We start from the raw sequence: 56,540 nt of genomic DNA, 5'->3' as shown, positions 1-56,540 counted from the left end.
CAGCTGTCCCTGCGGGCCACGGAGATACGGCCGGTGGGCATCGGCGAGCTGCTGGTCCGGCTGGAGCAGCTGAAGAAGTCGCTGGCCGCCGAGGGCCTCTTCGCGCTGGACCGCAAGAAGCCCCTGCCGTTCCTGCCGCAGTTGATCGGCCTGGTCTGCGGAAGGGCGTCGGCGGCCGAGCGCGATGTCCTGGAGAACGCGCGGCGCCGCTGGCCCGCGGTGCGCTTCGAGGTGCGCAACACCGCCGTACAGGGCGTGCACGCGGTGAACCAGGTCGTCCAGGCCGTGAAGGATCTCGACGAGCTGGCCGAGGTCGACGTGATCGTCGTCGCGCGCGGCGGCGGCAGCGTGGAGGACCTCCTGCCGTTCTCCGACGAGCAGCTCATCCGTGCGGTGGCCGCGTGCCGTACGCCGGTGGTGTCGGCCATCGGGCACGAGCCGGACTCCCCCCTGCTCGACCTGGTCGCGGACCTGCGGGCGTCGACGCCGACCGACGCGGCCAAGAAGGTCGTTCCCGACGTGGGCGAGGAGCTCGACCGGGTGCAGCAGCTCCGGGACCGGGCACTGCGGACCGTACGGGGGCTGCTCGACCGGGAGGAGCGGGGGCTGGCGCACGCGCTGGGCCGCTCCGCCATGGAGCGCCCGCAGCGGATGGTGGACGAGCGGGCGGCGGAGGTCGACGCGCTGGCCGGGCGGAGCCGGCGGGTGCTGGGTCATCTGCTGGACCGGGCCGACTCGGAGCTCGCGCACACCCGGGCGCGGGTGGTCGCGCTGTCGCCCGCGGCGACGCTGGAGCGGGGGTACGCGGTGCTGCAGCGGCCGGACGGGCACGTGGTGCGCTCCCCGTCGGACGCCGGGGCGCCCGGCGAGGAACTGCGGGCACGGGTGTCGGAGGGCGAGTTCACGGTGCGGGTGGCCGAGTGACGCACCGGAGGCCGGGGCGCGGGCCGGTGCCAGGGCCACTGATGTCACAGCTCACGAATAGGGTGAACGCATGACGGACGACGGGACGACGACTGCCGCTGCGGCGACCGGCACGCTCGGGTACGAGCAGGCGCGGGACGAGCTGATCGAGGTCGTGCGCCGCCTGGAGGCGGGCGGCACGACGCTGGAGGAGTCGCTGGCCCTGTGGGAGCGCGGCGAGGAGCTGGCGAAGGTGTGCCGGCGCTGGCTGGAGGGCGCGCGCGCCCGGCTGGACGCGGCGCTGGCCGGCCCGGACGAGTCCGCCGAGGGCGAGCGCACGGACTGAGCCGGCGACGGCGCCGGATCCGCCCGAGCCGGGGCGGTGCCGGGCGGGGCGCTGTGCGGTCGATCACCCTGGGACCGATTTAGTTGAACGTTAATCAATATTTCGGTTACGGTGATCACATCGCTGTGCGCGGCCCCCGTGCACGCGTGCCCCCGCAGCCGTCCGGAAGGTAACCCCCCAGATGTCCCTCGTCCTTGACCCCGCCGCCCAGGACCTCCTCTTCCGCGAGGCCCGCACCGCCAACACGTTCACCGACGAGCCGGTGACCGAGGAGCAGGTCCAGGCGGTCTACGACCTGGTCAAGTACGGCCCCACCGCCTTCAACCAGTCGCCGCTGCGCGTCATCCTGGTCCGCTCGGCAGAGGGCCGCGAGAGGCTCGTCCAGCACATGGCCGAGGGCAACCGGCCGAAGACCGCCGCCGCACCGCTGGTCGCGATCCTCGTCGCGGACAACGAGTTCCACGAGGAGCTCCCCGCGCTCATGCCGCACTTCCCGCAGGCCAAGGACGTGTTCTTCTCCGAGCGCCCGGTCCGCGAGAAGTCCGCCGCGCTCAACTCCGCGCTGCAGGCCGCCTACTTCATCGTCGGCGTCCGTGCCGCCGGGCTGGCCGCCGGCCCGATGACCGGCTACGACGCCGCGGGCATCGAGAAGGAGTTCCTCGACGGCGACCACCAGGTGCTCATGGTGGTCAACATCGGCAAGCCGGGCGAGGACGCCTCGCTCCCGCGCCTGCCGCGCCTGTCCTACGACGAGGTCGTCACGACCGTCTGAGGCCCCACAGACACCGAAGACCCCCGCGGCGCCTGGCGCTGCGGGGGTCTTCGCTGTCCGGGCGGACGCGGGTCAGGAGGCCGTCTCCAGCGCCGCCGCCATCTCCGTCAGCCGCTCCGTCGAGGCCGAGCCCGTGACCACGGTCGTCACGCCCTCGGCGTGCAGCACGAGGGCGTCGTACTTCGGGCCCTCCCAGTGCTGCCACGCCTCACCGGCCACCTCGCGGGTACGTCCGGTGTTCCTGGCGTCCTGGCTGACCTCGGAGACGTACTTCTTCGCCGGGGACGTGGACTGCTCCACCGCGACGTACTTGCCGTCCGGGTCGAGGAAGCCCAGGTGCCAGCCGGCGCCCGCCTGCCCCTCGTACGAGACGGAGGTCGGCTTCCACTCCTTCGACAGCCCGGCCGGGGCGGCCACCGGGTACGGTGCCGCGCGCCTCGCCGTCGCGAGCTCGACCCGGTAGTCCACGGCGCGGACCGGATCGGCCTTGTCGTCGTGCGGGACGAAGATGTAGATGACGCCCGCCAGTGCGGTGATGACCATCATCGACAGGAACATGTCCCGGACGGTCTGCTTGCCTCGCTTGCTTGCCACGGACTCAATGGTGGCATGGGCTCCCGGACGCCCGGCCACGGGGCTTCCGCTCATACGTGACCCGCTCTGCTCATTTTATCGACCTACCGATAGAGTCACAGCACCCTCTTTTCCGGTCGTCGTCGTACAGAAAGGTGCGCTCCGATGTCCGAGCATCATCTGCCGTCCCAGCTCGAGGTCTCTCCGGAGGCCCCCGACCGCAACCTGGCCCTGGAGCTGGTCCGGGTCACCGAGGCCGCCGCCATGGCCGCCGGGCGCTGGGTCGGCCGCGGCGACAAGATCGGCGCCGACGGCGCCGCTGTGAAGGCCATGCGAACCCTCGTCTCCACCGTTTCGATGAACGGCATCGTCGTCATCGGTGAGGGCGAGAAGGACGAAGCTCCCATGCTGTTCAACGGCGAGCGGGTCGGCGACGGCACCGGCGCCGAGGTCGACATCGCCGTCGACCCGATCGACGGGACCACGCTCAACGCCAAGGGCATGCCGAACGCGATCGCCGTGCTGGCCGCGGCCGACCGCGGCGCCATGTTCGACCCGTCCGCCGTCTTCTACATGGACAAGCTGGTGACCGGCCCCGAGGCGGCCGACTTCGTGGACATCAACGCGCCCGTGTCGGTGAACATCCGACGCGTCGCGAAGGCCAAGAACTCCACGCCCGAGGACGTCACCGTCGTCATCCTGGACCGTCCCCGGCACGAGGGCATCGTCAAGGAGATCCGGGAGACGGGCGCCCGGATCAAGTTCATCTCCGACGGCGATGTGGCCGGCTCCATCATGGCCGCCCGCGAGGGAACCGGCGTCGACCTGCTCATGGGCATCGGCGGCACCCCCGAGGGCATCATCTCGGCCTGCGCCATAAAGTGCCTCGGCGGTGTCATCCAGGGCAAGCTCTGGCCCAAGGACGAGGCCGAGCGTCAGCGTGCGCTGGACGCCGGGCACGACCTGGACCGGGTGCTGTCGACGGACGACCTGGTCAGCGGGGACAACGTGTTCTTCGTCGCCACCGGGATCACCGACGGTGAGCTGCTGCGCGGTGTGCGGTACCGCGCGGAGACGGCGACCACGGAGTCCCTGGTGATGCGCTCCAAGTCGGGCACGATCCGGAAGATCGACTCGACGCACCGGCTCTCGAAGCTGCGCGCCTACAGCGCGATCGACTTCGACCGCGCCAAGTAGCACCGTGCGGGCAGGGGTGAGGGGGGCTGCCCACCGGCAGCCCCCCTCACCCCTGTTCGCAGGTCTCAGCCGGCTGCGAGGTGCTCCGTGGGGGCCGCCGTCTTCAGCTCGATGTCGCGCCTGCGCCGCCGGGCGAGCACCACGCGGCGTTCGGCGGCCGTGAGGCCGCCCCACACCCCGTAGGGCTCGGGCTGTATGAGCGCGTGTTCGCGGCAGTCCACCATCACCGGGCACCGCGCGCAGACCTGCTTCGCGGCCTCCTCGCGTGACAGCCGGGCAGCAGTCGGCTCCTTCGACGGGGCGAAGAACAGCCCGGCTTCGTCCCGGCGGCACACCGCCTCCGCATGCCAGGGGCCTGCCTGGTCCTCCCGCGCAGGACTGCGCTGGGACGGCACGGCGGCGACCTGCAGGGGCTGATGCGGCAGTTGCAGCACGGTCTACTCCTGACGACGGCTTCGCGAGCGAGAGACGATGCAGCACTCCCTACCCGCTGTGCGCGCGCCTATGCACTGAGTGGCACCGGCTTCGGGGCCACCCAATTCCGCTCACCCGCCTTTTTGGCCGGAATTCGAGCCGTACCGGCCACCCGGCCTCAGCGGCCGAGGTGTTTGCGCAGCTGGTCGTGGAGGTTGGCAATGAGCTTGCCACGCTTGGGCTTTGCCTCGACGTTCCCGAAGACGGAATAGCCGTTGACTACGACCACCGGGGCTTCCGGGTCTGTCGATTCCAGTGTGTCGACTTCGAAATTGCCGAAAATACCTGTACCGCTGCCGCGCAGCGAGATGTTCTCGGGCACCCTGATCTCGACACTGCCGAAGATGGACGTCGCATTGATGACGGTCAGACGCTGGCCGAAAAGGGCCTCGGTCAGATCGATCTCGACACTGCCGAAGAGCGAGAAGGCGTTCGTGCGGCCGCCGACGCGCCAACGGCCCTTCCGGGTGGAGCTGCTGAAGACCGCCACCAGGTTCTCGGCGGGCCCGCTCGGCCCCTCGGGGCCGTACGCGTACGGAGAGGCGGCCGGCCGGCCGGTGGCCCCGCCGGCGGGCAGGTCCTGGACCAGCGGTCCCAGTTCACCCACGGTCTTGGCCCGGTAGACGAGTTCGACCCGCTCGGCGTGCTCCTCGGCGGTCAGCCGGCCCTCGGCCACGGCCTCCCGCAGGATGTCCGCGATCCGGTCGCGGTCCGCATCGGATGCGCGGATACCGGCGGGCGCGGGACCGGCCGGAGCGACGGGCTGCTGGGGCTGCTTTTCGAGGTCCACCGGCCCAGCGTACCCAAACGCGATAGATCGCGACCAGTACTCCTGCGGCACTTCCGCGGGATCCGGCCCCGTTCGGCCCCGGTCCGGTGACGGATCGGGCCACGGGCCCGTCATGATCCGGACGAAGGCGCCGGGCCGGATCCGGGTGAGCCTTACCTCACAGGCTCGCCGCCGCCGCGGGGTCCTACCCTGGTTGATGCGCTGCCCAAGGGAGGACGGCGCTGTCACCGAGTGAGGAATGGCCGTAATGCCAGAGTTTGCGTACTCCGATCTGCTCCCACTGGGAGAGGACACCACGCCGTACCGGCTGGTGACCGCCGAGGGCGTCTCGACCTTCGAGGCCGACGGCCGTACGTTCCTCAAGGTGGCTCCGGAGGCCCTGCGCACCCTCGCCGCCGAGGCCATGCACGACATCTCGCACTACCTGCGGCCCGCCCACCTGGCGCAGCTGCGGCGCATCGTGGACGACCCCGAGGCGTCGTCGAACGACAAGTTCGTCGCACTCGACCTCCTGAAGAACGCGAACATCGCCGCCGCGGGTGTCCTGCCCATGTGCCAGGACACCGGTACGGCGATCGTCATGGGCAAGCGCGGACAGAACGTGCTGACCGAGGGCGGTGACGAGGAGGCCCTGTCGCACGGCATCTTCGACGCGTACACCAAGCTCAACCTGCGGTACTCGCAGATGGCCCCGCTGAACATGTGGGACGAGAAGAACACCGGCTCGAACCTCCCGGCCCAGATCGAGCTGTACGCGACCGACGGCGGCGCGTACAAGTTCCTCTTCATGGCCAAGGGCGGCGGCTCGGCCAACAAGTCGTTCCTCTTCCAGGAGACCAAGGCGGTCCTCAACGAGACCTCCATGATGAAGTTCCTGGAGGAGAAGATCCGCTCACTGGGGACGGCCGCCTGCCCGCCGTACCACCTGGCGATCGTCGTCGGCGGTACGTCGGCCGAGTTCGCGCTCAAGACCGCGAAGTACGCCTCCGCGCACTACCTGGACGAGCTGCCCGCCGAGGGCTCCCCGACCGGCCACGGCTTCCGGGACAAGGAGCTGGAGGAGAAGGTCTTCGAGCTGACGCAGAAGATCGGCATCGGCGCGCAGTTCGGCGGAAAGTACTTCTGCCACGACGTGCGCGTGGTCCGCCTCCCCCGGCACGGCGCCTCGCTGCCCGTCGCCATCGCCGTGTCCTGCTCGGCCGACCGCCAGGCCACCGCGAAGATCACCGCCGAGGGCGTCTTCCTGGAGCAGCTGGAGAAGGACCCGGCGCGCTTCCTCCCGGACACCACCGACGAGCACCTCGACGAGGCGGGTGACGTCGTACGGATCGACCTCAACCGGCCGATGGACGACATCCTCGCCGAGCTGACCAAGTACCCGGTCAAGACCCGGCTCTCGCTGACCGGCCCGCTGGTCGTGGCGCGCGACATCGCGCACGCCAAGATCAAGGAGCGGCTCGACGCGGGCGAGGAGATGCCGCAGTACCTCAAGGACCACCCGGTGTACTACGCGGGCCCGGCCAAGACCCCCGAGGGGTACGCGTCCGGCTCCTTCGGCCCCACGACGGCCGGCCGCATGGACAGCTACGTCGCGCAGTTCCAGGCGGCGGGCGGCTCCAAGGTGATGCTCGCCAAGGGCAACCGGTCCAGGCAGGTCACCGACGCGTGCGACGCCCACGGCGGCTTCTACCTCGGTTCGATCGGCGGCCCCGCGGCGCGTCTCGCGCAGGACTGCATCAAGAAGGTCGAGGTCGTCGAGTACGAGGAGCTCGGCATGGAGGCGGTCTGGCGCATCGAGGTGGAGGACTTCCCCGCGTTCGTCGTGGTCGACGACAAGGGCAACGACTTCTTCACCGAGCCCGCCCCGGCACCGACGTTCACCAGCATTCCGGTGCGCGGCCCCGGCCTCGGCTGACCGGCCCGCACGCATCCAGGGGCGTTCCCGTTACCGCGGGGGCGCCCCTGGGGCATTCCCGCTCACCCGGGACATGCTCCTGTACGGCGGTGTGCGGCAATCATCAGGCGGTGGACATGAATGACCGCTCTTCACATGTGTGCAGATTGCCTATGTGTGGGCGGTACGGGTCCTGCGGGCCGGACGGCCGGGCGAGTATGAGCGGATGACGCCCGGTATCCACACCACGGACAACACGGCCCGCCCGGAACGCCGTTATCGATTTCTCGTCGCGGGTTACGCCGTCTCCTCGTACGGCACCTTCCTGAATACCGTGGCACTCAATCTCTTCGTCTATGCGACGACGGGCAGGGCGCTCGCCATGGGGCTGTTCATGGCCGTGCGGCTGGCGTCGGGATTCGCCGCGGGACTGGCGGCCGGCGCCCTGCTCGCCCGTTTCACGGCGAAGAGCGTCATGCTGTGGACGAACGCCGCGCAGGCCGCGGTGATGCTGTCGCTGGTCCTGGCGCCCGACGGTCTGCGGACGGGCGCGCTGATCGCGGTCTCCGTGGTCGTCGGGGCCTGCGGGACGCTGTTCATGGTGGCGTTGCGCAGTTCCGTGCCGGAGATGGTGGCCCCGGAACGCCTCACCTGGGCGAACTCGCTCTCCATCACGGCACGTTCGGTGGCGATGGTGGCCGGGTTCGCGTCCGCCGGTGTGGTGGTGTCGCTGGTGGGCTACACGGCGGCCTTCGTCATCGACATGGCGACCTTCGTGGTGTGTGCGGTGACGGTGGCCCTGCTGCCGGTCGCGGGCGGCGCCTCGGGCACGGGCGTGAAGGCGGAGCCGGCCGGGGACGCGGAGGCGGAGCCGCCGGGGCGGAGGCGGATGCCTGTCGCCCTCGCCGCGCTGGCCGCCGCGCCGGGCCTCGGGCTGATGGTGGCGCTGCGCGGGGTGGATGCCTTCGGCTCCTCGTCCCACAACGCCGCGCTGCCCGTCCACTCCAGCGCGCTGGACGCCTCGCACCCCGCGGTGTTCGTCAGTGCGTTCTGGTGCCTGTGGGCCGTCGGGAACATCGGCGCGCAGCAGGTGATCCAGCGCACCGCGCGGCGCACGGGCCGCGCGGTGGGTGCGCTGGGCTTCGGCTACGGGACGGTGGTGATGTCCGCGGCGTTCATCCTCGCGTTCACGGGTCTGCCGCTCGCCGCGACGGCTGCCGTCGCGCTGGTCGCCGGGGCGGCGGACGGGCTGACGGAGGTCTCGTACACCTCGCATCTGCAGACGCTCTCCGCCCGGCTGCGCGGCCACGCGTTCGGGCTGTCCGCGACCTTCGAGAACCTCGGCTTCGGCGTCGGCATGATCATCGTGGCTGCCGCGCTGGAGGGCTACAGCCCCCTGACCGTGGTCGCGTGGTCCCACGGGGCCGCCATCGTGGTCGCACTGGCGTTCCTGCTGCGGGTGTCCGCGCAGCAGGCCGGCGGGCCAGGGGTACGGCAACGGGTACGGCAGCCGCGTCGAGGTGACCGGGACGGCGCCGGAACACCCCTGGGCTGAGATACCGCGCACGGGCGGGAGCGGGGACGCCGCCCGCGCCCTGCCGGTTCATGGAGTTGCTCCAGGTATTTACTGACGGATGACGCCGCCGGAATACCTGGAACGCGACACGCGCTCATCTCCATCAGGAGGTTGGAACACATGGACGGATCGACCGAGGACCCGCAGTACCGCATCGAGCACGACTCGATGGGAGAGGTGAGGGTCCCCGCGCACGCCAAGTGGCGGGCCCAGACGCAGCGCGCCGTGGAGAACTTCCCCGTGTCCGGGCAGCGGATCGAGCGGGCCCACATCGAGGCGCTGGCCCGCATCAAGGCCGCCGCCGCCAAGGTCAACGCCGAGCTGAAGGTACTGGATCCCGAGATCGCGCAGGCGATCCAGGAGGCCGCCGCCGAGGTCGTCACGGGACGGTGGGACGAGCACTTCCCCATCGACGTGTTCCAGACAGGTTCCGGCACCTCGTCCAACATGAACACCAACGAGGTCGTGGCGACGCTCGCCACCGAGCGGCTGGGGCGTGAGGTCCACCCCAACGACCACGTCAACGCCTCGCAGTCGTCGAACGACGTGTTCCCCTCCTCCATCCACATCGCCGCGACCGCCGCGGTGACCGCGGATCTGATCCCCGCGCTGGAGCATCTGGCTGATTCCCTGGAGCGGAAATCAGCCGAATTTGCGGAGGTCGTGAAGTCGGGCCGTACGCATCTGATGGATGCCACACCCGTCACCCTGGGCCAGGAGTTCGGCGGCTACGCGGCACAGATCCGCTACGGCGTCGAGCGGCTGCGGGCCTCGCTCCCCCGCCTCGCCGAGCTCCCGCTGGGCGGTACGGCGGTGGGCACCGGGATCAACACCCCGCCCGGCTTCTCGGCCGCCGTGATCGCGGAGGTCGCCAGGACCACCGGACTGCCGCTCACCGAGGCGCGCAACCACTTCGAGGCGCAGGGGGCCCGGGACGGGCTCGTCGAGACGTCCGGCCAGCTCCGTACCGTCGCCGTCTCGCTCACCAAGATCTCCAACGATCTGCGCTGGATGGCCTCGGGTCCCCGCACCGGGCTGGCCGAGATCAATCTGCCCGACCTCCAGCCCGGTTCGTCGATCATGCCGGGCAAGGTCAATCCGGTGATCCCCGAGGCCGTGCTCATGGTCGCGGCCCAGGTCACTGGGAACGACGCCACGGTCGCGGCCGCCGGTGCGGCCGGCAACTTCGAGCTGAACGTGATGCTGCCGGTGATCGCCAGGAACCTTCTGGAGTCGGTGCGCCTGCTCGCGAACGCCTCCCGGCTGCTCGCCGACCGCACGGTCGACGGCATCACGGCCAACGTGGAGCGGGCCCGGCAGTACGCGGAGTCCTCGCCGTCGGTCGTGACCCCGCTGAACAAGTACATCGGCTACGAGGAGGCGGCGAAGGTCGCCAAGAAATCCCTGGCCGAGGGCACCACGATCCGGGAGACCGTGCTGGCCGGGGGGTACGTGGAGCGCGGCGACCTGAGTGTGGAGCAGCTCGACGAGGCCCTGGACGTGTTGCGTATGACCAGGCCCTGACGCGTATCGCAGCGTGCGGGCGCCCGCGTCCGTAAGATCTCTTCATGACAGCCACGGAAGCGGGTACGGGAGCAGGCACCGGTGCCGGTGCGGGAAACGGCACGCACTGGGCACCGGGGGACCAGATCCTCTGGCGCTACCGCGGCAACGGCGGCGGGAGCCCCGTGCACATCTGCCGGCCGGTCACCGTCGTCCAGGACACCGACGAACTGCTCGCCGTGTGGATGGCGCCCGGCACGGAGTGCGTGAAGCCCGTACTCGCCGACGGCACCCAGGTGCACGCCGAGCCGCTGGCCACCCGCTACACGCGCCCGCGCACCACGGTGCGCTCGCGCTGGTTCGGCGCGGGTGTGCTGAAGCTCGCCCGGCCGGGCGACCCGTGGTCGGTCTGGCTGTTCTGGGACCGCGGCTGGCTCTTTCGCAACTGGTACGTCAACCTCGAGGAACCCCGCGCCCGCTGGACGGGGGGCGTCGATTCCGAGGATCACTTTCTCGACATCTCCGTGAACCCCGACCGCAGCTGGGAGTGGCTCGACGAGGACGAGTTCGCCCAGGCCCAGCGGGTCGGGCTGATGGATGCCGCCACCGCCCGGGGCGTGCGGGAGGCGGGCCTGGCCGCGGTCGACGTGATCCGGGCCTGGGGGGCTCCGTTCCGGGACGGCTGGGAGCACTGGCGGCCCGATCCGCAGTGGCGGGTTCCCCCGCTGCCGGATGACTGGGACCGCACCCCTGCCCCCACCCGGTCGTGAGACCCTTGATGCACCCCAGGGGGGCAAACGTAGGATCGCCTTCCACCATCCACGTCACCACAACCGGCGGACGTGGCACGGGACCTGACCACAAGTCATCGAACAAGTCGCACACGTCGCATGAGCCGCACGGGACACGGAGCCGGGCGGGTCGTGCGGTCGTCTGAACCGCTACGAGGGGGTGGAGATGTGCTCGCTGTCCGCTGCCCCGTCGCCGGAATGACCGATATCGGCCCACCGCGCGGCCGTACGGTTTCGGCCCCGCTTATGAGGGCATCCGGTGACAGCCGTTGTTCTTACCGCTCTTGCCGGGGCACAGTGGCGCCCCACGAGGTGATTGCCTCATACAACCGGCCCGGACGGACGGAATCCCACGCGTGACGGAGCATCCCACCTCCCACGAAGGCCGGCAGCCCCTCGCTGCCCGGTCGCAGGAACGCGCCCGGCCCCGGCAGCAGGAGTCCGGACCGGGTGCCGCTGCCACCGCCGCGATCCCCGGCCCCTCCGCGGTGCCGAATCCGGGACCCGGTACCGCCCCGGAGTCCGCCACGCCCGGCGTCGACACCCAGGCGGTCACCCGCCGCGAGGGCGACCGGCTGCGTTTCGTCGGCGCGGCGACCCGCCGGATCGCCCGGGGCATAGACCTCGACGAGATCGTGCTCGGCCTGTGCCGGGCCAGCGTGCCGACGTTCTCGGACGCCATACTCGTCTATCTGCGCGACCCTCTCCCGGTGGGCGACGAGCGTCCGGTCAACCCCTTCGTGCTGCGGCTGCGCCGTACGGACAGGCTGCGGCTGACCGACGAGGACAGCGAGAACGGCCCGGAGGGCGAGCGGCTGCGGCTGCCCGTCACCGACCCGCAGGCCGGCCTGCTGCCCGCCGCCGACCTGTGCGAGGTCCTGGCGGGCGGTGCGCTCGCCGAGGTGCTCCGCGGGGTGCGTCCCGTCTTCGGGGACTCCGCCGCGGCCCGCGTCGCCCTGCCCGAACTGCTCGGGGCGGGCCGGACCGTGCCCACGGGACACCGCGCGATCCTGGCACCGCTGCGGGGCCGGCGCCGGGTCATCGGCGCCGCCGTCTTCCTCCGCGGCACGGACCGCCCGCCCTTCGAGGCCAACGACCTGCTCGTCGCGGCCCAGCTCGCCACGCACACCGCGCTCGGCATCGACAAGGCCGTGCTGTACGGCCGCGAGGCGTACATCGCCGACGAGCTGCAGCGCACGATGCTGCCCGACTCGCTGCCGCAGCCCACCGGCGTACGCCTGGCCTCCCGCTACCTTCCGGCCGCCGAGACGGCCCGGGTCGGCGGTGACTGGTACGACGCGATCCCGCTGCCGGGCAGCCGGGTCGCCCTGGTCGTCGGCGATGTGATGGGCCACTCCATGACGTCCGCGGCGATCATGGGCCAGCTGCGCACCACCGCGCAGACCCTGGCCGGTCTCGACCTGCCGCCGCAGGAGGTCCTGCACCATCTGGACGAGCAGGCGCAGCGGCTCGGCAGCGACCGGATGGCGACCTGCCTGTACGCGGTGTACGACCCGGTCGCGCACCGGATCACCATCGCCAACGCCGGCCACCCGCCGCCCGTGCTCCTGCATCTGGGCGGCCGGGCCGAGGTGCTGCGGGTACCGCCGGGTGCTCCGATCGGCGTCGGCGGGGTCGACTTCGAGGCCGTCGAGCTGGACGCGCCGGCCGGTGCCACGCTGCTGCTGTACACGGACGGCCTGGTGGAGTCCCGGCTGCGGGACGTCTGGACGGGGATCGAGCAGCTGCGGGAGCGGCTCGCCGCGACGGCGCAGCTGACCGGGCCGGACCATTCGCCGCCGCTCGAGGCGCTCTGCGACGACGTGCTCGACATGCTGGGCCCCGGCGACCGGGACGACGACATCGCCCTGCTGGCCGCCCGTTTCGACGGGATCGCGCCGAGCGACGTCGCCTACTGGTTCCTGGAACCTGAGGACGCGGCTCCGGGCCGGGCCCGCAGGCTGGCCCGCAGGGCGCTCAGCCGGTGGGGGCTGGACGCCCTCTCGGACGAGGTGGAGCTGCTGGTCAGCGAGGTGGTGACCAATGCGGTGCGGTACGCGGAGCGCCCCGTGACCCTGCGGCTGCTGCGGACCGACATCCTGCGCTGCGAGGTCGGCGACGACTCCCCTCAGCTGCCCCGGCAGCGCCGCGCCCGCGACACGGACGAGGGCGGACGCGGTCTGTTCCTGGTCAACCGGCTGGCCCGGAGGTGGGGGGCCACCCGGCTCTCCACGGGCAAAGTGGTCTGGTTCGAGATGGCTATTCCGGGCTCGTAGTACTTCATCCCGTTCTGGACCCTTTCCAGATGTTGCCGACCTCCCGTCGGCGGAGTTGACTTCAGTCGTGAACGAAGCGACCTGACCGAAACCCCACACCGACGGGAGGCCGATCGTGACCGAGGAAGCCGGCAAGGTTCCTTACACCACGAACAACGCCGGGATCCCGGTGGAGAGCGACGAACATTCGCTCACCGTCGGATCCGACGGCCCGATCCTGCTCCAGGACCACTACCTCATCGAGAAGATGGCCCAGTTCAACCGTGAACGGGTCCCCGAACGGGTGGTCCACGCCAAGGGCTCCGGCGCCTATGGCATCTTCGAGGTGACGAACGACGTCAGCCAGTTCACCAAGGCGGACCTCTTCCAGCCGGGCAAGCGCACAGAGATGCTCGCCCGCTTCTCCACGGTCGCCGGTGAACAGGGCTCGCCCGACACCTGGCGCGACCCGCGCGGATTCGCACTGAAGTTCTATACCGAGCACGGCAACTACGACATGGTCGGCAACAACACGCCGGTCTTCTTCGTACGGGACCCCATGAAGTTCCAGGACTTCATCCGCTCCCAGAAGCGCCGCCCGGACAGCGCGGTGCGCGACCACAACATGCAGTGGGACTTCTGGACCCTCTCGCCGGAGTCGGCGCACCAGGTCACCTGGCTGATGGGCGACCGGGGCATCCCGAAGACGTACCGCCACATGAACGGCTACAGCTCGCACACCTATATGTGGGTGAACGCGGGCGGCGAGCGGTTCTGGGTGAAGTACCACTTCAAGACCGACCAGGGCATCGACTTCTACACGCAGGCCGACGCCGACGCGATGGCCGGGACCGACGGCGACGCCCACCGCCGCGACCTGTTCGACTCGATCGAGCGCGGCGACCACCCGAGCTGGACCCTGAAGGTCCAGATCATGCCGTTCGACGACGCGCCGGACTACCGGTTCAACCCGTTCGACCTGACCAAGGTGTGGCCGCAGGGCGACTACCCGCTGATCGAGGTCGGCCGGATGACGCTCAACAAGAATCCGGAAGACTTCTTCATCCACATCGAGCAGGCGTCCTTCGAGCCGTCGAACATGGTGCCCGGCATCGGTCCGTCGCCCGACAAGATGCTGCTCGGCCGGCTCTTCTCGTACCCGGACACCCACCGGTACCGGATCGGCCCGAACTATCTGCAGCTGCCGCCCAACCGGCCCCGTTCGCCCGTCCGCTCATACGCGAAGGACGGCCCCATGCGGTACGAGCCGGCGCGCACGGGCGCTGTCTACGCCCCGAACTCGTACGGCGGCCCCGCGGCGGACACCGCCCGCTTCGGGGAGCCCGCGGGCTGGGCCACGGCGGGCGAGATGGTGCACGAGGCGTACACGCTGCGCAAGGACGACGACGACTGGGGCCAGCCGGGCACGCTGGTGCGCGAGGTGATGGACGACGCGGCGCGGGAGCGGCTCGTCTCCAACGTCTCCGGCCATCTGCTGGACGGCGTGAGCAAGCCGGTCCTGGAGCGTGCGCTGCAGTACTGGCGCAACATCGACAAGGCCGTCGGCGACCGGATCGCCAAGAAGGTGAACGGCGGCTGACGCACGGCATGCGGGAGGGGCGGTGTCGGTGACACCGCCCCTTCCGCATGCTCACTGTCCCAGCAGACCGTTCCCGGGCCGCTCACCCGGCGGCTGGTCCCCGTCATCGGGATCCTTCGTCGCGCTGGGATCGTCGCTCGGCGTCCCCGAGGGCGACTCGCTCGGCGGCCAGCTCGGCGTCGTCTCCTCGCTCGGCGTCTCGCTCGGCGTCTCGGTGGGATCCTGGGTCTCCTCGGAGGGGGTCTCCTCCGGGGTCTCCGTCTCCGACGGCGTGGCCGAGGGGCTCTCGGTCACGGCCGTCTCACCGCGCTCCACGCCCTCCAGGTCGAAGGTGGCGTCCGAACCGCCGCCGAGTGCGCCGAGGGTGTAGTCCGCCCAGATCTTCGCGGGGAATCCGCCACCGTTGGCGCGGCCGGAGTTGGCCGTACCGGTCAGGGTGACCTGGCCGCCGCCTTCCTTGGTGGACTCGCCGTACAGGGCCACGACCGTGGAGAGCTCCGGGGTGTAGGCCGCGAACCAGGCGGCCTTGTTGTTCTCCGACGTACCCGTCTTGCCCGCCGCGTCGTAGGCCGAGGTGTTGGCCTCGCGGCCGGAGCCGATGTCGACGACCTCGGTGAGCGCCTTGGTCACCGTGTCGGCGGACGCCCGGCTGATCACCTGCTCGCCGGTGCCGTCGACCGGCTCCATGGTGCGGTCACGGTGCTTCGCGGACTTGACGATGGTCGGGGTGACCTTCTTGCCGTGGTTGTCCAGGGTGGCGTACACCCCGGCCATGTCCCAGGTCGAGGCGTTCATGGTGCCCAGGGTGATCGCGGGCGCCACGGGGAAGTTCTTGTCGGGTACGCCCATGGCCAGCGCGGTCTTCTTCACGGCGCTCGGGGTGACGTCGACGACCATCTGCGCGAAGACGGAGTTGATCGACTTGTCCATCGCCTTCTGCACGGTGGGGTTGTCGTAGCTGATGTCATCCTCGTTCTGCGGGTTGAACGGGATGTCGCTGCCCACGACGGGGCGCTTGCTGGTGCCGTCGTAGACCGTGTCGAGACCGATCACGTCGCCGTCCTGGGTCTTCGACCCGTTCTCCAGCGCGGAGGCGAGCACCAGCGGCTTGAAGGTGGACGCGGGCTGGTAGTCCTGCCGGGTGGCGTTGGACATCCAGTGCTCGGTGGCACCGACGCCGCCGTAGAGCGCGAGGACCTTGCCCGTCTTCGGGTCCACGGAGGTGGCACCGGCCTGGACGGTCGCGTCGGTCTTGTTGCCCTTGCGGTCGAGCTTGCTCTCCAGCTGGCGGTCGACCGACTTCTCGAGCTGCTTCTGCTTCTTCTTGTCGACGTTGAGGGTGACCGTCCAGCCGCCGGCCTCGCGCATCTCCTCGGTGATGCCCTGCCGCGCCATCTCCTGGTTGGCCGCCTCGACGAGATAGCCGGTCTGGCCCTCCAGGCCGGGGGCGGCCTTGGGGGACTTCGGAACGGGGAACGTCAGCTTGTCGCGCTCGGCCTGGTCGAGCCAGCCCTCGCCGACCATGTTGTTCAGGGTGTAGGCCCAGCGCTCCTTGACGAGCTTCTTGCCGGTCGGCGAGGCGACCGCCCAGTCGTACTGGCTGGGTGCCTGGAGCAGGGCAGCGAGATAGGCGCCCTGGGAGACGTCGAGGTCCTTGGCGTCGACCCCGTAGTAGGCCTGCGCCGCCGCCTGGATGCCGCTCGCACCGCGTCCGTAGTACACGGTGTTGAGGTACCCGGCGAGGATGTCGTTCTTCTTCATCCGCTGGTCGACCTTGAGCGAGATCACCAGCTCCTTGAGCTTGCGGGTGACCGTCTGGTCCTGCGTGAGGTAGTAGTTCTTCACGTACTGCTGGGTGATCGTCGAGCCACCCTGCTTGCCCTTGCCGGAGAGCGTGTTGAGCACGCCGCGCGTGGTGCCCTTGAGGTCGACGCCCTGGTCCCGGTAGAAGGACTTGTTCTCGGCGGCGACGAAGGCGTGCTGGACCTTCTTGGGCACGACGGCGAGGTCCACGATCTCGCGGTTGACGCCGGTGCCGGTACGGGCCAGGAGCGTGCCGTCGCTGTACTTGTAGACGTTGCTCTGCTTCTCGGCCTGGGCGTTGGCCGCCGGTACGTCCACGTACATGTAGAGCGCGACGAAGGCGCCCATCACCAGCAGGCAGAGTCCGAAGAAGGTGCCCAGCATCTTCCGCCAGGTGAAGAGTCCGCGTATGCCGCCGCTCTTCGCAGCCCGGCGCGCTCCCCGCCCCTGAGCTCGTCGCGCATCCGCTCGACCCATTGCTGTGGTGCTCCTGTTCCTCTGCTCGTTCTGCTCCGGTCAGACCAATCAGCTAACACCGAAAGCACGGACAAATGGCAAGCGATCCGGTCTTTTCCGGACGTGACAATCAGCACCTGTCACAAAGGAACCGACTCACGAGGGGTGCACAAGGTTGCGACGTCGGATAATGTGAAATCACATTGCTAGCGCGGCGCTATGCCGCCCGAAACGGGGGAACCATGTCCGCACCGCACGACCGTCCCGACTCCGCCGGCCCCGCCGCCGACCTGACGCCGGACGCTCCCGAGATGCCCGCTCCCCAGGTCAGGGAGACCACCGCGCACTCCATCCCCGGCGGCCTCGGACTGCTGCTGACCGTCCTCGGGGTGTTCGTCGGCGTCGGCCTGGCCATCGGCGGCGGCGTTCTCGGCGCCAACGGGCACAACGGCATCGGTATCCCGCTCTTCATCCTCGGCGTGCTGCTCGTCATCGCCTCGTTCTTCTGCATGAGCGGTGTGAAAATGGTCGCTCCGGGCGAGGCGCGGGTCATCCAGCTCTTCGGCCGGTACGTCGGCACGATCCGCTCGGACGGTCTGCGCTGGATCAACCCGCTGACCTCCAGCCGCAAGATCTCCACCCGGGTCCGCAACCACGAGACGGCCGTCCTGAAGGTCAACGACGCCTACGGCAACCCGATCGAGCTCGCCGCGATCGTCGTCTGGAAGGTCGAGGACACCGCGCAGGCGCTGTTCGAGGTGGACGACTTCCTGGAGTTCGTCGCCACGCAGACCGAGGCGGCCGTGCGGCACATCGCGATCGAGTACCCGTACGACGCCCATGACGAGGGCGGCCTCTCGCTCCGCGGCAACGCGGAGGAGATCACCGAGAAGCTCGCCGTCGAGCTCACCGCGCGGGTGCAGGCCGCGGGCGTGCTGATCATCGAGTCGCGCTTCAGCCACCTCGCGTACGCCCCCGAGATCGCCTCCGCGATGCTCCAGCGGCAGCAGGCGGGGGCGGTCGTCGCGGCCCGTCAGATGATCGTCGAGGGAGCGGTGGGCATGGTCGAGATGGCCCTGACCCGCATCGCCGAACAGGACATCGTCGAGCTCGACTCCGAGCGCAAGGCGGCGATGGTCAGCAACCTGATGGTGGTGCTGTGCGGTGACCGTGCGGCGCAGCCGGTCCTGAACACGGGCACGCTCTACCAGTGACGGACGACGCCTCCACCCCTGCCGCCCGGCGGCCGCAGCGCAAGCAGATGCTGCTGCGGCTGGATCCCGCGGTGCACGACGCGCTGGCCCGCTGGGCCTCGGACGAGCTGCGCAGCGCGAATGCGCAGATCGAGTTCCTGCTGCGGCGGGCGCTGGCGGAGGCGGGGCGGCTGCCGGGCGGTGCGGCGCCGATCCCCCGCCGGGGACGCCCGCCGAATCCCGCACCTCCCCCACAGGACGCCGCGGAGTGACCTCGCACCCGTGTCAGGGGCTCCGCCCCGGACCCCCGCGCTTCAGTCGCCGGCGGGGCTTGAATGTGCGGGGTGCCGGATCAGGCCCGTCCGGCGATTGAGGACCCGGGGGTCCGGGGGCAGGGCCCCCGGGGTGGCCCCCGCACCCGTATACGCGCGAGGTATACACGCGATGTAGAGTGCCGCCATGTCAATCGGTCACACCCTCCTCGGGCTCCTCGAATCCGGCCCCCGCCACGGCTACGACCTCAAGCGCGCCTTCGACGACAAGTTCGGCCACGACCGGCCCCTCCACTACGGCCAGGTCTACGCGACCATGTCCCGGCTGCTGAAGAACGGGCTCGTCGAGGTCGACGGCGTCGAGTCCGACGGCGGCCCCGAGCGCAAGCGCTACGCCATCACCGACGCCGGCATCACCGACGTCACCACCTGGCTGGCGCAGCCGGAGAAGCCGGAGCCGTATCTCCAGTCGACCCTGTACACGAAGGTCGTCCTGGCCCTGCTCACCGGCCGCAGCGCCGCCGATCTGCTGGACGCCCAGCGCTCCGAGCACCTGCGCCTGATGCGCATCCTCACCGACCGCAAGCGCAAGGGCGACCTCGCCGACCAGCTGATCTGCGACCACGCCCTCTTCCACCTCGAGGCGGACCTGCGCTGGCTGGAGCTGACCGCGGCCCGCCTGGACCAGCTCGCCGCGGTGGTGGCGGCGTGACCCCGGCCGGCTCCCTGCTCGTCGCCCACGACCTGCGCAAGACCTACGGTTCGACGGCCGCGCTCGACGGCGCCTCGTTCTCCGTCCACCCCGGCGAGGTCGTCGCGGTCATGGGCCCCTCCGGCTCCGGCAAGTCGACCCTCCTGCACTGCCTCGCCGGGATCATCACCCCCGACTCGGGCACCGTCACCTACGCGGGCCGTGAGCTCTCCGCCATGTCGGACGCGCAACGAAGTGCCCTGCGGCGCAGCGATTTCGGCTTCGTGTTCCAGTTCGGCCAGCTCGTCCCCGAGCTGACCTGCGTGGAGAACGTCGCCCTGCCGCTCCGGCTGAACGGCACCCGGCGCAAGGAGGCCGAGCGCACGGCCCTGCAGTGGATGGAGCGCCTCGAGGTCGACGGCCTGGCCGCCCAGCGTCCCGGCGAGGTCTCCGGCGGTCAGGGCCAGCGCGTCGCCGTGGCCCGTGCCCTCGTCGCATCGCCCAAGGTGGTCTTCGCGGACGAGCCGACCGGCGCGCTGGACTCCCTCAACGGCGAGCGCATCATGGAACTGCTCACCGAGTGCGCACGGTCGGCCAACACGGCCGTCGTCCTCGTGACGCACGAGGCGCGGGTCGCCGCGTACTCGGACCGCGACGTCGTCGTGCGCGACGGCCGCTCCCGCGATGCGGAGTACGCCGTATGACCTGGCTGCGCGATCTCGGCCTCGGCATACGCTTCGCCGCCGCGGGCGGGCGCGAGGGCTGGGCACGGACCGCGCTCACCGCCGTGGGCGTCGGCCTGGGCGTGGCCCTGCTGCTGGCCGCCTCGTCCGTCCCCCAACTGCTGGACCAGCGCTCCGCTCGTGAGCGTGCCCGCGAGGAGGTCGCGGCCTCGCGCGAGGCCGACGTCCGGAAGTCGGACAGCACGGTCCTGCGGATCAGTGCGGAGACGGAGTACCGCGGCCGCTCCGTCGGCGGGTTCCTGATGCGCGCGGAGGGCACCCGACCGGCCACCCCGCCCGGAGTCGCGGGCTTCCCCGGTCCGCAGGAAATGGTGGTCTCCCCCGCCCTCCGGGAACTGCTGGCGTCCTCCGAGGGCGAACTCCTCAGGGAGCGGCTGCCGTACCGGATCTCCGGAACGATCGGCGATCCGGGTCTGCTCTCCCCGGGCGAGCTGCTCTTCTACGCGGGCAGCGACAGCCTGACCACCGCCGCCGGCGGCCACCGGCTGGCCGGGTACGGGAACGACACCGAGGGCGATCGGCTCCCGCCCCTCCTGGTCGTGCTGGTCATCATCATCTGCGTCGTCCTGCTGGTGCCCGTCGCGATCTTCATCGCCACGGCCGTACGGTTCGGCGGCGACCGCCGCGACCGCCGGCTCGCCGCGCTGCGCCTGGTCGGTACGGATATCCGGTCGACCCGCCGGATCGCGGCCGGTGAGGCGTTGTTCGGCTCGGTGCTCGGTCTGCTGGCCGGCCTGGTGTTCTTCCTGGTGGGCCGATCGTTCGTGGGCTCCGTCGAGCTGTGGGACCACAGCGCCTTCCCGTCCGATCTGGTGCCCGCCCCGTGGCTGGCCGCGCTGATCGCCGTCGCGGTGCCCCTCGCCGCCGTGTTCGTCACCCTGGCCGCCCTGCGGTCCGTGGTCATCGAACCGCTCGGTGTCGTACGGGGCGCCCGTGCCCGCAGGCGCCGCCTGTGGTGGCGTCTGCTCATGCCCGCACTGGGTCTCGTGGTGCTGGGACTCACCGGCAGGGTCGACGAGGCCACGCCCGTCAGCCCGTACCCGATCGCGGCCGGCGCCGTACTGGTCCTGGTCGGGCTGGCGCTGCTGCTGCCCTGGCTCGTCGAGGCGTTCGTGAACCGGCTGCGCGGCGGCCCGGTGCCCTGGCAGCTCGCCGTCCGCCGGCTCCAGCTGAACAGCGGGGCGGCGACCCGCGCGGTCAGCGGGATCACGGTCGCGGTGGCGGGGGCGGTGGCCCTGCAGATGCTGTTCGCCGCCATGGCCGACGACTTCGAGCGGGTCACGGGGCAGGACCCCTCGCGCGCCCAGTTCCACACGTACTCCGAGAAGGTCTCCGGGGACGCGGCCACCCGCACCGTCGAGGCGTTCCGGGCCACCAAGGGGGTGGAAACCGTCATCGGGACGGTCGAGACGTACGTGACCCGGCCGGGGACGTACACGGCCGACGAGATACAGCCCACCACCTCACTCAGCATCGGTGACTGCGCGACCCTGATGGAGATCGCCGAGATCACCTCCTGCAAGGACGGAGACGTCTTCGTCGTCCATCCGAGGGGTGACAGGGAGATGTCCGACTGGGTCGACCAGACGGCACGCAAGGGCGAGGAGATCGAGCTCGACCCCACCGTCGGCACCGCGGCCGGCGCGAAGCCCCTGCGGTGGACACTGCCCGCCGATGCACGGACCGTGACCTCTGCCCGCGATCCGCTGGGCGAGGACCACTGGGGCATCATGGCGACGGTCGGCGCGATCGACCCGCGTACGTTGCCGAACGCCCAGACCATGGCGCAGATCCGGGTCGACGGGAGCGTCGAGGACGCAGCCGAGTACGTGCGGAACACGGCGGCCAGGATCGACCCCGGGATGCGGGTCGGCACCCTGACCTCGGTGACGCGCGACCGGCAGTACGCGAGCGTGCAGACCGGCCTCCGGTTCGGTGCCGCGGCGACCCTGCTGCTGATCGCCGCGTCCATGCTGGTCTCCCAGCTGGAGCAGCTCCGGGAGCGCAAGCGGCTGCTGTCGGTCCTGGTCGCCTTCGGCACCAGGCGCGTCACCCTGGGCTGGTCGGTGCTCTGGCAGACCGCCGTCCCGGTGGTCATCGGCCTGCTGGCCGCGCTCGTGGGCGGCCTCGGGCTCGGCGCCGTGCTGACCTGGATGATCGCCAAGACGGTGACGCAGTGGTGGCTGTTCCTGCCGATGGTGGGCACGGGCGCGGGCATCGTCCTGGCCGTGACCCTGCTGTCGCTCCCCCTGCTGTGGCGCATGATGCGCCCGGACGGCCTGCGTACGGAGTGACGCCGCACGGGCGCGGTCCCGTCCTCCCGGGGACAGGACCGCGCTCAGCCGGCCGTCGGCACCCGTACCGGAAGGGTCACCAGGGCCTCCCGCAGCGCCGCGGCGAACTCCTCGAACTCCTCGTGCCGCGCCGTCCCCGTACGGATCGCCAGGGCGATCCGCCGCGAGGGGGCCGGATCCGCGAAGTACCCGGTGGCCAGCGCCTCGTTGCGCCCGGTCTCCACCGTCACCGCCGTCCGGGGCAGCAGCGTCACCCCGAGACCGCCCGCGACGAGCTGCACCAGCGTGGAGAGCCCCGCGGCGGTCGTCGTCACCGGCGCCCCCTCGGTGCGCCCCGCCTCGCGGCAGATGTCCAGCGCCTGGTCGCGCAGGCAGTGCCCCTCGTCGAGCAGCAGCAGCGGCAGATCCCGCAGGGCCTCCCGCGGAATGTCGGTGCGCCCGCCCAGCCGGTGCTCCTGCTCCATGACGAGGACGAAGTCCTCGTCGAACAGCGGCAGTTCGGTGACACCGGGCATGCCGAGCGGGACGGCGAGCAGCAGCAGGTCCAGCCGCCCCGCCGCCAGCCCCTCCAGCAGCGAGGAGGTCTGCTCCTCGTGCACCTGGAGGTCCAGCTCGGGGTAGCGCTCATGGACCAGCCGCAGCACCGCGGGCAGCAGGTACGGCGCGACGGTCGGGATCACACCGAGCCTGAGCACCCCGGTGAACGGCGCCCGCACCGCCTCCGCCTCCTCCATCAGCTCGCCCACGGCCTCCAGCACCGCGTCGGCCCGCACCGCGAGCCGCTCCCCGGCGGGCGAGAGCAGCACCTTGCGCGTCGTACGCTCGATGAGCTGGACACCCAGTGCCACCTCGAGCGCCGACACCGCTCCGGAGAGTGCGGGCTGACTCATCCCGATTGCTGCCGCCGCGTCCCGGAAGTGCAGATGCTCCGCGACGGCCGCGAAGGCGCGCAGCTGCGAGAGGCTGGGCTGCTTGGCCCTGATGCCCTGATTTATGTACGCCACTGATAGGTACCTCCGATCATCACGACCGAGTGTAGCTATTTCCGTGATCAATGCACTCTGTGCCAAGGTGGAGACCGTCCAACCCCCAGGAACACCCCCAAAAAGGGAATTCCTATGCTTCAAGGAGTGCGCGTGCTCACTGTCGGTGACAAGTTCCCCCAGTTCGACCTGACCGCTTGTGTGTCGTTGGAGACCGGCAAGGAGTTCGAGCAGATCAACCACAAGACCTACGAGGGTCAGTGGAAGATCGTCTTCGCATGGCCGAAGGACTTCACCTTCGTGTGCCCCACCGAGATCGCCGCCTTCGGCAAGCTCAACGAGGAGTTCGCCGACCGCGACGCCCAGATCCTCGGCTTCTCCGGTGACTCCGAGTTCGTGCACCACGCCTGGCGCAAGGACCACCCGGACCTGACGGACCTGCCCTTCCCCATGCTGGCCGACTCGAAGCACGAGCTCATGCGTGACCTCGGCATCGAGGGCGAGGACGGCTTCGCCCAGCGCGCCGTCTTCATCGTCGACCAGAACAACGAGATCCAGTTCACGATGGTGACCGCCGGTTCCGTGGGCCGTAACCCCAAGGAGGTCCTGCGGGTCCTCGACGCCCTGCAGACCGACGAGCTCTGCCCCTGCAACTGGACCAAGGGCGAGAACACCCTCGACCCGGTCGCGCTCCTCTCGGGCGAGTGAGCTGATACCCCCATGGCACTCGACGAACTGAAGTCCGCGATCCCGGACTTCGCCAAGGACCTGAAGCTGAACCTCGGCTCGGTCATCGGGAACAGTGAGCTCCCTCAGCAGCAGCTCTGGGGCACCGTCCTGGCCTGCGCGATCGCCTCGCGCTCGCCGAAGGTGCTGCGTGAGCTCGAGCCGGAGGCGAAGGCCAACCTCTCCGCCGAGGCGTACACCGCGGCGAAGTCGGCTGCGGCCGTCATGGCGATGAACAACGTCTTCTACCGCACCCGGCACCTGCTGTCGGACCCCGAGTACGGGAACCTCCGTGCGGGCCTGCGGATGAACGTCATCGGCAAGCCGGGCGTGGAGAAGGTCGACTTCGAACTGTGGTCGCTCGCCGTCTCCGCGATCAACGGCTGCGGCCAGTGCCTGGACTCCCACGAGCAGGTGCTGCGCAAGGCCGGCGTGGACCGTGAGACCATTCAGGAAGCCGTAAAGATCGCTTCGGTGATCCAGGCTGTCGGCGTGACCCTCGATGCCGAGGCCGTGCTCGCCGAGTAGCACCCGCAGTACCCATGTACGAGAAGGGCCCCGAGGACGACCGACCGTCCCCGGGGCCCTTCTTATGTGTCCGTGCGCCCTACTGCTTCCCGGGCTCGTCCTGCGTGTCCGTCCCGTCGTCGTCGGCGGGCGCCTCCCGGGCCCGCCGTGCCCCGGGAGCCTCCGTCGGCGCCACTCCGATCGCCGTCGCGCCGTGTGGCTGCGGCGAGTGGCGCAGGGCGGCCTCCCGCCCGTACGCCCGCAGATAGCCGACCACCGTGTTCGTCACGGCGACCAGCGGTACGGCGACGACCGCGCCGCCGATGCCGGCGATCATGCCGCCCGCCGCGACCGAGAGGACGACGGCCAGCGGGTGGACGCGCACCGCGCGGCCGAGGATGAACGGCTGCAGGATGTGGCCCTCGATCTGCTGCACGGCCAGCACCACGATCAGCACCATCAGCGCGGTGAACACGCCCTGGGTGACGAGCGCGACGACCACGGCGAGCGCCCCGGAGATCACGGCGCCGACCAGTGGGATGAACGCGAAGAGGAAGATGAACACGGCCAGCGGCACCGCCATCGGCACATCGAGGAAGTAGATCCCGAGTCCGATGAAGATCGCGTCGATCAGGGCGACGATCACCGTGCCCCGCACATAGGCGGTCAGCGTGCGCCAGGCGCGCGGTCCGGCGCCGGCGACGCCCGGCCGGGCCTGGGCGGGTACCAGCTTGAGCACCCACTGCCAGATGCGCTTCCCGTCGTACAGCAGGAAGAGCGTCGAGAACATCGCCAGCAGTATCCCGGTGAGGACCTCCACCATCACGGTGACGCCCTGCAGTCCGGCCGAGGTGATCTCCTCGGTGTTGGTGCCGACGGTGTCGCTGAGGTTCTTCGCGATGTCGTTGATCTGCGACTCGGTGACATGGAACGGGCTGTCCAGGAGCCAGCGCTTCAGCTCGTCGATGCCGTCACGCACCCTGTCGGACAGCGTGTCGAGGTTGTCCATCACCTGCCACACGACGAACCAGCCGACCAGGCCCATGACGACGAAGCCGAGGACCGCGGTGACGGCGGTGGCGAGACCGCGAGGCAGTCCGAGCCGTTTCAGCCGCACGACGGTCGGCTGGAGCATGGCGGTCACGAGCAGTGCGGCGACGAAGGCCAGGACGACCAGCTGCACGGCGCTGATGATCCGCATCAGCACCCAGAGCGTGCCCGCGAGCACCAGCAGCCGCCAGCCGGCCTCCGCCGCGACGCGCATCCCCCAGGGGATCGCCGCCACCGGATCGGGCCTGGCGGCCACGGAGGGGGCGTACGCGGGCGGGCGGGGCACCTGCTCGGCGGCGGCCGCATTCGCGGCCGCCACGGTGGAGAGGGTCGAGGAGGACACGGAAGCGGCGTCGTCCCGGCGTTCGTCCTCGGCGCGCCGCTCTTCCAGGCGCGCCCCGATCTGCGTCAGTTCGGCGCCCAGACGCCCGAGCCACCCCGGAAGTTTTGACATGAACTTTCCCTTTCCCCCGCTTGCTCCCATCACTCCCCCGGAGCTGTTCGGATCGACCGTACACGCGTGAAGCCCCGCACCGTATGACGGTGCGGGGCTTCACGAGGTTGAGAGCGGAACCTCGCGGGGGTTCCTAGTACCAGTGGTTGGCCTGCCAGAACGACCAGGCCGCACACGGGCTGCCGTAGCGGTCGCTGTTCATGTAGCTGAGGCCCCACTTGATCTGGGTGGCCGGGTTGGTCTGCCAGTCGGCGCCCGCGGACGCCATCTTGGAACCGGGCAGGGCCTGCATGATGCCGTAGGCGCCCGAGGACGGGTTGGTCGCCTTGTAGTTCCAGCCCGACTCTTTCTCCACGATGTTGCTGAAGCACTGGAACTGGTCGGCCGGCATCATCTGGCGGGCCATCGCCTGTACTTCGGCCACGCTGTAGGAGCCCTGAGCCGAGAACGACGAGGCGTCGCGGACGTCGGAGCGGCTCGCGCGGTCGGCTTCCGCCTTCGCCTCGCGCTCCTCCTCCAGCTTGTCCTCGGCCGCCTGCTTCTTCGACTTGGCGTCCTTGGCGGCCTGGATGCGGGCCGTTTCTTCAGCAGACTTCTTCGCCGCCGCGTCGGCAGCGGAGGCCTGTGCATCGGCCTGCTGCGTCAACGAAGCGGTCTGAACCTGGGCCTGCTGGCCCGCGGGAATGTCTGCGAGCAGCGTGGTGTCGGCTGCGGCAGCCTCGAAGTTGTCGTCAGCAGCGGGAGTGCTGCCCGACGCAACGCCGACGACGGCGCCTACGGTGGTAACCGCAGTGGCAGATGCCACGGCGAACCCCCGGACCGAGATCCGGCTCACATGGTGTCCTTCCAGCATCGCCCGCTTAGGTGACCTCGCGGGCGCAATCGTGCCCTTGACGCTGGCCTCCCTACTGCTTGGGTCACGGGAGGCACGGGCCCGGTGGGCAACTTCCTTGCGGAAGTGCCGCGTGGTGCTCGCGGGCGGCATACGGACGGCGATTGTTGAGTTGTGTGGTGCGTGGCGCCTCTGGAGGTGCCCAAGTGCCGTATGCGGGGCCTGACGGAAGCAAGACTCTGCCGGACGGACACGGGGCGTTGCAATTCTGTGTTGCGTGTTAAAGGTCACACCCCGTTTGGAGCAAGTGTTTTTCGGAAATGACGGCGCAACACGATGCCGCCCGGCTAAGCTCCTTGGCTCGCCGGGCGGCATCTTTGGGACTTCCGGTGTCAGATCCGGCCTTCCTCCAGCATTTCGGTCACCAGTGCGGCGATCTGCGAGCGCTCGGAGCGGGTGAGCGTGACATGCGCGAAGAGCGGATGCCCCTTCAGCTTCTCGACCACGGCGACGACTCCGTCGTACCGGCCGACCCTGAGGTTGTCCCGCTGGGCCACGTCATGCGTGAGCACAACGCGGGAATTCGTCCCGATCCGGGACAACACGGTCAGCAGGACATTCCGTTCGAGCGACTGCGCCTCGTCCACGATCACGAACGCGTCGTGGAGCGAGCGGCCCCGGATGTGGGTGAGCGGCAGGATCTCCAGCATCCCGCGCCCCAGTACCTCTTCGATGACCTCGCGCCCGGCGACCGCCGACAGCGTGTCGAAGACGGCCTGCGCCCAGGGGCTCATCTTCTCGGACTCACTGCCGGGGAGATAGCCGAGCTCCTGCCCGCCGACCGCGTACAACGGCCGGAAGACCATCACCTTCTGGTGCTGCCTGCGCTCCAGCACGGCCTCCAGGCCCGCGCAGAGCGCCAGTGCCGACTTGCCGGTGCCCGCCCTGCCTCCCATCGAGACGATGCCGACGTCCGGGTCGAGGAGCAGATCGAGCGCGATGCGCTGCTCGGCGCTGCGGCCGTGGATCCCGAAGGCCTCCCGGTCGCCGCGCACGAGGCGCACATTGCCCTCGGCGGTGACCCTGCCCAGGGCCTTGCCGCGCTCGGACTGGAGGACGAGTCCCGTATGTACGGGGAGGTCGGCCGCCTCGGGGACGTAGAGCGTCTCCTCGGTGAACAGCAGATCGACCTGTTCGGCGGAGAGAGACAGCTCGGACATCCCTGTCCAGCCGGAGTCGGTGATGGCGAGTTCGGCGCGGTACTCCTCGGCGAGGAGGCCGACCGATGACGCCTTGATCCTGAGCGGCAGGTCCTTGGAGACGACGGTGACGTCGTACCCCTCGGCCTGCAGATTGCGCGCTACCGCGAGAATCCGTGAGTCGTTGTCCCCCAACCGGTAGCCGGCGGGCAGTACACCGGGGTCGGAATGGTTGAGTTCGACGCGGAGCGTCCCGCCCAGATCCCCGAGGGGGATCGGGGCATCCAGCCGGCCGTACCGGACGCGGAAGTCGTCCAGCAGGCGCAGGGCCTGCCGGGCGAAGTACCCGAGTTCGGGGTGGTGCCGTTTGGCCTCCAGCTCCGTGACCACGACGATCGGCAGCACTACTTCGTGCTCGTCGAACCGGGCCATGGCATTGGGGTCGGCCAGCAGGACGCTGGTGTCGAGAACATAGGTGCGCCTGTCGGGCATGCGGCGCTTAGTGCTGGTCACCACGGAAGGACGTACCCCCTCGGACGAGGTCGGGGAGTGCGACGGACGTCGCGGAACTTCCCAAAGGGAGAGGACGGACCGGGTTCGGACCCCTTGCGCGGGCCGAACACCGGCCCTCCGCGTCGGCCGCACGATGTGCGGTCCCTCGTGTGCAAAGGGCCTCCCGGGCGAGCGGACTGGGCTCCGCTCACTTGGCTGCGACATCCGCCTGGTTGTGACTGGATATCGACCTGACAGGGGTATTCCCTCGAACACGCGAAGCCATGCGCGTGGGGTGGACCAGCACTTCGGCCCGGGTTCCGCGGGCGCCGCCCGTGGTTGTCGTGCCGTCAATCGCGGGACGGGCCCGACTCGGCCGTCAGGCGCCGTAGCGGCGGTGGCGGGCCGCGTAGTCGCGCAGGGCGCGGAGGAAGTCGACCTTGCGGAAGGCCGGCCAGAAGACCTCGCAGAAGTAGTACTCCGAATGGGCGCTCTGCCAGAGCATGAAGCCGGACAGCCGCTGCTCGCCACTGGTCCGGATCACCAGGTCCGGGTCGGGCTGTCCGCGGGTGTAGAGGTGCTCGGAGATGAGGTCCGTGGAGACGACCTCCGCGAGCTCCTCGAAGGTGGTGCCCTTGGCGGAGTGGTCCAGCAGCAGGGACCGCACCGCGTCCGCGATCTCCTGGCGCCCCCCGTAGCCGACCGCGACATTGACGATTATCCCGTCGATGCCGGCCGTGGCCTCCTCCGCCTCCTTGAGGACGGTCTGGGTCCGCGCCGGCAGCAGGTCGAGCGTGCCGACGTGGTGGACACGCCACCGCCCGTCGGCCGCCAGGTTGCGCACGGTGTTCTCGATGATGCCGAGCAGCGGGATGAGCTCCGCCTCGGGCCGGTCGAAGTTGTCCGTGGAGAGCAGCCAGAGGGTGACGACCTCGACCTCGGTCTCACTGCACCAGCCGAGCAGCTCGGAGATCTTGTCCGCGCCCGCCTGGTGTCCCTGCACGGCCGAGCCGCCCGAGGCCTTCGCCCAGCGCCGGTTGCCGTCGAGGATGACTCCGATGTGCTTGGGCACCTGCGCGTGATCCAGGCGGCCTTCCACCCGGCGTGCGTAGAGCCCGTACACCAGGTCGCGCAAGTTCACTGAGTTCACCCTCTCGGTTCCGTACGGGCCGCAGGCCCGTCCTCCCCGTCGCCGGGGGTCCGGGGCGGTCCCCGGGGGGGGAATCCCGCACGGTCCGCACATCACACTCTCGCGCCGCGCATCGGCATTTCCCGAAGCCGCCACATTACTGCGCACGAGTGGTAAGGGCCCAACCCGGTCTGTCACAAGTCCGTGATAAGGAGAGAAACGTGACTGATTCCCTCCCCCATATCGCCGCCGAGTCGCGCTACGACTCCATGGAGTACCGCCGCACAGGACGCAGCGGGCTCAAGCTCCCCGCCGTCTCGCTGGGCCTGTGGCACAACTTCGGCGACGACCGCAGCCTCGGCTCCCAGCGGGCCATCCTCCGCCGCGCCTTCGATCTCGGCGTGACCCACTTCGATCTGGCCAATAACTACGGTCCGCCGCCCGGCTCCGCCGAGCTCAACTTCGGCAAACTCTTCCGGCAGGACTTCGCCCCGTACCGGGACGAGCTGATCATCTCCACCAAGGCCGGTTACGAGATGCATCCGGGTCCGTACGGGGAGTGGGGGTCCCGCAAGTACCTGCTGTCCTCGCTCGACGCCTCGCTGAAGCGGATGCGGCTCGACCACGTCGACATCTTCTACTCCCACCGCTTCGACCCCGACACGCCGCTCGAGGAGACGATGGGGGCGCTCGCCTCCGCCGTGCGCCAGGGCAAGGCGCTGTACGCGGGTGTCTCCTCGTACAACGCCGCACAGACCGCCGAGGCGGCCCGGCTGCTGCGGGAGATGGGCGTGCCCGCCCTGATCCACCAGCCGTCCTACTCGATGGTGAACCGCTGGGTGGAGTCCGACGGGCTGCTCGACACGCTGGAGACGGCCGGCATGGGCTGCATCTCCTTCGCGCCGCTCGCCCAGGGGCTGCTCACGGGCAAGTACCTCAAGGGCATCCCGGAGGGTTCGCGCGCCTCGCAGGGCAAGTCCCTGGACCCGGACCTTCTCTCCGACGAGATGGTGCGCCGTCTGCGCGGGCTGAACGACATCGCCGTGCGCCGCGGCCAGTCCCTCGCACAGCTGGCGCTGAACTGGGTGCTGCGGGACAGCCGCATGACGTCGGCCCTCATCGGCGCGTCGAGTGTGAAGCAGCTGGAGGAGAACGTGGCAGCGCTCGGGGCACCGGCGCTCTCCGCGGCCGAACTGAAGGAGATCGACACCTTCGCGGTGGACACCGCGAGCACGAACATCTGGGCCAACCGGGGCTGAGGAACCGGTCCCGGACACGGGGCCGATACCGCTTCTGCACAGGAGCCACAGGGGTAACACAGCCCGGCCACAAAAAAACGGGCCGGTCCGTGGGGGGGGTTACGGACCGGCCCGAGGGGGGGTTTCCACCATAACCCTTCGTAAGTGATGCTGCGTGCCACGCCACTCCATAATTACTCTCCGAGTTCGCCGGACTTCGCTGTGAGCACGGATTCCGGCACCCGAAAGCTCCGCGCCCCAGCCGTACAGGACCGGAACTGTCCTGTTGACGTCCTAGGTTCGGTCCATGACGACACGCGCCCGCACCGTGACCGTGAACTGGCCCGAGGCGAATGCCAGGCGGCTGGCCCGGCAGTCCCTGACCGAGGACACCGGCCGCTCCCCGGGCACCGCTTCCTCCTTGCCCGCGCCTGCCTCCTCCCCCGCGGAAGCCGTCGCCGCCATGCTCGGCGCGCACGCCCAGGTGCTGTCCGCCGCGGAACTCTCGGTCGGCCTGCGTACGGCCGGGTCGACCCGGGCCGATGTGCGCACGGCGCTGTGGACCGACCGGACCCTCGTCAAGACGTTCGGCCCGCGCGGCACGGTGCACCTGCTGCCCGCCGCCGACCTCCCCCTCTGGACCGGTGCCCTCTCCGCCGTACCGACCGGGACGAGCCCGTTCCCGAAGGACGCCCGGATGACGCCGGACCAGGTCGAGGCCGTCGTGGCGGCGGTGTCCGACGCGCTGACCGGTGCCGAACTGACGATCGACGAGCTCTCCGAGGAGGTCGTGGCCCGTACCGGGCCCTGGGCCGGGGACCTGGTGATGCCCGGGTTCCAGGACATGTGGCCGCGCTGGCGCCAGGTGCTGCACCTGGCCGGTCACCGGGGCGCCCTGTGCTACGCCCCGAACCGGGGCCGCAAGGCCACCTACACCAACCCCGGCCATGTGCCGCTGCCCGGCCCCGAGGCGCTGGCCGTGCTCGTGCGGCGCTACCTGTACGCGTACGGCCCCGCCACCCCCGCCCACTTCGCCCGGTGGCTCGCCGCGCCGCGCGGCTGGGCCGGAGAGCTCTTCGAGACCCTGGCCGGGGACGGCACGATCGAGGCGGTGGCCTTCGAGGACAGCGGGACCGCCTGGGTGGCGGCGGGCGACACCGAATTCCCGGCGGCCCCCGCGCACGGCGTGCGCCTGCTCCCCTACTTCGACGCGTTCACGATCGCCTCTTTCCCCCGTGAGCGGCTGTTCCCCGGCGCGGCGTACGAGCGCGCGCTCGCGGGCGGGCAGGCGGGCAACTTCCCGGTGCTGCTCGTGGACGGCACGGTCGCCGGCGTCTGGCACCAGCGCCGGTCGGGCAAGCGGATCGCCGTGACGGTGGAGCCGCTGTCCGTCCTCGGGGCCGCGCACCTGCGGGCACTGGAGGAGCAGGTGGAGCGGGTGGGCACGGTACTGGAGGGCAGGCCCGCGCTGACGGTGGGCAAGGTGACCGTGGGGCCGCACGCGTAGGAGGGCCCCGCGTCGCGGCGACTCAGCCGCGGACGAAGCGGATCGCGACCGTGTCCCCGCCGATGACCACGAAGTCGCCGTTCTCGCACCGGATGACGGCCTCGTGCACCTCGCCGTGCTCGTCCCGGCGTTCCTGGGTCCCTAGGACCGTCCAGGCTCCTCCGTACGGCGGCGGGGGCAGCTGGCTCAGTGGCGCGAACTGCCACTGCCCGGCGGGCACACACCAGTCGGGAAGTCCGGGCCAGGTGCCCGAGGTGATCCGCAGCGTCCAGTCCGAGGCGCAGGTCATGAGGACCGACTGGCCGCCGTCGAGGAGGAATTCGACGGCTTCCGGCTCACCGGCGCGCCCTTCGGGGCGGTAGAACAGGCCGTGGACGGCGGTGATCCGCGCACCCGTGAGCCAGTCGGCGTTGCCGTGGCGCGGCCGGCCGGCGGGTCGGCGGATCTCTTCGCCGGGCGTATCCCTTCCCACCGTCATGACCTGCTCCTTCGCTGTGCGCTCAACCACCAGGGTCGCACTACCCATGGGTAGGACGGAGGAGCGGGTGCTGCCGTTGCATCCGGCGGCCCGTGAAACCGTCTTCAGCGTATGCCCGTTGGCGCTACAGCGGCTTACGGGCCTCGACCAGGAACCGGGCGCTGTACGCGACGAAGGGCCCCTCGGCCTCGATGTGGCGGTGCAGCGAGCGCAGTTGGGGCAGATACGCCTCCACGGTGAATCCCGGCACCATCCAGATCACCTTCCGCAGGAAGTAGACGACGGCGCCGATGTCGAAGAACTCGGTGCGCAGACGCTCCGCGCGCAGGTCGACCACGTCGAGCCCGGCGGCCTCGGCGTCGGCCCGCGCCCGCCGGGGGTCACGGCAGGCGCGGGCCTCGGGCGGCTGCGGGCCCAGGAAGTACTCGACGAGTTCGAAGACGCTTGCGGGCCCGACCTGTTGCGAGAAGTACGTCCCGCCGGGTGTCAGCACCCGGGCGATCTCGTCCCACCATGTGGTCACCGGGTGCCTGCTGACCACCAGGTCGAAGGCACTGTCCCCGAAGGGCAGCGGCGGCTCGTCGGCGTCCGCGACGACTGCGGCTCCGCGCGGATGCAGCAGGGCGGTGGCGCGGGCGATGTTCGGGGGCCAGGACTCGGTGGCCACGGTGAGCGGCGGCAGTTCGGGTGCGGAGGCGAGGACCTCGCCTCCCCCGGTCTGGATGTCGAGCGCGGCCCGCGCCCGCCCCATCCGGTCCGCCATGGCCCGTGCGTACCCCCACGAGGGGCGTTCCTCGGTGGCCCTGCCGTCGAGCCAGGAGAAGTCCCAGCCGTCGACGGAGACGGCGGCGGCTTCGGCCACCAGGGCATCGAAACGTGCGTCGGAGGCCTGGGACCCGTCGGCCGGGGGCTGTTGGCTCATGCGGGAATCGTGTCAGCCGGGTGCGGGCTGCGCGACCGAAATTCCGTGGGGCCCGGTCAGGCGGCCAGTCCTCCGAACAGCAGCCCCAGCAGCGCGCCCGCGATCATGAACGGGCCGAACGGGATGCCCGTCTTGCGCCCGGCCCGTCGCAGCAGCATCAGGCCGAGGCCGTACAGCGCCCCGAGCAGGAACCCGGCGAAGCCTCCCGCGCACAGCACCGCCCACCCGTACCAGCCGAGCGCGACACCCAGGGCCAGGGCGAGCTTCACATCGCCGAAGCCCATGCCGTTCGGGTTGATCAGGAACAGCAGGAAGTAGAAGCCGCCGAGCGCCGCTCCGCCGAGGAGCGCGGAGGTCCAGGACCCGGCGTGCTCGGGCAGCAGGGCCACGGCCCCGAGGAGCAGGGCGGCGGCGCCGGCCAGCGGCAGCGTCAGCCGGTCGGGGAGCCGGTGGACCCTGCGGTCGATGACGGCGAGGAGCACGGCGACCGGGGCGAGCAGCAGCCAGACGGCGAGCTCGGGCCGGGCGCCGGTGGCGGCGGCGAGGGCGACGCACGCGAGGACGGTGAGGAGGGGGGCGAGGACCGCGGGGGCGTAGCGGTGCCGTCCGGTCGGCGGGACGGTCGGCGGGGCCTCCCCTGCCGGGAGCGAGGGGACGGCCACGGCACAGTTCGCGCACCGGGTCGAGCCGAGCCAGCCGCGGCCAGGGCCGGTGAGTGCGTGCCCGGCCGGGCACGCCACCCGCCAGGGCTCCTCCGGCTCGACGGAGAACCGGTAGGCGGCGCGCGGGAGCAGCAGTCCGGTGGCGGCGCCCCAGAGCGCGGCGACCGCAATCAGTGTGGCGTCCACGACGCCGACCCTAATCCGGCGGCACGGCAGGGGTCTTGGGCCCTGGGGCCCACCGGTGGCCGATCCGGACCCAGATCGGGGCTCCGGCGGCTACGGTCGGTGCCCATGGGGAAATGGCGCAATGGCGGCGGCACGCTGACGGTCGGAACGGGTGCGGGGACGCAGGAGGTGCCGCTGCGGATCGCGGCGTCCTACCGGGCGCGGATGCGGGGGCTGCTGGGTGTGGAGGGCGTCGACGGGGCACTCCTGATCACGCCGTGCGGGAGTGTGCACACCTTCCGGATGCGGTTCACCATCGATGTGGCGTATCTGGACCGGAAGTTCAACGTCCTGGCGGTCCGCACGATGAAGCCGGGCCGCCTCGGCCTGCCCCGGCTGCGCGCCCGCCATGTGGTGGAGTCGGAGGCGGGCGCGATGGAGAAGTGGGGGCTGCGGCCGGGCGCGCGGGTCCAGGTGACCGCCACGACGCCGTAGTTGGGCGCGGGACGTTCCGCAGCAGGGCTCGGGAACGCTCCGCGGGCCTCCCTGCCGCGCCGCGCCGCGCCGCAACGCAACGACCTTGCCGGACCTGCGGGCCGCTCCTACCCTGAGCGTCTGGTCGTCGACAGGGGGGAGCGACCGTGGCCCGAGTACCGTCCGACACGGAGATACTCGAGGCGGTGGAGGTGTACGCACGCCGCCGCGGAGTCTCCGCCCGCCTGGCCGATCCCGGTGCCGCCGCCCTCACCTGGCAGTTCCTGCTGGACTTCCGCATCGTGCGGTCCGTCGAGGAGCGCGGCGAGCGCCCGATGCGGGAGCCCGGCAGCCGCCGCGAGGAACTGGCCGGCCGGCCGACGTACACCTCCATCGAGTCCTACCGGGTGGCCCCGCCCGACGATCCGGAGCGGCACGACGCCTGGCGGCTGGTGCGCCGGGGCTCGCTCGGTGAGGAGCGGTGCGAGAAGTGCAAGGGCGGAACGAACTCCTGCGGGGCGTGCGGGGGCCGCGGCGTCCGCGACTGCCCCCGGTTCGTCGACTGCCCCGTCTGCCAGGGCGGCCCGGACGCCTGCTGGGAGTGCGAGGGCACGGGGCGCCGACGCGTCGGCAGGCCCGCGCACCCGAACGCCGCGGCCCCCTCGGCGCACCGGGTCCTCTGCACACGCTGCCGCACCGCGAAGGTGGCCTGTCCCAAGTGCGGCGGCCGGCGCCAACTGGACTGCACCGACTGCAAGAAGACGGGCTCCGTGCAGTGCGGTACCTGCGAGGGCACCAAGCGCGTCATCCACCAGGAGTGCGAGGGCACCGGCCGTTTCACGGTGTGGACCGAGGGCTACATCAACCAGAGCCCTCGGCGGGAGAAGGAGCGGCGGCTCGGCAGACTGGACCTGAGACGCACGACCGGCAACACGGGCCGGTGGCACGAGACCGTGCTGCGCGGCGCGACCGACGAACTCCCGGACGACCTGGACGAGGCCGACCGGACCCTGATCGACCCGCTCCTGGCCCTGCGGAAGGACGAGGTCGCCCGCCGCGCGACCCTCCGCCGCCTCCCGCTGGCCCACGTCCGCGTCCACGCCGACCCGCACCGCGACTACTACGCCTTCCCGTCCCGCACGGGTATCGAGGTCACGTCCCGCCCGACGAAGGAACGCGTCCGCAACGTCGCCGCGATCGCCGCCGCGTCACTGGTCCTCGTGGCCCTGCTCGCGGCACTGGGCATGGCGGTGCTGCGCTGACCCCGGCTGTACGCCCTGCGGGGCTCAGGGGAGCTTGGCCGCCTGTGCGGTGACGAGTGCGGCCGGCACCTCGGGTGTCCTGGCCGAAGTGAAGTTGGCGGCGTAGAAAGTGACGACCGTCGACCCGGTCCGTACGAGCTGGAAGACCAGCGGCACGCCTTCTCCCTCGATGCTGCCCGTGACCTGGTAGGCGAGCGACTCCTGCCCGGCCTTCGGCGCGGGCAGCGCCTTGACCTCGGTGTAGGTGGACGGCCCGTCGTCACTCGTCGTACGGAAGCCGCCCGCGCAGGCCTTGACCGCGTCACGGACCGAGCTCAGCAGTTGCTCCGCCCCGCCGGGTGCGTGCGAGGTGAGGATCTCCGTGACGACCGTCTGGTCGTCCTGGCCCTCTTCCGAAGTGTCCATGGCCGTACGGAAGACGGTGGCGGCCGGGGCGGGTTCGGGCGATCCGTTGATGACCGAGGCGATCGGCCGGCAGGCCGGGTTCTCGGACTGCTCGGTGCCGCGCTCGTCGCCGCCCGGCATCTTGGCGAAGTCGTAGTCCGGCAGCTCGCCGTTGGCCAGGGCCACCTTGATGAGCTCGGCCTCCGTGAGCGTCTTGCCGTTGCTGGTGGGCTTGGGTCCGGGAGCGGATCCGGTGTCGGAGCCCGGAGCGGGCGAGGCGCTCGCGCTGCCGCTCGCCTTGCCGGTGGCCTTCCCGCTGTCCTTGCGCTCACCCTTGTCCGCGCTGTCGCCCGGACCGCACGCGACAGCCGTGAGACACAGGACGGCCGCGGTCGCCGCCATGACAGTCGTACGTACCTTCATCGTTCAACGCTCCTGACCGACAGTGCACCCGGAGTCTGCACGCTAACAACCGGGAGTCCGCGGGCGCGTGGGCCCGTGGGCCCAATGGCGGCCCCGGAGTCAGGAGGCGGCGGACGGAACCGCGGTCAGGGCGGTCCCGAGCCGAGCAGCGTCCAGGCCCCGTAGGCGGCGGAGGCCAGGGCGAGCACGCCGACGGCCGTGACCGTACGGGCCGTCGTACGCAGCCTAAGGAGCGCGACGGCGGGCGGGAGGAGCAGCGGGAACGCCGGCATCATCAGGCGCGGCCGGGATCCGAAGTACCCGGAGCCGATCAGCGAGATGACGACGACGGCGATGCCGTACACGAGGACGGGGAGCGGCTGCCGCTGCCGCACGCACAGGACGACCAGCCACCCCAGCAGCCCGAGCGCCACGCACAGCCCGAGCGCGGCGGGCAGCGGCAGGCCGACGATGAAGGAGGCCAGCGCCCGGCCGCCGTCGATGCTGTTGCCCCAGGCCGCCTGGACCTCGAAGTACGCGAACGGGCTGCCCTCCCGCACGGCGACGAACACCACGTACGCGAGCCAGCCCAGCGGCGCGAGGCAGACGCCCGCCAGCATGCGCGCACGCCGTCGCACGAGCCCTTCCCGGTCACCCGCCCGGTAGTCCCGTACCAGGACCACCAGGGCCGTGACCCCCAGCGCGGCCACGAGCGCGGCCGCCGAGGGCCGGGTCAGGCCCGCGAGGACGCAGAGCCCGCCCGCCACGATCCAGCGGTCCCTGAGCACGGCGTACAGCGCCCAGGCGGCGAGCGCGGTGAAGAGCGTCTCGGTGTACGCCATCGACTGCACGAACGCGGTGGGATACGCGCCCCACAGTGCCGCCAGCACCACCCCGGTCCGCCGCCCGTGCAGTCGCGCCCCGACGGCGAAGATCCCCCAGGCGGCCAGCAGCCCCGCGACCCAGGCGACCGTGATCCCCGCTCCCCGGACGGTGAGCGGGGTCACCTCGGCGATGGCGCGTTCCAGGGCGGGCAGGAGCGGGAAGAAGGCCAGGTCGGAGTGGGCGCTGCCGTCGGGAAGGGTGACGGTGTAGCGGTAGCCGTGCTCGGCGATCCGCTGGTACCAGACGGAGTCCCAGCGACCGCCGAGCAGCTTGAGCGCGTCCTTGCCCGCGAGGGAGGCGGCGACCCAGAAGACGACGAGCCCGATGACCCGTACGACCGCGTAGGCCCCGAGGGCGGGGGCTGCGGCCTGGAACGCCGCAGCGGCGCGGAGACGGACGGCGTGCCCGTACGGAGGCGGCACCGGCGGCCGGGCGCTGGTCAGGTTGTCGTGCATGCGGCCGATTATGAGCACAGGCGCCCGCCCGGCTCCCAATCGCCGGATCCGCAGCCGCCTCCTCCACCGGGCCGGCACGGCGCCGTGCAGCCCCTGGCCCCGGGGCGGGCGGGGCCGTACGGCGCCGGCGCGCGTCCTCAGCCGTCCCAGGGCAGCCGGGCCGGGCGGCGGCACCACCACCAGCCGCGCTCGGCGACCGCCGTACCCGACCGGGTGAGACGTCCGAGCAGCGCGCCGCCGTCGCCCTCCGTATGTCCGCGGAACACGTCGTCGAGCGCTGCGACGGCTCGGGCCAGCCGCTCCCGCTCCTCGCCCGAGGCCGCCTCGATCAGCTCCTGGAGCCGGTCGCGGGTGCCGAGGTCCTCGGCGTACAGGTCGAACGGGTAGCGCCCGGTCGGCCCCCAGTCGGCAGCGACGCGGCGTACCAGCCGCTCCCAGAGCAGCAGCGCCTCGCGCGCACGGTTCACGGGGCTCTGCGCCGGGGCGGTGCGCCCCGGGTCCGTGATGTCCGCGAAACCGTCGGCGACCGGGGTGCCGAGCTTCTCGCCCCGCAGGATCTCGGTCAGCACCTCGACACGTGCGGTCGGCAGCTGCGCCATGGGTGCCTCGACCGCGTCGACCACGAGGGCCGGGGGATCCCCGTCCCCCTCGCCGTCCGTCTCCAGCAACCGCGCCCGGGTGACCGTCCCGTCCGGGCCGGCCGCCCAGTACGCCGACGGTGCCTGCTCCTGCGCGGGGTACAGCACGGTCGTACCGAGCCGCTGTGCCAGCCGCAGTGCCGCCTCCGGCTCGCCGGGCGGTGACGTCACCTCGTCCGATACGGAGACGTCCCAGGAGAGCGCCACGTCCCCGCCGACGCCCCGGTAGGTGCAGAGCACCGGAGCGTCCCAGTTTCGGTCGTCCGTCTGCTCGTCGTCCTCGTCGGCCACATCCGCGTCCGCCACCGGCAGACCGATCGCACCGGCCAGCGCCGCCGCGATGGTCTGCGGCTCCGGCCGGTGCACCGAGAGGAAGGTGTAGAGCACAGTCACGAATAGGTCCCGTCGTAGACCTTCTTGGCCTTCTCGACCACTTCGGGATGGTCGGCGAACCGGGGGTTCCTTGTCAAAGCGGGCGAATCGGTCTTTCCTCCCGCCTTGGCGATCTCCTTGAGGGCCGCGTACTCGTTCCTGTCGAGTTCCACGAGGCCCTTGCCGGAGATCGGGAAGGTCCGCCCGTTCTCCTCCACCCCGTACTTGCGGCCGTTGATCTCGTAGGCGCTGCCGTTGTCGACGAGCTTCCCCTTGCCTTCCGCGATCCCCTTGATGTCGTTCTGGATGTCCGCCTCATTGCCCTTGAGGATGACGGTGTTCTTCTCCTTCACCATGCCGTTGCGCGCCCCTGCGACGGTGTGACGGGGGTGCGGCGGCTTGAGCTTCTTGCCGGCGGCGGGGCCCTTGACGCTCGGGTCCGTCTCGAATTCGCAGTCGTTGTTGTGCACGAGCGCGCTGACGGAGCCGATGCCGACGTAGTACGCGTGGATTCCCTCGACCGACAAGTCGTGCGTGGTCTGCCGCTCGGTGTACCGGGAGACGCCCGTCACGAGGAGCGAAGCTCCGCCGGGCAGTCGCAGCCGGTCGCCGGTCACGATGTCGCCGGCGTCCACCCACCGCTGCCGGCCGGTGAGCCAGAACGGGTGCGTGTCGGTGGCCGTGACCTGACCGGCGGAGGTGCTCAGCCGGGTGAACTCCTTGTCGTCGTACGTGGTGAAGGTCTCCGTCACCCTGCGCACCTCGGAGAGACCGCGCACCGGGTCGGTGGCGACGACCTCGTCCCCCGTCCGCAGCGACTCGATCGGGACGCGCCTGCCGTCGGCGACCAGGACCGGGGTCCCGGGCGGGAAGCTGTGACTCACCGGGCAGGTGGTCGGCTTGTCGTCGGGCTTGTCGTCCTTCTTCGGCGGGTCCTTCTTCTCCGCGTCGAGCTTCTTCTTCGCGTCGGCGAGCTTCTTCTCCGCGTCCTGAACCTTCTTGCGGTTCTTGATCAGACCGGTCAGCCCGTCGTACAGATCCCCACCGTGCTTCTTGAGCTTCTTGATCAGCTCAACGGCCTTCTTCCACTTCCACGGCGCCCCGTACTTCGCCGCGAGCTTCCCGACCGCACCACCCACAAGACTCAGCAGCACATTGATCAACGTCTCGGTGCACGCACCCATATCACCCTTGGTGACACAGTCCAGCGCATCCGTGATCCCCAACTCCTCGGCCAGGATCTTCGCGAGCTCCTTGGCCGCCTCAACAGCCTTGTCGGAGTTGGTCTTCTCCTCCTTCTGGGCGTCCTGGAGGTCCTTCAGCGCAGCGTCATAGTCGATCTGCGTCTGCGTCTTGGGGGAACCGTCGTCGGACGCCTGGGACCCGTCGCCCGGTGAACCCGAATCGCCGTCCTGGGCCTCGGTCCCGTCACCGCCACCACAGTTGCCGCCACCGGTCACCTGACAGACAGCCGTACCGAACCGCTCCGCCAGCTGGGGGCCCATCCCCGTCGCCAGCAACGCGCCCACGATGGCCACCACGACCACCACCAGGCCGACGTACTCGATCGCGCCCTGACCCCGCTGCGACCGACGCAGACCCGCAAGACGCACATCCGTACGCGGCACAGACTCCCGCGACCAACGGCGCAACCGACGACGCACAACCCCCAGAACTGGCATGCATACGACGCTAACCACCGGACACAGCAGCCGTCTTGGGCCCACGGACCCAACTCTGCGGACCCGGGCCGGCCGCTGACCCTACTGCCCGGCCTCGGTCCGGGTGCCGAGGCCCCGGCCGACCAGCGGGGCGACGGTACGGATCAGCTTCAGCTGCGTCGAGCGCAGGACGCGCACCGTGGTGTCGTCCGGCCAGCCGGTCGTGGTCGACCACTCGTAGCCCGAGCCGACCACATCACTGGCGAAGGCGAGCTCCGTCGCGAGCAGCGCCCGCGCCCAGTCCATCGGATCCAGAGCCTCCCTCTCGGCGAGGGCTCTTCGGATCCACAGGCCCCGGCGGTTCAGATCCTCCGTACCGTCGAAGCCCATGGCCACGGCGAACTCCTCCGTACAGCGTGCGGGGCCGCTCCACTCGATCAGGCCCTGCTGGAGGAGCCGGGACTCCTCTTCGGTCAGGGTCAGTTGCTCAGCCGTCGGCATATCCGTCGTCACCTTCCGGTTGCGGCCCGGCCCGGCGCCGTGGGGGCACGCCGGGACGGGCGTCGATCCTCTGCCGCGACGACGCTATTTTCCGGGCAGCCGCCCGTCTTGGGCCCACGGACCCAACTCGGCGCACCGGGCCGGAATCCCGCGCCCTGCGACCGCCGCCCGGGCGGTCAGTCGCCCTCCAGATGGAGTTCCGTGGAGGGATCGTCCCGGCAGATCCGGGCCAGACGCCCCACCTCGTCCAGGGCCGCTCGCTGCGCCGCCCCGTTGGTGCCGCTGCGGGTTCCGTCGAGTTCGCTGAGCAGCTGCTCCATCTCGGCGGCGGTCAGAACCAGCGTTCCGTAGAGGTCGACCCGGGACAGCATCGGCAGGGCGCTCCCGTCGCAGATCCGGGAGAACGTGTCCGCGGCGTCCACGAACACGTCGACCTGGGTCAGCCGGCGCCGCCTGGGACTCGTGCCGGGCTGGTCCACCCGCTTCAGCACTGCGTCGACACCCATGGAGGCGGCCCTCGTCTCTTTCGTCTCGCTGCCAGGAAACATCGCCCGGACGCCGGTGCTTCGGCGCCACGGACGGGAACCTGGTGAGGAGCTTCCCATCTGGCCCGACCACCCGGATGTGGCACCGGGAGTCTCCCGCGGCCCCCAGCCCCGAGCCCGGAGCCCGGAGCCCCATGCTCCCCGGCAGGCGTCCGTCTCGCGGGCCGGACCCGGCGGGTCGACCGCATCCCTTCGTGTAAGGGTTCGTAAGTCCCTACGGCTCGTACGGTTGCGAGCCCCCTCAGAGCGGAGAGGCGCCACAGCGATGCCCGGTCCTTCGACACCGGAAACGGACGAATGGACGGAGGGCAACGGCCCTCCCGAGCCCGCCCGTCCCTCCGAGCCCGCCGAGCCTTCCGAACCTCCCGAGCCCGCCGAGCCTTCCGAACCTCCCGAGCCCTCCGAGCCCGCCGAGCCCGCCGAGCCCGCCGAGCCCTCCGAGCCCTCCGAGCCCTCCGAGCCCTCCGAGCCTTCCGAGCCCGCCGAGTCTTCCGGGCAGGCGCCACGCCCCCGGCTCGTCCGCGACCTCTCGCTCTCGGCGGTCCTCGCCGGGTTCGTCGCGGTCGTCGTCTCCTACTCCGGCCCGCTGGTCATCGTGCTGTCCGCCGCCCACGCCGCGCACCTGGATGCCGCCCGTACCGGCTCCTGGATCTGGGCGATCTCCATAGGCAGCGGCCTCACCTGCATCGCCCTCAGCCTGCGTACCCGCATGCCGGTCATCACCGCCTGGTCCACCCCGGGTGCCGCGCTCCTGGTCACCAGCATCGGTTCGTACGCGTACGGGGACGTGATCGGCGCCTTCGTGGTCTCCGGTGTCGTGATCGCCCTGATCGGACTGACCGGGGTCTTCGGGCGGCTGATGCGGATGGTGCCGGGCGCGGTCGTCTCCGCCATGCTCGCGGGCATCCTCTTCTCCTTCGGCACCGGCGTGTTCACCTCGCTGGAAGGCACCCCGCTCATCGCCGGGTCGGTCCTGCTGGCCTACCTGCTGGGCAGGCGCCTGCTCCCCCGGTACGCCGTGCTCATCGCTCTCGTCACCGGCGTCCTGTGCAGCGCCGCCACATCACGCCTGCACATCCGCCTCGACCATGTCGGCCTGGTCCAGCCGGTGTTCACGGCTCCCAGCTTCTCCGTCGCCTCACTGATCGGCATCGCCGTCCCGCTGACCCTGGCCACGCTCGCCTCGCAGAACGCCCCCGGAGTGGCCGTGCTGTCCGCCTCCGGCTACCGCCCCGACGACCGTCTCCTGGTCGGCTCCACCGGTCTGGTCTCCGCCGCGCTCGCCCCCTTCGGCTCCCACGCCGTGAACCTCGCCGCCATCACCGCCGCGATCTGTACGGGCCCCGAGGCGCACCGTGACCCCCGGCGGCGTTACGTCGCCGGGGTCGCCTGCGGTGCGTTCTATCTGCTGGTCGGCGCGTTCGGCTCCACCCTTGTGGCGTTCTTCGCGGGTCTGCCCAAGGAACTCGTCGCCGCTCTCGCAGGCGTCGCCCTCTTCGGCGCGCTGTCCGCGGGCCTGACGGGTGCGGTCAAGGAGGACAAGGACCGGGAGGCGGCCCTGGTCACCTTCCTGGCCACGGCATCCGGAGTCACCCTGTTCGGCATCGGCTCGGCGTTCTGGGGGCTCGTCCTCGGCATGACGGCACACCTCGTCCTGAACGGCCGGACCCTCCGGCGGCGTTGACCCCCGACACGGGTTACCGACCGCGCTCGTCGGCGGGTACGTGATCACCGGACCGGCCGGCGGCCCGCAGGTCGGCCCGCGGAGGAGGCACGGAAGAGATGCCGTTATCCACAGCCCTCTGCAGCCCGCGCCCCCTTCGTGGATTGTTGTGCCATGAGCCCGATCCGCACATGGTGCCCACCCGACCCGCAGGAACCGCGTGCTGTCCGCCGGGCCCGTCAGATACGGGAACTGGCGTCCCTCGCACCCGGCGGCGTCCTCTTCACCGCGAGGGCCCGGGAAGCGGGCTGGCCGGCGCACCCGCTGTACCGGCGGCTGAGAGCGGCCGGCTGGCAGCCGATCCACCCGGGTGCCTGGGCGGCTCCGGGCCGGCTGGTGGACTGGCTGACCCACGCCTGGGTCGTACAGAGCCTGCAGCCCCACCTGGTGTGCAGCCACCGCACGGCGGCGGCCCTGCACCTCGTCGAGGTCCTCGACCCCTCGCGCACCTGCCATGCGACGGAGTTCACCGACCCGCGCCCCGGCGCCTACCGCCGCCGCCCGGGGACCCGCGTCCACCGCCTGCCCCTCGACGCGGCGGACCGGACGGTCCGCCGGGGGCTGATCACCACGTCGGCCGCCCGGACGGTGGGCGACCTCATACGGCGCCTCCCCCGCAACGAGGCTGTCGCCGCCGCAGACTCGGCGCTCGCCACCCGTACGGTACGAGGAGTCCAGCGCCCGCCGCTCGTCCACATGGCCGCTCTCCGCGCCGAGCTGGCCACGCACCGGCGCGGGGCGGTGCGGGCGCGCACCTGGCTCCCCCTCACCGACGCGCGGTCCGGCTCCCCGGCGGAGACCGTGGCCCGCCTCCACCTGCACGACGCCGGCCTGCACCCGGAAACACAGGCTGCCCTGCGCAAACCGTCCGGCCGCACGCTCCACCCGGACTTCTTCTTCCGGTCCCACGGCCTGGTGGTCGAGGTCGAGGGCTACGCCTTCCACGGCACCCGCGAGGCCCACGCCGTCGACCTGCGCCGGTTCAACGAGCTCCAGGCCTGTCCCGAGGTCCGCCGCGTGTTGCGCTTCACCGCGGCCGAGGTGTTCCGACACCCCGACCGCGTGGTCGCCCAGATCCGCGCGGCCCTGGCGGCCCTACACCCGTAACCGCCCACGATCCAGGAGTACCTCGTTCCCCTTTTCGCGCCGAGGGCCTGACCTGAACACGCACACCAGGACTCCCATTTCGTCGGCTTCGCCGCCGGGACCATGTCACACGCTGAGGACCGCGTTCCCGAACACCCGCCACGGCGACTGCTCCACCGACTCCAGGGCCGCCAGCTGCGGGTGCCGGGACGCGATGTCCTCCCGTACGGCAAGGGCGTCGGGCCACCTGTCGAGACGGGCCGTACCTTCGACGACCACCCCGTCCCAGTCCGTCCCCCCGGTCGCACCCTCGCGGTCGACGACGAAACCGATACACAGCACGGACGCCCGCCCGACCGTCAGCCTGATCGCCCGCACGGCCTTCTCCCGCTCCTCCGGGGGCAGCCCCCCGAGGCCGAACTCGGCCACGGCGACCCGTGGTCCCGCCCGGCGGATGCGCATCAGGACGTCCAGGTCATGGCTCACCCACAGCCGCACCCCGATCCCGTCCAGGCGCTCCAGCCCGGCGATGGAGAGCAGCTGCTCCCTGGAGACCGGCGACCGGGTCCCGCCGGTCACCGGCGATGCGGGGTCCTGGCTGTCGAGCACGATGCGCCCGGTGACCGGATGGGCCGGCCGAAGCCCTGCCGCTTCGAGATCGCCGAGCAGCGTCCCGGCATCCACCCGGGTCCAGCCCAGGTGGTACGAGTGAAAGAACCCGGCACCCATGGAACGCCTCACCCCATCACCGCGTGAACACTTCGCTTCGGCGCCGGCCAACCGGCTCACCGGCGAGAATATTCAGCCGCCCGGGCCCGGCGCGTAGGCCCGGGGACCCACCTCCCGGCCCAATCCGGAACCGGGGGTCCCGACTTCCGGGCTCTCGCTCAGCGGAAGGCGGCCCGGTTCGCGGCCCGGTTCGCGGCCAGGAACTCGGCGAAGGTGCGGGGTTCGCGGCCGGTCAGGTTCTTCGCCCCGGCGGCAGACAGACGTGCGGGGGGCCGGATTCCACGTGCTGAAGGCGCGGGCCCGGGGAGGCACGACGAAGCCCCTGGTAGTCGGCAGGTTGCCCCGCCTACCAGGAGCTTCATCGTTGCGTAGTGCTCGGGCGCCCTACCGTGGCGGCGGCCCGGAGGGTGGGCCGCCTTCCGTGGTCGGCAGGTACAGCAGGTTCAGCAGGTTCAGCAGGTTCAGCAGGTTCAGCAGGGGAAGGTGCCGCTGTAGAGGGTGTGTCCGTACGAGGAGCTTCCGGAGCCGAAGCCGTAGATGCCGTCGTCGCTCCAGACCGCTTCGCGGAAGCCGTTGACGCAGGTCGAGGCCGGGGCGATCGCGAAGCCCTCCAGGTTGTCTGCCGGCATGACGGCCGGGTTCGTGTAGGTCGCGTCCGGCACGATCGCACCGGAGGCGTTGACCTTCATGAACGTGTGGGTCTCACCGCAGGTGTTGTCGCACGTCGCGACGAGACGCTGGGTTCCGTCGTCGAAGGTCACGTCCATCACGGAGGCCTTTCCTGTCACGATTCTGCCGAACGTGGTGAACGTGCCGTCGGAGTTCAGGCCGTAGACGTGCAGCGAGCCGTCCCACTCCAGGCCGGCGAAGAACAGGCCCGAACCGTGCAGCGGGTAGCTCGCCGGGTTGTAGGCGGCGCCGGTGAGCGGGTCGACCCAGCCGTTCGAGGTCAGCCAACTGTCCGGCACGTATCCGACGCCCTCGAAGCCGAGGTTGGCGTCATCCTTGCTGCCGGTGTTGAGCTGCGGAAACTGCGAGGTCATGTCCCACTGGTGAACCGGCGACAGCGTCGATCCGGTCGCCGACGGGTCGAACTCCAGGATCGTGTCCTTGGGTGCCGTGTTCTTGGTGTTGTCGCGCTCGGACGTCACGTAGATGTGGCCGTTGCTGCCGACCGTCAGGCCCTCGGCGTCCGGTTCGCCGGAGCCGCCCGCGAAGCGGATCTGCTTGCCGGTCGCACTCCAGGTCGCGTCCGGGATCCACTTGCCGTTGCTCTTGACCAGCTTGTACAGCCAGTTCTTGTTCTTGGCGGCCCACAGCACCGACGGGTTCGCCGGGTCGAACGCCAGGCCGCTCAGGTCGCGGCCTTCCGGGCCGGTGGATGTGGTGAACGCGCAGACGTTGTCCGCGATCGTGACGTCCAGCCCGCCCGGCCACGCCAGGGTGCCCGTCGGCGTGGAACCAGAGCCGCTGGGCGCCTCGGGGGTGCAACCGCTGGTGAGCGAGCCGCCGCCGCCCAGCAGCTGACCGGTCCCGGTGCCACCGCCACCCGGGCCGCCGCCGGTACCGCCCGAGCAGGAGTTCGCGCTGCCGGGCGTCGCGGTCACGGCGGTCCGGAACGAGCCGGTGCCGTTGGCGCACCGCTCGTCCGACGGCTTGGCACCGTCGGTCGCCCAGGTCACCGAGTCGATGGTGTTGCCGCTGCTGTCGACGAGGAAGACCGAGTCGTTGTCGCCCAGTCCGATGGTGGAGTTGAACGTGACGTAGCCACCCGCGGGGATGCTGGTCGCGCTCGGCGAGGAGGACGAGATCGACACCGGAGCGTGGGAGGTGTCGCTGTCGACGTACTTCCACGAACCGACGCTGACCGCACTCGTTCCCCCGTTGTACAGCTCCACGGTGTCGGAGCCGTTCGAGGTGACCTCGTTGATCCGCGTCCGGCTCGCCGCCGGAATCGACGACGGGCAGCCCGAGGCGTTCGAGGCGCCGAATGTGGACGCCGAGGCTGCGGTCACCCACGCCCCGGAGCCGTCGCCACCGCAACGCACCATCGCCGGCTTGGCCTTGTCGGTCGCCCACTCGACGCGGTCGACCACGGTGCCGCCGGACGTGTAGATGACCAGCTTGTCCGCATCACCCAGCCCCTTGGGCGAGTTGAAGGTGACGAAGCCGCCGGCGGGGATCGTGCCGGAGGACGGGCTGAACGACTGCGGCGAGAAGCTGTCGTCGGACATCTTCCAGCCGCTGAGGCTCACTGCGGTCGAGCCGGTGTTGTACAGCTCCACCGTGTCGTTGTTCGACGAGGTGACTTCGTTGATCCGAACGTTCGGGTAGCCGGCCGGGTCCGCGGCTGCCGCGGGCTGGGCGGCCAGCATCCCTGCGAGGAGCAGTCCTGAGAGCGTCAAAGCCGTGGCGCATGCAGAGGCGACGCCGGCACGCGAGTGTGAGGTAGGCACGAGGAGCAACTCTGGTGACACGATCTTGAAACGGCGTGTACTCCAGCTGAACGCCACCTGCTGGCCTCCGGAACGCCGGACGCCCATCGCCACCTGCTGGGTCACATGAGATGACTCAGAAGGTGAAGTCCTTGGGAGCGCCTTCGCCTACGCGGCCGTCTGCCGCCTCGCGAAGGATGTCCGCGTGGCCGGTGTGACGCGCGTATTCCTCGATCATGTCCAGGAGCATGTCGCGGACGGTGGGTGTGCGTCCGTCAGGCCAAGTGAATGACGCAGGTCCGTCGAGCCCTCGCTCCTTGATCACCTCAGCTACGAGTTCACGCGAACGCTCGACGGCCTCATGCCACACGGCGTAGAGGTCACCGGGCGGGTCCAGCGCCCCGGTCCGCCACTCCCAGTCCGGGTCGGCGTCGAAGTCCACCGCGTCCCAGGGAGCTCCGTACTCGCGGCCGGCAAGCTTGACGGCCAGCCAGTCCGCCTCGACCAGGGCCACGTGCTTGACGAGGCCACCGAGCGTCATCGCGCTGGCAGCTGTGGTGGCGCGCAGGGCCTTCTCGTCGAGTCCCGACGTCTTCCAGGCGAAGGTCCGGCGGTTGCGCTCGAGAACCGAGCGCAGGGACTCCGCCTCATCAAGGGCCGCAGGCCGGGCAGGGAGGGGAGTTGACTCGCTCATGACCGGCAGCATAGACGTAGCTGCCCCGTAAAGGCATCGCACCGGTGCCATGTACGCGGCATCCGCGAAGGGCTGCCGAGGAGGAGCCGACCGGCCCGTTCTGCCGTGCGGATGGAGCTGTCCGGTCCTCGGCGCCCATCACGACACACGGTCCACGACCTGGGCAGAACCGAAACGGCTTGGCGGGAGGAACCCGAGATACCGGCCGCCGAGGTCATGCGGCGGAAGCGCTGGTCACTGTCACAGCCGGTACAGCACGATGACCCAATGGTCCACATCGCGTTGTTCCACTCCGTTCTCGGCCTGCGCCCCGCCGAACTCCTGGCGGCCGAGAGGCTGCGGGGCTCAGGGCATGAGGTCGTGACCCCTGACCTCTTCGGGGGTGAGATCGCCTCCACTCTGGACGAGGGGTTTCGACTGGTCGACCGGATCGGCTGGGCAACGGTGCTCACGCGCGCGCGGCAGGCCCTGAAGGGCATGCCGGAGGAGGCCGTACTGGCCGGGGTCTCCATGGGGACGGGAGTTGTCTCCGATCTCCTGCCCGAGCGTCCCGCCACGGGTGCCGTACTCCTCCTGCACGCCGTTGTCGACCTTCCCGCATCCGCTCGCCCCGGCCTCAGGGTGCAGGTGCACGCCGCGGAACCCGATGACTTCGCGTCACCTGAGCGCATGGGCGCCCTCCACGGGTCGGCTCGGAAGTCCGGTGCAGCACTCGAAGTTTTCCGCTACCCGGGCGCCGGCCACTTCTACATTGACCGTGACCTGCCCGACCACGACCCGGCGGCGGCCGAACTGACCTGGCAGCGGGTACTCGACTTCCTCCGCTGAGCCGAGCCGAGTTGTCGTCAGTGGCCGAGGTCGAGGCTCATCGAAATCGAAGTCCTCGCCCCATCTACGGAGGCTTCATCGGAACTGGCACGTGAAGCGCTGCACTCGTTCCACGCCTCGTGGAAATCCACTCCATCGCTCGCGACACGCTCGAAGGCGTAACTGGACGCATAGTTGACGGTCTGGCCGAATACGACCTCGTCGATGTACGCCTCCGCAGCGCGGCCGTCATGGCCGGGTGCTCAGCAAGAACGTCCGGGCAAGCCGCTGCCCTCTCGTACCACTCCCGGCCGAGCCCGATCAGGCCGGCGCGGAAGTCCGTAAAACTGTCGTCCGAGCAGCCACCGCCCATGAGGTAGGCGGCTGCGCACACGTCCCAGCCTCGATGACGGTCCAGAGCTACGAGGTGTCCATGGCCGGGAACCCTGCCGGCCGGGTACGACAACGGCCCCTCCGACTGAGGCGGAGGGGCCATTGGGCTCGTTCCAGCCGTACCGGCCGGACGAGTCACGGCGGCGCCACAGGTGCCACCGCCGTGCAGTTCTCGTAGCAACCAGCAGGTCAGCTCTGCGAACCTTCGGCGCGGAGGAAGGAGACCTCCACCCGGCGGTTCTTCTTCCGGCCCTCTTCCGTGCCGTTGTCAGCGATCGGGTACTGCTCGCCGTAGCCCCGGATCTCGAACGTGATGCCGGAACCCGACAGCGACGACTCCAGGACGTTGTGCACGGCATCCGCACGCTGCTTGGAGAGAACGTCTCCGTGCGCGGAGGAGCCCAGATTGTCGGTGAAGCCGAAGACACGGACCTTCTTCGCGTCCTGCTTCTTGATCTCGGCAGCGATCGCGTTGATGCGCCCGTTGGCCGCGGAACTCAGCTTGGCACTGTCCTTGCCGAAGAGGACCTCGGCCTGGAGTGCGAACTTGATGTCGGTGTTGGTGTCCTCGCGACGCTCTTCCCCGCCCAGGTCCTCAATGACGGACTTGATGTCGAGGACCTTGGGTGCAGCAAGCGTGGCACCATCCGGCAGCTTCAGATCCGTGTCGTTCGGATCCACCTTGACCGGAACTTCCGCCGACGCCGACGGGTACGGGCTGTCCTCCGCTGCGGCGTCCGGCGCCGCAGCGACTCCGAAGGCCATCGCCCCGGCAAGCACAGTCATCGCCACCCGGGCCCGGACGCCCTGGGTGCTAATGATGGCACTCATCAAGAGATCTCAATCGTCGCGTTGGCGAAGCCCGGGAACTGAAGGTCGACCTGACTGGTCGAGGTGGCAGGAGCCGGGAATTGTGCGAAGAAAGTGAGACTCTTTCCGGCCTCGATGCTCGGGTCGAATCCGCTCGTCGTCAGCGGCCTGTTGTCCGTGTCGCGAAGCACGTAGTAGCGCTTCTTTGCCTCTGAATCCACCAAGGTCATGGCTGCGAGCGACCGTCCGGTGCCGGCGACGGCCTGCTCCTCACCGCTCCATTGGATCGGAGTCGTGTACAGACCACTGCCTGTGTTCTTGAGTTGTCCGCTGATGGTGAGGAAGCCGCCGGTGTCGCGCTTCGCCGAGTTGATCACCATGTCGATTCCGGAGTCGCCCTTGATCGTCACCAGAACCTTGCTGGTGTCAGGTACCGTCTCCCCTTCACCCTTTCCGGAGTCTTCAGCCGGCTTCGACGAAGAGGCGGACGAACTCTCCTTCTCACCCTTGCCTGAATCACCGCCGCAGGCGGCCACGGAAAGGGTGAGGCCAGCCGCAAGAATTACGGCCGTCGCTGCTCGGCGCAGCTTCCTCACGTGCGGAATACTCATCAGTCAAGGTCCTTTACGATCGCGGTCAATCTTCGGCCAGGCGTACGGTGAAGAGATCAGTCATTTCCGGCAGAAGCGCCAGATCCTTGGGGTCGATCACCCACACCTTGGTGTCACAGGCGAGCGCGCCGGGCGACGGCGACGACAAGTCCGGGTTCGGGACGAACTTGCAGCGAGGTTCGACGACAGCCACTGACGTGGCTTTCGCACGCTTCCCCTTCGTACCCGGAACCAGGTTGGCGCTCATCACCTTGTTCGACTCAACACCAACCCGGAACCCCCAGCGGCCGTCGAAGAGCATGCGGCACTCGACGCTGGTGGCATCGTTCTGCGCAGCGAACGTGGACGCCTTCACGCAACCGTTGTGGGTACCGGGGAAAGGGCTGTTGAACAGGAGGCTGAGGTAGGCCCTGTCCAATATGTGGGCCCGCAGGTCCAGCGCTTCCAGACTGCGGGACTGCTGGGCTGCCGCCAACGCAGAGGCGTCCGCCGCGGTCTGGGCACCGTTGCGTTTGACATCCGCTTCACCGAACGCAAAGAAGATCAACGCGAGAAAGAGCAGGCCCGCCACCGCTGTGATGTACAGCGGTGCGGCCTGCCCTGACTCGCTGCGAGTCCGCGGACTCACTTGTTGAGAACCTCGTTGATCTTGGTGGTGAACTTGTTGCCGATCGTCGCACCCATGTTGGTGTTGAGCAGCGCCACGACGATCGCCACAACCAGGATGGTGATGCCCACGTACTCGATGGCGCCCTGACCCTTGTCGCTGCGGCGCTTCATCGCCTCGACGGCGGTGTTCTTCCAGCCGTTGACGTAGGCCTGCGTGGTGGTGGCGGCCTTCAGGGTGATGTTCGACATGGTGTTCCCCTCCGAGTTCGGCCGACCGGGAGTCGGCCGACACTGCTGCGTAAGTCTTCGTGTCGTCCGCGCTTCCGGCTTCCTCCTGGCCGGTCTCGCTTTCGACATGAGAAACGTACGTCGGGGCAACACCCACCCACATGGGCCTGCGGGCCCAACTCCGGGCCCATTGGTTCAGTTGGGCCTTCGGGCCCACGGCGCGCTCAGCCACGATCCTTCGACCCCCCGGACGACACGCGGTGCCAGTAGGCGATGGCCTCGCCCCGGCTGCCGGCGTTCAACTTGGCGAAGATGCGGTTGATGTGGTTCTTGACGGTCTTCTGGCTGATGAAGCAGGTGGCCGCGATCTGCTGATTGGTCATGCCCGACGCGATCAGACCCATCACTTCCACCTCCCGTTCACTCAGCTCGTCGACCATTCCCTGAGGCGCCATCGAGGATGCCTCTGAAGTTGAATGTGCCACAGAAGGTTGCGCAAGCGAAGCCTTTTGAGTGAATTGAGATGGCCCCAACTCCGTTCGCCCTGGGCTGACCTGGCTATTCGATCCCGATGCGGGGATTGCCCGGTCCCGCATGTTGTGTGCGGATGCAGATTGATGTCCCGGAGGAGACGCCGGTCGGTACCCCTGTCCGGTGAAGGCCGTCCCGAGCCCTTCCGGTAGAGGCAGACTGCCCTGCCCCGACGGACTGCCGCCTCCTCGCACCGACTCCAGCAGAGCGCTGGACGCCGAATACGTGAAGTGGGCCCGCCCCTCCTTCGTGTCCCGTACGGCGGCCACGAGCTGGTCCGCGGTGAACTCGCCGTGCACGAGGTACCCACCGGCGCCCAGCCGCAGTGCCTCGTGCACGATCTCGCTCTCGCGGCTGTAGGTCATCATCAGAACCGGTGCGAGACGCACCAGGTGGGGCAGCGCTGAGATGCCGTCGACCCCTGGCATACGCACGTCCAGCAGGACGACATCCGGGCGGTGCTGCACCGTCATTTCATAGGCCTGACGGCCGTCACCCGCCTCCGCGACCACATCGATGTCGTCGCGTCCCTGCAGCAGAACCGTCAGCCCTGCGCGTACGACCGGATTGTCGTCGGCCACAACGACCCTGAGGGGCATCGGTGGGGGCATGGCCGCAGGGCCGGGGAAGGCAGGAAGTTCTCCGGATGCCGCGGCGGTCGAGGCACCGGAGGTGTGGTTGGAACTGAGCGGGCTGGGATGCGAGGACGTGTGCTGCGAGACATGCGGGTGCTGTGTCCACTGCTCTCCGGAGCTGCGGGAGATCTCGTCCGACATGGTGCGGCCTCCTCTCTCAAGGGTGGGGACTGTCTCGTAACTGTTCTTCTGCGATTGTTAGTTGCGGGTTCATACGTGTTGTCCGGGTACCTGCCCGAGCGGGGGCTGGTACTCCGGTGTGCTGGGGAGTGCGGGAGGTGCCAGATCCATCGCGGCAAGCGAGAGGTCGAGTCGTACCTCGGTCCCCCGTGCCGCGCGGCCTCGACCGATGCGGATGCGCGCACCGATCGACGCGGCCCGTTCGACCATGCCGACCAGCCCGAAGTGTCCGGCCTTCCTCAGGTCGGCCAGCGAGGTCCCCGGGGGCAGGCCCTCGCCGTCGTCGTACACGCTGATGCGCACCACATCGCGGACCAGGCCGGCTGAGACGTCCACATAGCTGGGACGGGCGTGGCGCTGGGCGTTCTCCATGGCCTCGGTCGCGATCGTGAGGGCGTGCCTCGCCACGGCGTGCGGAATGAGCGGAACGGGCCCCTCACTCAGTCTGTGGAAGGCTGCCTTGACGCCATGTCGGCGAGCGAAGTCCCTTGTACGTGCGTCCAGTTCATCGAGGACGTCCACTCCACCGTCCAGGCCGGACTCCCTACGGAGGTCGGAAAGCAACTCACGGGACTCGGCCGCGGCCCGGCGGGCGGATCGTGCGACGAGCTCCGCCTGGTGCTTGACCGTGAGCGGGTCCATGCGGTCCGCCGTGCTGGCCAGTCCTTCTGCCGCGAGTGCGAGGCCGTGGAGGGTCTTGGCGACGGAGTCGTGCATCTCGCGGGCGAGACGGGCCCGCTCCTCCTCGACGGCACCATTGACCGCGAGGCGGGCCCGGGTGTCCGTCAGCGCCTGGGAGGCCGCACCGAACCGGAGCAGCAGACCCCGCAGGGTGCTGCCGACGGCGCCGGCCATGATGCAGAGCCCTACCACCAGGAGCGCCGAGGCGTCCGCTTCGACCTTCCCACTCACTCCGTACGCAGCGGCCAGCAGCAGCGACTGGAGTGCGGCGAAGATCGCACCGCCGCGCCAGCCGTAGACCAGGCCCGCGAGGAGAGGCGTGCAGACCGTGACGTAGGACAGCGTGGAGCCCGGAGAGGCAGCGAAGAGCAGGAGCGCACCGAAGAGCATGTCCGCGGCAAGCAGTGTGGGATGGCGCAGGAGGATCGGACCGAAGCGCTCCCAGTCGCGCATCAGCACGTACGACACCATGACGGTGACGAGAACGGCGGCGCCCACGAGCCAGCTGCCGAGCTCGTCGTCGACCCCGTTGAGCGCGAACGGGGCGGCGAGCGCTGTCATCGCGAGCCGGAAGCCGAACAGCTGTCGGCACAGTGCCTGGAGCGCGTTCACCTGGATCGGCAGGGCCGGCACATGGCCGGGCGTACCCGCCACCGTGGACGCGTCCGGGCCGCCGGTCAGAGCGAGTTGCGCCGTTCGTGGTCCCATGGTTGGTTCACCTCCTCCTCTCCGTATTCGTCCCTTTGCACGCTCAGCCTCCGAAGACATCTCCGATGTTGACGTCCGCCGCGTAGTAGAAGCCCACGGCGATGAGGATCATCGTTCCGGGAAGCATGAAGCTGGTCACGATCAACGTGGCCTTCGGCACGGCCTTGGAGGCCTTACGGCGGGCGTTCTGGGCGTCCGTGCGGCGCATGTCGTTGGCGATCTGGATCAGGGTGTCGACGATGGGAGCACCGAGCTCCTCTCCCTGCTGGAGAGCGGAGACGAACATCGAGACCTGCTCCGACTCGTTGCGCTTGCGCAACTGGTCGAAGGCTTCGCGTCGGCTCACACCCATATCCATCTGGCGCAGTGTGATGCGGAGTTCGTCGGCCCAAGGGCCCGAGTACTTCTCTGAGACCCGCTCCAACGCCTGCCGGAAGCCGAGGCCGGCGGAGACCACGACGGCGAGGACGTCGAGGAAGTCCGGAAGGGTCCGGTCGATGTCGTCCTTGCGGCGCCCGATGGCCGCCCTGATGATCACATCGGTCCAGAAGAAGCCGTACACGGCCAGCAGGACGGCCAGAATGGGCTGCCCGTTCATCAGCATGGCCAGCGCCGCGATCGCGCCGAGGCCTCCGTAGACAGCTCGGCGAGCCGCGTAGCGGTCGACGGTCATACCGCCCGGGTTACCCGCCATGTCGAGCTTGCGTCGGACCTTGTCCACCCGCTTGGGCCCCATCATCCGCAGCACCCGGGGGGCGTACCGCATGCCGAGGCGGTCAATCGCGGAACCGGCCGCTGTCGTGCGGGTGGCACCGACTTCCAATGCGACGGCCAGGTCCCCAGGGAGTTTGGCGTCGGCTCGGTACATGCGGATGCCGTGAAAGGCTCCGTAGACGGCGAGTCCGAAGACGGCCGCGATCAGAAGATCCATGGTGTGTCCTCTCTCCTAATTCTTCGGGGCCGTCGGATTCAGATACGGACGCGAGTGAGCCGGTTGATGAGGAAGAAGCCCAAGCCGTAGAGACCTGCCGCGACCAGAACGGCGATCCGGCCCGTTGTCGCGGCGGTCATGTCGTCCAGTGCCCCGTCCCGCATCCCGTTGATGATCAGCAGGAAGCCCATCCCGAGGATGGGGACCGCGACCGCTGTCACCTTCACCTGTGACAGGAGCGTGGTCACTTCTCGCCGGGTCTCCTTGCGCTCCTCCAGAGTCTCCGTGAGGTTGCGCAGCGAGGAGACGATCGTGCCGCCGGCCCGGTTGGAGAGGATCAGCGTGGACACCAGGACGGTCAGCTCACGGGAGGGCAGTCGTTCGACGAGTTCATTGAGGGCGTCGTCGAGGGAGTGGCCCACGGCCAGCCGGTCCGCCACCCGCCGCAGCTCCTCCCGTGCCGGGTCGTCGAGCTCCTCGACCGCCATCCCGATCGCCGTCCGCAGAGCGAGCCCGGCCTGGGTCGCGTTGGCCAGGACCCGGGTGAGTTCGGGCAGCTGGTTGATGAACGCCTCGGTGCGTTTGGTGCGCTGCCAGTTGAGGAAGGCGTTGCCGCCCCAGAGGCCGATGAGAGCGGCGAGAAGTCCGAAGAACGGCGCGAAGATCGACCCGATGACGAAGTAGAGGCCCAGCAGCGCGG

At 70.1% G+C, this 56,540-nt stretch carries 54 protein-coding genes (2 of these 54 running past the window's edge); 24 read left to right on the top strand and 30 right to left on the bottom strand.

The features are described from left to right. The 3 genes from xseA to ACFQ6X_RS12745 form a co-directional block, all read left to right on the top strand. Window positions 1-924: the 3' portion of an exodeoxyribonuclease VII large subunit gene (xseA, locus tag ACFQ6X_RS12755; RefSeq protein ID WP_383180169.1), read on the top strand. It extends 288 nt beyond the left edge of the window; 924 of the gene's 1,212 nt are visible here — the last part of the coding sequence; the start codon falls outside the window, past its left edge; it ends in the stop codon at window positions 922-924. Between the two features lie 70 nt (window positions 925-994). Continuing rightward, window positions 995-1,249 (top strand): exodeoxyribonuclease VII small subunit, encoded by a 255-nt coding sequence (locus ACFQ6X_RS12750; RefSeq protein ID WP_383180166.1) that lies wholly within the window; start codon window positions 995-997, stop codon window positions 1,247-1,249. Window positions 1,250-1,430: 181 nt separating this feature from the next. Next, entirely contained in the window at window positions 1,431-2,021 is a 591-nt protein-coding gene (locus ACFQ6X_RS12745) for a malonic semialdehyde reductase (RefSeq protein ID WP_383180163.1), read from the top strand. A 72-nt stretch (window positions 2,022-2,093) separates the two neighbouring features. Here ACFQ6X_RS12745 and ACFQ6X_RS12740 read toward each other — a convergent pair whose 3' ends face one another. Beyond that, on the bottom strand, window positions 2,094-2,615 hold the full coding sequence (locus ACFQ6X_RS12740; RefSeq protein ID WP_383180160.1) for a DUF4245 domain-containing protein: 522 nt from the start codon (window positions 2,613-2,615) through the stop codon (window positions 2,094-2,096). A gap of 144 nt (window positions 2,616-2,759) precedes the next feature. On the opposite strand from ACFQ6X_RS12740, the gene glpX reads away from it, so the two are divergent. Continuing rightward, on the top strand, window positions 2,760-3,791 hold the full coding sequence (glpX, locus tag ACFQ6X_RS12735; protein ID WP_329207811.1) for a class II fructose-bisphosphatase: 1,032 nt from the start codon (window positions 2,760-2,762) through the stop codon (window positions 3,789-3,791). Window positions 3,792-3,856: 65 nt separating this feature from the next. On the opposite strand, the gene ACFQ6X_RS12730 is transcribed toward glpX, so the two are convergent. Together ACFQ6X_RS12730 and ACFQ6X_RS12725 are read right to left on the bottom strand one after the other, a co-directional pair. After that, window positions 3,857-4,225: a WhiB family transcriptional regulator gene (locus ACFQ6X_RS12730; RefSeq protein ID WP_329207812.1), complete on the bottom strand. Its 369-nt coding sequence runs from the start codon at window positions 4,223-4,225 to the stop codon at window positions 3,857-3,859. Window positions 4,226-4,383: 158 nt separating this feature from the next. Continuing rightward, window positions 4,384-5,055, bottom strand: coding sequence for a DUF1707 domain-containing protein (locus tag ACFQ6X_RS12725; RefSeq protein WP_383180156.1), 672 nt, complete (start codon window positions 5,053-5,055; stop codon window positions 4,384-4,386). Window positions 5,056-5,302: 247 nt separating this feature from the next. On the opposite strand from ACFQ6X_RS12725, the gene ACFQ6X_RS12720 reads away from it, so the two are divergent. From ACFQ6X_RS12720 to ACFQ6X_RS12695, 6 genes are all read left to right on the top strand, one after another. Next, window positions 5,303-6,970, top strand: a complete 1,668-nt coding sequence (locus ACFQ6X_RS12720; protein WP_329207816.1) for a fumarate hydratase — start codon at window positions 5,303-5,305, stop codon at window positions 6,968-6,970. Between the two features lie 205 nt (window positions 6,971-7,175). After that, window positions 7,176-8,504: an MFS transporter gene (locus ACFQ6X_RS12715; RefSeq protein WP_383180151.1), complete on the top strand. Its 1,329-nt coding sequence runs from the start codon at window positions 7,176-7,178 to the stop codon at window positions 8,502-8,504. A 141-nt stretch (window positions 8,505-8,645) separates the two neighbouring features. Next, a complete protein-coding gene (locus ACFQ6X_RS12710) occupies window positions 8,646-10,049 on the top strand; it encodes a class II fumarate hydratase (protein WP_383180148.1) in 1,404 nt (467 codons plus the stop codon). A 44-nt stretch (window positions 10,050-10,093) separates the two neighbouring features. Further along, window positions 10,094-10,798 (top strand): DUF402 domain-containing protein, encoded by a 705-nt coding sequence (locus tag ACFQ6X_RS12705; protein ID WP_383180145.1) that lies wholly within the window; start codon window positions 10,094-10,096, stop codon window positions 10,796-10,798. Window positions 10,799-11,175: 377 nt separating this feature from the next. Beyond that, window positions 11,176-13,095, top strand: coding sequence for a SpoIIE family protein phosphatase (locus ACFQ6X_RS12700; protein ID WP_383180142.1), 1,920 nt, complete (start codon window positions 11,176-11,178; stop codon window positions 13,093-13,095). Between the two features lie 115 nt (window positions 13,096-13,210). Beyond that, window positions 13,211-14,674 carry a catalase gene (locus ACFQ6X_RS12695; RefSeq protein ID WP_383180139.1) on the top strand — a complete coding sequence of 488 codons (1,464 nt, stop codon included), beginning with the start codon at window positions 13,211-13,213 and terminating at the stop codon, window positions 14,672-14,674. A gap of 51 nt (window positions 14,675-14,725) precedes the next feature. Here the strand turns inward: ACFQ6X_RS12695 and ACFQ6X_RS12690 are convergent, their stop codons facing one another. Further along, a complete protein-coding gene (locus ACFQ6X_RS12690) occupies window positions 14,726-16,954 on the bottom strand; it encodes a transglycosylase domain-containing protein (protein WP_383180136.1) in 2,229 nt (742 codons plus the stop codon). Between the two features lie 221 nt (window positions 16,955-17,175). Between ACFQ6X_RS12690 and ACFQ6X_RS12685 the strand changes: the two genes are divergently transcribed. The 5 genes from ACFQ6X_RS12685 (at window position 17,176) to ACFQ6X_RS12665 (ending at window position 22,126) form a co-directional block, all read left to right on the top strand. After that, window positions 17,176-18,147: an SPFH domain-containing protein gene (locus tag ACFQ6X_RS12685; RefSeq protein ID WP_329207830.1), complete on the top strand. Its 972-nt coding sequence runs from the start codon at window positions 17,176-17,178 to the stop codon at window positions 18,145-18,147. A gap of 47 nt (window positions 18,148-18,194) precedes the next feature. Beyond that, a complete protein-coding gene (locus ACFQ6X_RS12680) occupies window positions 18,195-18,398 on the top strand; it encodes a hypothetical protein (protein WP_383180367.1) in 204 nt (67 codons plus the stop codon). 187 nt (window positions 18,399-18,585) lie between these two features. After that, complete coding sequence (locus ACFQ6X_RS12675) at window positions 18,586-19,110, top strand: PadR family transcriptional regulator (protein ID WP_383180132.1); 525 nt, start codon at window positions 18,586-18,588, stop codon at window positions 19,108-19,110. Continuing rightward, complete coding sequence (locus ACFQ6X_RS12670; RefSeq protein WP_383180129.1) at window positions 19,107-19,793, top strand: ABC transporter ATP-binding protein; 687 nt, start codon at window positions 19,107-19,109, stop codon at window positions 19,791-19,793. The genes ACFQ6X_RS12675 and ACFQ6X_RS12670 overlap by 4 nt, the downstream gene beginning before the upstream one ends. Continuing rightward, on the top strand, window positions 19,790-22,126 hold the full coding sequence (locus ACFQ6X_RS12665) for an ABC transporter permease (RefSeq protein ID WP_383180126.1): 2,337 nt from the start codon (window positions 19,790-19,792) through the stop codon (window positions 22,124-22,126). Before ACFQ6X_RS12670 ends, ACFQ6X_RS12665 begins: the two co-directional genes overlap by 4 nt. Before the next feature lie 44 nt (window positions 22,127-22,170). On the opposite strand, the gene ACFQ6X_RS12660 is transcribed toward ACFQ6X_RS12665, so the two are convergent. After that, on the bottom strand, window positions 22,171-23,130 hold the full coding sequence (locus ACFQ6X_RS12660; protein ID WP_383180123.1) for a hydrogen peroxide-inducible genes activator: 960 nt from the start codon (window positions 23,128-23,130) through the stop codon (window positions 22,171-22,173). Between the two features lie 132 nt (window positions 23,131-23,262). Between ACFQ6X_RS12660 and ACFQ6X_RS12655 the strand changes: the two genes are divergently transcribed. After that, complete coding sequence (locus ACFQ6X_RS12655; protein WP_329207840.1) at window positions 23,263-23,817, top strand: peroxiredoxin; 555 nt, start codon at window positions 23,263-23,265, stop codon at window positions 23,815-23,817. A gap of 12 nt (window positions 23,818-23,829) precedes the next feature. Then, on the top strand, window positions 23,830-24,363 hold the full coding sequence (locus ACFQ6X_RS12650; protein ID WP_383180119.1) for an alkyl hydroperoxide reductase: 534 nt from the start codon (window positions 23,830-23,832) through the stop codon (window positions 24,361-24,363). A gap of 79 nt (window positions 24,364-24,442) precedes the next feature. Here ACFQ6X_RS12650 and ACFQ6X_RS12645 read toward each other — a convergent pair whose 3' ends face one another. From ACFQ6X_RS12645 to ACFQ6X_RS12630, 4 genes are all read right to left on the bottom strand, one after another. Further along, complete coding sequence (locus ACFQ6X_RS12645; protein ID WP_383180116.1) at window positions 24,443-25,846, bottom strand: AI-2E family transporter; 1,404 nt, start codon at window positions 25,844-25,846, stop codon at window positions 24,443-24,445. Window positions 25,847-25,979: 133 nt separating this feature from the next. After that, window positions 25,980-26,681 (bottom strand): transglycosylase SLT domain-containing protein, encoded by a 702-nt coding sequence (locus tag ACFQ6X_RS12640; protein WP_351167502.1) that lies wholly within the window; start codon window positions 26,679-26,681, stop codon window positions 25,980-25,982. Window positions 26,682-27,070: 389 nt separating this feature from the next. Then, the gene (locus tag ACFQ6X_RS12635; protein WP_383180112.1) at window positions 27,071-28,393 is read right to left on the bottom strand and encodes a PhoH family protein; all 1,323 of its coding nucleotides are present in this window, start codon (window positions 28,391-28,393) and stop codon (window positions 27,071-27,073) included. A gap of 355 nt (window positions 28,394-28,748) precedes the next feature. Continuing rightward, entirely contained in the window at window positions 28,749-29,510 is a 762-nt protein-coding gene (locus ACFQ6X_RS12630; protein WP_329207846.1) for an isoprenyl transferase, read from the bottom strand. Window positions 29,511-29,719: 209 nt separating this feature from the next. Here ACFQ6X_RS12630 and mgrA point away from each other — a divergent pair, with 209 nt between their 5' ends. After that, on the top strand, window positions 29,720-30,757 hold the full coding sequence (gene mgrA / locus ACFQ6X_RS12625; protein WP_383180109.1) for an L-glyceraldehyde 3-phosphate reductase: 1,038 nt from the start codon (window positions 29,720-29,722) through the stop codon (window positions 30,755-30,757). A gap of 286 nt (window positions 30,758-31,043) precedes the next feature. Next, window positions 31,044-32,243, top strand: a complete 1,200-nt coding sequence (locus ACFQ6X_RS12620) for a winged helix DNA-binding domain-containing protein (RefSeq protein ID WP_383180106.1) — start codon at window positions 31,044-31,046, stop codon at window positions 32,241-32,243. 22 nt (window positions 32,244-32,265) lie between these two features. On the opposite strand, the gene ACFQ6X_RS12615 is transcribed toward ACFQ6X_RS12620, so the two are convergent. The 3 genes from ACFQ6X_RS12615 to ACFQ6X_RS12605 all read right to left on the bottom strand — a co-directional run bounded on the left by ACFQ6X_RS12615 (window position 32,266) and on the right by ACFQ6X_RS12605 (window position 34,491). Next, entirely contained in the window at window positions 32,266-32,721 is a 456-nt protein-coding gene (locus tag ACFQ6X_RS12615; RefSeq protein WP_383180103.1) for a hypothetical protein, read from the bottom strand. Window positions 32,722-32,845: 124 nt separating this feature from the next. Beyond that, window positions 32,846-33,643 (bottom strand): class I SAM-dependent methyltransferase, encoded by a 798-nt coding sequence (locus tag ACFQ6X_RS12610; RefSeq protein ID WP_383180100.1) that lies wholly within the window; start codon window positions 33,641-33,643, stop codon window positions 32,846-32,848. A gap of 56 nt (window positions 33,644-33,699) precedes the next feature. Continuing rightward, the gene (locus ACFQ6X_RS12605; protein ID WP_383180097.1) at window positions 33,700-34,491 is read right to left on the bottom strand and encodes a prepilin peptidase; all 792 of its coding nucleotides are present in this window, start codon (window positions 34,489-34,491) and stop codon (window positions 33,700-33,702) included. Window positions 34,492-34,596: 105 nt separating this feature from the next. Between ACFQ6X_RS12605 and ACFQ6X_RS12600 the strand changes: the two genes are divergently transcribed. Both ACFQ6X_RS12600 and ACFQ6X_RS12595 read left to right on the top strand, forming a co-directional pair. Next, the gene (locus ACFQ6X_RS12600; RefSeq protein ID WP_383180094.1) at window positions 34,597-34,965 is read left to right on the top strand and encodes a DUF192 domain-containing protein; all 369 of its coding nucleotides are present in this window, start codon (window positions 34,597-34,599) and stop codon (window positions 34,963-34,965) included. Window positions 34,966-35,111: 146 nt separating this feature from the next. Next, window positions 35,112-36,206 (top strand): hypothetical protein, encoded by a 1,095-nt coding sequence (locus ACFQ6X_RS12595; protein ID WP_383180091.1) that lies wholly within the window; start codon window positions 35,112-35,114, stop codon window positions 36,204-36,206. A gap of 24 nt (window positions 36,207-36,230) precedes the next feature. Here ACFQ6X_RS12595 and ACFQ6X_RS12590 read toward each other — a convergent pair whose 3' ends face one another. The 6 genes from ACFQ6X_RS12590 to ACFQ6X_RS12565 form a co-directional block, all read right to left on the bottom strand. Continuing rightward, on the bottom strand, window positions 36,231-37,013 hold the full coding sequence (locus ACFQ6X_RS12590) for a hypothetical protein (RefSeq protein WP_383180088.1): 783 nt from the start codon (window positions 37,011-37,013) through the stop codon (window positions 36,231-36,233). 125 nt (window positions 37,014-37,138) lie between these two features. Beyond that, a complete protein-coding gene (locus tag ACFQ6X_RS12585; RefSeq protein ID WP_383180085.1) occupies window positions 37,139-38,332 on the bottom strand; it encodes a hypothetical protein in 1,194 nt (397 codons plus the stop codon). Window positions 38,333-38,469: 137 nt separating this feature from the next. After that, window positions 38,470-39,363, bottom strand: a complete 894-nt coding sequence (locus ACFQ6X_RS12580) for a hypothetical protein (protein ID WP_383180082.1) — start codon at window positions 39,361-39,363, stop codon at window positions 38,470-38,472. Next, a complete protein-coding gene (locus tag ACFQ6X_RS12575; protein ID WP_383180079.1) occupies window positions 39,360-40,970 on the bottom strand; it encodes a polymorphic toxin-type HINT domain-containing protein in 1,611 nt (536 codons plus the stop codon). The genes ACFQ6X_RS12580 and ACFQ6X_RS12575 overlap by 4 nt, the downstream gene beginning before the upstream one ends. A 135-nt stretch (window positions 40,971-41,105) precedes the next feature. Further along, window positions 41,106-41,504 (bottom strand): hypothetical protein, encoded by a 399-nt coding sequence (locus ACFQ6X_RS12570; RefSeq protein ID WP_383180076.1) that lies wholly within the window; start codon window positions 41,502-41,504, stop codon window positions 41,106-41,108. A 176-nt stretch (window positions 41,505-41,680) separates the two neighbouring features. After that, on the bottom strand, window positions 41,681-42,010 hold the full coding sequence (locus ACFQ6X_RS12565; RefSeq protein WP_383180073.1) for a hypothetical protein: 330 nt from the start codon (window positions 42,008-42,010) through the stop codon (window positions 41,681-41,683). 304 nt (window positions 42,011-42,314) lie between these two features. Between ACFQ6X_RS12565 and ACFQ6X_RS12560 the strand changes: the two genes are divergently transcribed. Beyond that, window positions 42,315-43,733: a benzoate/H(+) symporter BenE family transporter gene (locus ACFQ6X_RS12560; protein ID WP_383180070.1), complete on the top strand. Its 1,419-nt coding sequence runs from the start codon at window positions 42,315-42,317 to the stop codon at window positions 43,731-43,733. A 153-nt stretch (window positions 43,734-43,886) separates the two neighbouring features. Further along, window positions 43,887-44,879, top strand: coding sequence for an endonuclease domain-containing protein (locus tag ACFQ6X_RS12555; RefSeq protein ID WP_383180067.1), 993 nt, complete (start codon window positions 43,887-43,889; stop codon window positions 44,877-44,879). Between the two features lie 105 nt (window positions 44,880-44,984). On the opposite strand, the gene ACFQ6X_RS12550 is transcribed toward ACFQ6X_RS12555, so the two are convergent. The 3 genes from ACFQ6X_RS12550 to ACFQ6X_RS12540 form a co-directional block, all read right to left on the bottom strand. Then, a complete protein-coding gene (locus ACFQ6X_RS12550) occupies window positions 44,985-45,587 on the bottom strand; it encodes a hypothetical protein (RefSeq protein ID WP_383180064.1) in 603 nt (200 codons plus the stop codon). 470 nt (window positions 45,588-46,057) lie between these two features. After that, window positions 46,058-47,992, bottom strand: a complete 1,935-nt coding sequence (locus tag ACFQ6X_RS12545) for a lamin tail domain-containing protein (protein ID WP_383180061.1) — start codon at window positions 47,990-47,992, stop codon at window positions 46,058-46,060. Between the two features lie 166 nt (window positions 47,993-48,158). Next, window positions 48,159-48,716: a DinB family protein gene (locus ACFQ6X_RS12540; RefSeq protein WP_383180058.1), complete on the bottom strand. Its 558-nt coding sequence runs from the start codon at window positions 48,714-48,716 to the stop codon at window positions 48,159-48,161. A gap of 267 nt (window positions 48,717-48,983) precedes the next feature. Between ACFQ6X_RS12540 and ACFQ6X_RS12535 the strand changes: the two genes are divergently transcribed. Then, a complete protein-coding gene (locus ACFQ6X_RS12535) occupies window positions 48,984-49,544 on the top strand; it encodes a dienelactone hydrolase family protein (protein ID WP_383180055.1) in 561 nt (186 codons plus the stop codon). A gap of 64 nt (window positions 49,545-49,608) precedes the next feature. Here ACFQ6X_RS12535 and ACFQ6X_RS12530 read toward each other — a convergent pair whose 3' ends face one another. The 9 genes from ACFQ6X_RS12530 to ACFQ6X_RS12490 all read right to left on the bottom strand — a co-directional run. Next, complete coding sequence (locus ACFQ6X_RS12530) at window positions 49,609-49,896, bottom strand: DUF4240 domain-containing protein (protein ID WP_383180364.1); 288 nt, start codon at window positions 49,894-49,896, stop codon at window positions 49,609-49,611. Between the two features lie 209 nt (window positions 49,897-50,105). After that, a complete protein-coding gene (locus tag ACFQ6X_RS12525; protein ID WP_383180053.1) occupies window positions 50,106-50,747 on the bottom strand; it encodes an OmpA family protein in 642 nt (213 codons plus the stop codon). After that, a complete protein-coding gene (locus ACFQ6X_RS12520; RefSeq protein WP_383180050.1) occupies window positions 50,747-51,337 on the bottom strand; it encodes a hypothetical protein in 591 nt (196 codons plus the stop codon). Before ACFQ6X_RS12520 ends, ACFQ6X_RS12525 begins: the two co-directional genes overlap by 1 nt. Before the next feature lie 25 nt (window positions 51,338-51,362). Next, window positions 51,363-51,965, bottom strand: coding sequence for a pilus assembly protein TadG-related protein (locus tag ACFQ6X_RS12515; RefSeq protein ID WP_383180047.1), 603 nt, complete (start codon window positions 51,963-51,965; stop codon window positions 51,363-51,365). After that, on the bottom strand, window positions 51,962-52,195 hold the full coding sequence (locus ACFQ6X_RS12510; RefSeq protein WP_383180044.1) for a hypothetical protein: 234 nt from the start codon (window positions 52,193-52,195) through the stop codon (window positions 51,962-51,964). Before ACFQ6X_RS12510 ends, ACFQ6X_RS12515 begins: the two co-directional genes overlap by 4 nt. A gap of 203 nt (window positions 52,196-52,398) precedes the next feature. Further along, on the bottom strand, window positions 52,399-53,481 hold the full coding sequence (locus ACFQ6X_RS12505) for a response regulator (protein ID WP_383180041.1): 1,083 nt from the start codon (window positions 53,479-53,481) through the stop codon (window positions 52,399-52,401). A 69-nt stretch (window positions 53,482-53,550) separates the two neighbouring features. Then, a complete protein-coding gene (locus ACFQ6X_RS12500) occupies window positions 53,551-54,909 on the bottom strand; it encodes a sensor histidine kinase (RefSeq protein WP_383180038.1) in 1,359 nt (452 codons plus the stop codon). Window positions 54,910-54,952: 43 nt separating this feature from the next. Next, on the bottom strand, window positions 54,953-55,840 hold the full coding sequence (locus tag ACFQ6X_RS12495; RefSeq protein WP_329207903.1) for a DUF5936 domain-containing protein: 888 nt from the start codon (window positions 55,838-55,840) through the stop codon (window positions 54,953-54,955). A gap of 38 nt (window positions 55,841-55,878) precedes the next feature. After that, window positions 55,879-56,540, bottom strand: partial view of a type II secretion system F family protein gene (locus tag ACFQ6X_RS12490; RefSeq protein ID WP_383180035.1) — the 3' portion only. Its footprint extends 277 nt past the window's final position; the window shows 662 of its 939 coding nt (coding positions 278-939); its start codon lies beyond the right edge, outside the window; the stop codon is at window positions 55,879-55,881.

The organism is Streptomyces sp. NPDC056452, assembly GCF_042796085.1.
GTDB lineage: Bacteria > Actinomycetota > Actinomycetes > Streptomycetales > Streptomycetaceae > Streptomyces.
Note: the sequence above shows the minus strand (reverse complement) of the source record. Positions and strands in the feature narration are given on the sequence as shown.

Coding starts and splice junctions, on each gene's coding strand:
- ACFQ6X_RS12750 (WP_383180166.1), top strand. CDS start 995: ATGACGGACGACGGGACGACGACTGCCGCTGCGGCGACCGGCACGCTC.
- ACFQ6X_RS12745 (WP_383180163.1), top strand. CDS start 1,431: ATGTCCCTCGTCCTTGACCCCGCCGCCCAGGACCTCCTCTTCCGCGAG.
- glpX (WP_329207811.1), top strand. CDS start 2,760: ATGTCCGAGCATCATCTGCCGTCCCAGCTCGAGGTCTCTCCGGAGGCC.
- ACFQ6X_RS12720 (WP_329207816.1), top strand. CDS start 5,303: ATGCCAGAGTTTGCGTACTCCGATCTGCTCCCACTGGGAGAGGACACC.
- ACFQ6X_RS12715 (WP_383180151.1), top strand. CDS start 7,176: ATGACGCCCGGTATCCACACCACGGACAACACGGCCCGCCCGGAACGC.
- ACFQ6X_RS12710 (WP_383180148.1), top strand. CDS start 8,646: ATGGACGGATCGACCGAGGACCCGCAGTACCGCATCGAGCACGACTCG.
- ACFQ6X_RS12705 (WP_383180145.1), top strand. CDS start 10,094: ATGACAGCCACGGAAGCGGGTACGGGAGCAGGCACCGGTGCCGGTGCG.
- ACFQ6X_RS12690 (WP_383180136.1), bottom strand. CDS start 16,954: ATGGGTCGAGCGGATGCGCGACGAGCTCAGGGGCGGGGAGCGCGCCGG.
- ACFQ6X_RS12685 (WP_329207830.1), top strand. CDS start 17,176: ATGTCCGCACCGCACGACCGTCCCGACTCCGCCGGCCCCGCCGCCGAC.
- ACFQ6X_RS12680 (WP_383180367.1), top strand. CDS start 18,195: ATGCTGCTGCGGCTGGATCCCGCGGTGCACGACGCGCTGGCCCGCTGG.
- ACFQ6X_RS12675 (WP_383180132.1), top strand. CDS start 18,586: ATGTCAATCGGTCACACCCTCCTCGGGCTCCTCGAATCCGGCCCCCGC.
- ACFQ6X_RS12665 (WP_383180126.1), top strand. CDS start 19,790: ATGACCTGGCTGCGCGATCTCGGCCTCGGCATACGCTTCGCCGCCGCG.
- ACFQ6X_RS12650 (WP_383180119.1), top strand. CDS start 23,830: ATGGCACTCGACGAACTGAAGTCCGCGATCCCGGACTTCGCCAAGGAC.
- ACFQ6X_RS12645 (WP_383180116.1), bottom strand. CDS start 25,846: ATGTCAAAACTTCCGGGGTGGCTCGGGCGTCTGGGCGCCGAACTGACG.
- ACFQ6X_RS12620 (WP_383180106.1), top strand. CDS start 31,044: ATGACGACACGCGCCCGCACCGTGACCGTGAACTGGCCCGAGGCGAAT.
- ACFQ6X_RS12615 (WP_383180103.1), bottom strand. CDS start 32,721: ATGACGGTGGGAAGGGATACGCCCGGCGAAGAGATCCGCCGACCCGCC.
- ACFQ6X_RS12610 (WP_383180100.1), bottom strand. CDS start 33,643: ATGAGCCAACAGCCCCCGGCCGACGGGTCCCAGGCCTCCGACGCACGT.
- ACFQ6X_RS12600 (WP_383180094.1), top strand. CDS start 34,597: ATGGGGAAATGGCGCAATGGCGGCGGCACGCTGACGGTCGGAACGGGT.
- ACFQ6X_RS12590 (WP_383180088.1), bottom strand. CDS start 37,013: ATGAAGGTACGTACGACTGTCATGGCGGCGACCGCGGCCGTCCTGTGT.
- ACFQ6X_RS12585 (WP_383180085.1), bottom strand. CDS start 38,332: ATGCACGACAACCTGACCAGCGCCCGGCCGCCGGTGCCGCCTCCGTAC.
- ACFQ6X_RS12570 (WP_383180076.1), bottom strand. CDS start 41,504: ATGCCGACGGCTGAGCAACTGACCCTGACCGAAGAGGAGTCCCGGCTC.
- ACFQ6X_RS12565 (WP_383180073.1), bottom strand. CDS start 42,010: ATGGGTGTCGACGCAGTGCTGAAGCGGGTGGACCAGCCCGGCACGAGT.
- ACFQ6X_RS12560 (WP_383180070.1), top strand. CDS start 42,315: ATGCCCGGTCCTTCGACACCGGAAACGGACGAATGGACGGAGGGCAAC.
- ACFQ6X_RS12555 (WP_383180067.1), top strand. CDS start 43,887: ATGAGCCCGATCCGCACATGGTGCCCACCCGACCCGCAGGAACCGCGT.
- ACFQ6X_RS12550 (WP_383180064.1), bottom strand. CDS start 45,587: ATGGGTGCCGGGTTCTTTCACTCGTACCACCTGGGCTGGACCCGGGTG.
- ACFQ6X_RS12540 (WP_383180058.1), bottom strand. CDS start 48,716: ATGAGCGAGTCAACTCCCCTCCCTGCCCGGCCTGCGGCCCTTGATGAG.
- ACFQ6X_RS12535 (WP_383180055.1), top strand. CDS start 48,984: ATGGTCCACATCGCGTTGTTCCACTCCGTTCTCGGCCTGCGCCCCGCC.
- ACFQ6X_RS12530 (WP_383180364.1), bottom strand. CDS start 49,896: ATGGGCGGTGGCTGCTCGGACGACAGTTTTACGGACTTCCGCGCCGGC.
- ACFQ6X_RS12525 (WP_383180053.1), bottom strand. CDS start 50,747: ATGAGTGCCATCATTAGCACCCAGGGCGTCCGGGCCCGGGTGGCGATG.
- ACFQ6X_RS12520 (WP_383180050.1), bottom strand. CDS start 51,337: ATGAGTATTCCGCACGTGAGGAAGCTGCGCCGAGCAGCGACGGCCGTA.
- ACFQ6X_RS12510 (WP_383180044.1), bottom strand. CDS start 52,195: ATGTCGAACATCACCCTGAAGGCCGCCACCACCACGCAGGCCTACGTC.
- ACFQ6X_RS12505 (WP_383180041.1), bottom strand. CDS start 53,481: ATGTCGGACGAGATCTCCCGCAGCTCCGGAGAGCAGTGGACACAGCAC.
- ACFQ6X_RS12500 (WP_383180038.1), bottom strand. CDS start 54,909: ATGGGACCACGAACGGCGCAACTCGCTCTGACCGGCGGCCCGGACGCG.
- ACFQ6X_RS12495 (WP_329207903.1), bottom strand. CDS start 55,840: ATGGATCTTCTGATCGCGGCCGTCTTCGGACTCGCCGTCTACGGAGCC.